Here is a 55,666-nt window from a genome sequence, read left to right on the forward strand (position 1 = left end):
GATAACAGGCTGATACCGCCCAAGAGTTCATATCGACGGCGGTGTTTGGCACCTCGATGTCGGCTCATCACATCCTGGGGCTGAAGCCGGTCCCAAGGGTATGGCTGTTCGCCATTTAAAGTGGTACGCGAGCTGGGTTTAGAACGTCGTGAGACAGTTCGGTCCCTATCTGCCGTGGACGTTTGAGATTTGAGAGGGGCTGCTCCTAGTACGAGAGGACCGGAGTGGACGAACCTCTGGTGTTCCGGTTGTCACGCCAGTGGCATTGCCGGGTAGCTATGTTCGGAAGAGATAACCGCTGAAAGCATCTAAGCGGGAAACTTGCCTCAAGATGAGATCTCACTGGGATCTTGAATCCCCTGAAGGGCCGTCGAAGACTACGACGTTGATAGGTTGGGTGTGTAAGCGCTGTGAGGCGTTGAGCTAACCAATACTAATTGCCCGTGAGGCTTGACCATATAACACCCAAGCAATTTGCTAACGCAGATTGCGGTGGTGAAGACGAAACAACCGAAAGTTCGCAACATCACAAATATCGCATATCCGAATTCGCTGGGCTGTCCATCTGGACATTCTGGCAACAGAATTTCTTGACGACCATAGAGCATTGGAACCACCTGATCCCATCCCGAACTCAGCAGTGAAACGATGCATCGCCGATGGTAGTGTGGGGTTTCCCCATGTGAGAGTAGGTCATCGTCAAGATTCATTTCGCAAAACCCCTATCTGCACATGCAGGTAGGGGTTTTGTCTTTGTGGCGCAAAAATTCCCGGGCATACAGCGGGTTCACCTGCGAACACCAGCAAGGCCGGTGCCATCCACCGCGTCGCCTGCTTTGCGGCGAAAGCCCATAAGTGCGGCGGGGTCTTCAGGGTATGCTGCAGGATCCCCATCGCCCTGCCGGCGGGCCCTTTTCCTATGCAAGCCAACGGCCCATAGCTATCATGCCTGCCTTATTCCAAGTCGAGACTGGCATGCTGAAGTTGTTGAATCTCCTCAAGGATGGTCGGTTCCATTCCGGAGAAGCTCTGGGGTCGGCCCTCGGGGTAAGTCGCAGCGCCGTTTGGAAGCAGCTGCAGCACCTGGAGAGCGAACTGAACCTCACCATTCACAAGGTTCGTGGGCGCGGCTATCAGCTGGCGGCGCCACTGGCTTTGCTCGATGCACAGGCGATCTCCGAGTTTGCCGAAGGCGAGCGTTGGCCCGTGTTCATCCACGAAACCATCGACTCGACCAATGCCGAAGGCTTGCGGCTCGCCGGGGAAGGGCAGATCGCTCCATTCCTGGTCCTGGCCGAGCGCCAGAGCGCCGGCCGTGGTCGGCGCGGTCGGCAGTGGGTCAGCCCGTTTGCCGAAAACCTCTATTACAGCCTGGTTCTCCGCGTGGATGGTGGCATGCGCCAGCTCGAGGGCTTGAGCCTGGTGGTTGGATTGGCGGTAATGCGTACCCTGCAGGCTTTTGGTGTAAGGGATGTGGGGCTCAAATGGCCCAACGATGTCCTCGTTCGCGGGCAAAAGATCACCGGTATCCTCCTGGAGTTAGTGGGCGACCCGGCAGATGTTTGTCATGTGGTGCTGGGTATTGGCATCAATGTGAACATGCAAACCAACGATCAGGTCGACCAGATGTGGACCTCGATGCGTCGCGAAATAGGTGCGGCAATAGACCGTAACCGGCTGGTAGCGTTGCTCAGTCAGCAGTTGCAGCACGAATTGGCACGGCATCGTCGCTATGGGTTTGCCGCATTCCAGGAAGAATGGGAACAGGCGCACCTCTGGCAGGGGCGCAGTGTTTCTCTGGTTGCCGGTAGCACGCGTATTGATGGCGTGGTTCTTGGCGTCGACGGGCAGGGCGGCTTGCGCCTTGAGGTGGACGGGGTGGAGAAGAGCTTCAGTGGTGGTGAGCTCAGTTTGAGGTTGCGTGATGATTCTTGAGCTCGATTGCGGTAACAGCTTCATCAAATGGCGAGTAATCCATGTCGCTGATGCAGTGATTGAAAGCGGCGGTATCGTCGACTCCGATCAGGCGCTGGTGGCCGAAGTGGCTGCACTGGCTTCGGTGCGTCTCAGCGGTTGCCGCATTGTCAGTGTGCGCAGTGAGGACGAAACCGATGCGCTTTGCGCGCTGATTGCCCAGGCGTTTGCCGTGCAGGCACGGGTGGCGCACCCGGCCCGGGAAATGGCGGGTGTGCGCAATGGCTATGACGATTACCAGCGCCTGGGCATGGACCGTTGGTTGGCGGCGCTAGGAGCCTTTCACTTGGCCAGGGGCGCCTGCCTGGTCATTGATCTGGGGACCGCTGCAAAAGCGGATTTCGTGGCGGCGAATGGCGAGCATCTGGGTGGCTACATCTGCCCGGGGATGCCATTGATGCGTAGCCAGTTGCGTACGCACACCCGGCGTATCCGTTATGACGATGCTTCCGCCGAGCGGGCATTGGCCAGTCTGGCGCCGGGACGCTCGACGGTCGAGGCGGTCGAGCGCGGTTGCGTGTTGATGCTTCAGGGTTTTGCGCGTACCCAGCTCGAACAGGCGCGTGCATTGTGGGGGGAGGATTTCACGGTGTTCCTCACAGGTGGCGATGCGCCGCTGGTAAAGGAGGCCGTCCCCCAGGCGCGTGTCGTGCCTGACCTGGTTTTTGTAGGCCTGGCCATGGCCTGCCCATTGGATTGAGGTGCCTATGCGTTGGTTGTTTCTGCTGTTACTGGTGCTTAACGTCTTCTATTACGTGTGGCACCAGCAGGAAGCCCCGCTGAAGGTCAAGGAAGTCGCGCCCTTGTCGCTGTACAAGGGCAATCAGCAAGAAATCCGCCTGTTGCGCGAAACAGGGGTGTCGGCACCGCCCAAGCGGCGGGACGAGTGCCTGGTGGTCGGTGGTGTGATGGGGCAGGGGCAGCTCGATGCGCTGCGTCAGCGTTTGATGAGCTTGGATATTGCCACGCTGCCGGTGGTGGGGCAGCTGCCAGGGGCGGACGGTCGTTGGCTCAAGGTTGCCCCGGAAAGCGAGCGTTTGCTGGACCAAACCGTCCTTGCGACTCTTTCCAACGATTTCAAAGACTTAAAACACAAAATTATTTTCTGCCAGGGTATTGCAACTGGCGAATAGCTTGATAGAATGGCGCCCGCTTCACAGGGAAGACCACTCAGGTGGCAGAACTGGAAGCAGTGTCAAAGCAGCTAAGTTTCAGATTTGATTGAAAAAATTTGAAAAAAACGCTTGACACTAGGGCGGCAGACAAATAGAATGCCGGCCACATCTGGAGGGATTCCCGAGCGGTCAAAGGGGACGGACTGTAAATCCGTTGCGAGAGCTTCGAAGGTTCGAATCCTTCTCCCTCCACCAGTTTTAGCGAGAGCCGCAAGCTCCGCGGGTATAGTTTAGTGGTAGAACCTCAGCCTTCCAAGCTGATGATGCGGGTTCGATTCCCGCTACCCGCTCCAAGTTTGCTGGATTTTGCACAAAGTGTTTCGCTCTTGTAGCTCAGTTGGTAGAGCACACCCTTGGTAAGGGTGAGGTCAGCGGTTCAAGTCCGCTCAAGAGCTCCATATAAACAAGGCAGATATGAAAATATCTGCCTTTGTTTTATCAGCGCAAGACTATTTCTTCTGCGGAGGATTGTATCGATGGCTAAGGAAAAGTTTGATCGTTCCCTTCCCCACGTTAACGTCGGCACTATCGGCCACGTTGACCACGGTAAGACCACTCTGACCGCAGCTCTGACTCGCGTCTGCTCCGAAGTTTTCGGTTCGGCAGTCGTTGAGTTCGACAAGATCGACTCGGCTCCGGAAGAAAAAGCGCGCGGTATCACCATCAACACCGCTCACGTCGAGTACAACTCGAACATTCGTCACTACGCTCACGTTGACTGCCCAGGTCACGCTGACTACGTGAAGAACATGATCACCGGTGCTGCCCAGATGGACGGCGCGATCCTGGTTTGCTCGGCCGCCGATGGTCCGATGCCACAAACCCGTGAGCACATCCTGCTGTCCCGTCAGGTAGGCGTTCCTTACATCGTGGTCTTCCTGAACAAGGCTGACCTGGTAGACGACGCCGAGCTGCTGGAACTGGTCGAGATGGAAGTTCGCGACCTGCTGTCCACCTACGACTTCCCAGGCGACGATACCCCGATCATCATCGGTTCGGCTCGTATGGCCCTGGAAGGCAAAGACGACAACGAAATGGGTACTACCGCTGTCAAGAAGCTGGTAGAAACTCTGGATGCCTACATCCCTGAGCCAGTTCGTGCCGTTGACCAGCCGTTCCTGATGCCGATCGAAGACGTATTCTCGATCTCGGGTCGTGGTACCGTTGTTACCGGTCGTATCGAGCGTGGTATCGTCCGCGTTCAGGATCCGCTGGAAATCGTTGGTCTGCGTGACACCACCACCACCACCTGCACCGGTGTTGAGATGTTCCGCAAGCTGCTGGACGAAGGTCGTGCTGGCGAGAACTGCGGCGTTCTGCTGCGTGGTACCAAGCGTGACGACGTTGAGCGTGGCCAGGTTCTGGTCAAGCCAGGTTCGGTCAAGCCGCACACCAAGTTCACCGCAGAAGTCTACGTTCTGTCGAAGGAAGAAGGCGGTCGTCACACTCCGTTCTTCAAAGGCTACCGTCCTCAGTTCTACTTCCGTACCACTGACGTGACCGGTAACTGCGAACTGCCGGAAGGCGTTGAAATGGTAATGCCAGGTGACAACATTCAGATGACTGTCACCCTGATCAAGACCATCGCAATGGAAGACGGTCTGCGCTTCGCTATCCGTGAAGGCGGTCGTACCGTCGGCGCCGGCGTCGTAGCAAAAATTATTGAATAAGTAGTTGATTTACTTGATCAGGCCGGTATAATGGCCGGCCTGATACAGCGTTACAGGTCAGTAGCTCAATTGGCAGAGCGACGGTCTCCAAAACCGTAGGTTGGGGGTTCGATTCCCTCCTGACCTGCCATTTCACCTCGGTGTGATGGCTTTCTTCTCACAGGATCCTCCTCGATGACTCCCAAAACTGAAGCCCAAGAATCGCGTTTTGATCTGTTCAAGTGGCTGGCTGTAGTGGCTTTGGTGGTTGTCGGTGTAGTGGGTAACCAGTATTACTCCGCCTCCCCGATCCTGTATCGCGTCCTTGCACTTCTCGTCCTGGCTGCTGTCGCGGGCTTTGTAGCTCTGCAGACTGCGAAGGGCAAGTCGTTCTTTGCGCTGGCGAAGGAAGCTCGTGCCGAGATTCGTAAAGTCGTGTGGCCGACCCGCCAGGAAACCACCCAGACCACGCTGATTGTCGTGGCTGTCGTGCTGGTTATGGCACTGCTGCTGTGGGGTCTTGATTCCCTGCTCGGCTGGGCGGTCTCCTTGATCGTTGGCTAAAGGTGTCCCGTGGCTAAGCGTTGGTATGTTGTGCATGCTTACTCGGGTTACGAGAAGCATGTAATGCGCTCCCTGATCGAGCGCGTCAAGCTGGCTGGCATGGAAGACGGTTTCGGCGAGATCTTGGTCCCGACCGAAGAAGTCGTCGAAATGCGCAATGGCCAGAAGCGCAAGAGTGAGCGTAAATTCTTCCCTGGCTATGTACTGGTCCAGATGGAGATGAACGAAGGGACTTGGCACTTGGTCAAGGACACCCCTCGTGTGATGGGCTTTATTGGCGGCACCGCAGACAAGCCTGCGCCGATCACCGATAAAGAAGCAGAGGCTATCCTGCGTCGCGTTGCCGACGGTAGCGACAAGCCGAAGCCGAAGACGCTGTTCGAGCCGGGTGAAGTGGTTCGAGTCATTGACGGTCCGTTCGCTGACTTCAATGGTAGTGTCGAAGAGGTTAACTACGAAAAGAGTCGCCTGCAGGTAGCGGTGCTCATTTTCGGTCGCTCTACTCCGGTGGAGCTCGAGTTCAGCCAGGTCGAAAAGGTCTAGGCGGACGAAGCATCCCATACCCCGCAGCCCTGTGTGCTGCGGGGTTTTGTCGTCACTGGGATAAAACGCAAGTCATCCGGGGAGCCAACAGGCGTTCGTACCCGATTTTGGAGTAGCTCATGGCTAAGAAGATTCAGGCTTACATCAAGCTGCAAGTTAAGGCCGGCCAGGCCAACCCAAGCCCACCCGTTGGTCCAGCACTGGGTCAACACGGTGTGAACATCATGGAATTCTGCAAGGCCTTCAACGCCCGTACCCAGGGTCAAGAAGCCGGCCTGCCGACTCCTGTGATCATCACTGTCTACAGCGACCGTAGCTTCACCTTCGAGACCAAGAGCACCCCTGCCTCGGTTCTGCTGAAGAAAGCTGCTGGCCTGACCAGTGGTTCGGCTCGCCCGAACACCGTTAAAGTCGGTACCGTTACCCGTGCTCAGCTGGAAGACATCGCCAAAGCTAAACAGGCTGATCTGACTGCCGCTGACCTGGACGCTGCTGTACGCACCATCGCTGGCTCTGCCCGCAGCATGGGCCTGAACGTGGAGGGTGTGTAATGGCTAAGCTGACCAAACGCCAAAAGGCAATCGCCGAGAAAATCGAAGCAGGCAAGGCCTACAACTTCGAAGAAGCGGCCACTCTGCTGGCTTCGCTGCCGGCTGCCAAGTTCGTAGAGTCCTACGACATCGCCGTTAACCTTGGTGTTGACCCGCGTAAATCTGACCAGGTCGTACGTAGCGCTACCGTGCTGCCACACGGCACTGGCAAGACCGTTCGCGTTGCTGTCTTCACCCAGGGTCCAGCTGCTGAAGCCGCTCTGGCTGCCGGCGCTGACCGCGTAGGTATGGACGATCTGGCTGCCGAAATGAAAGGCGGCGACCTGAACTATGACGTCGTCATCGCATCGCCTGATGCCATGCGCGTTGTAGGTCAACTGGGTCAGGTTCTGGGTCCTCGCGGCCTGATGCCTAACCCGAAAGTTGGTACCGTGACCCCAGACGTAGCCGGCGCTGTCAAGAACGCCAAGGCTGGTCAGGTTCGCTACCGTACCGACAAGAACGGTATCATCCACACCTCCGTTGGCAAGGTCGGCTTCGAAGCCGGCAAGCTGAAGGAAAACGTTGAAGCCCTGATCGCTGATCTGAAGCGTATCAAGCCAGCTTCCTCGAAAGGTATCTACGTCAAGCGCGTTACCCTGAGCACCACCATGGGCCCAGGTCTGGTCATCGATCAGAGCTCGCTGAACGTGTAAGAACATGGTGGCGCGACCTGTCGCGCCACCAGCAAAAATTGGGGTCCCTGCCTGGCGGGGGCTATCCAAGACCGTAGGCGGCGCAAGCCTTAAAATACCAGCCCACGCAGATGGTGCTCCCGATTCGTTACCGAATCAGACACCAAAACGACATCCGGCTTCGGCCAGATGAAACGGTAAAAACCAGGAGTAAACCCGTGGCAATTAAACTCGAAGACAAGAAGGCCATCGTCGCTGAAGTCAACGAGGCTGCCAAAGTCGCTCTGTCCGCTGTCGTGGCTGATGCCCGTGGTGTGACTGTAGGCGCAATGACCGGACTCCGTAAAGAGGCCCGCGAAGCTGGCGTATACGTACGTGTCGTACGTAACACCCTGCTGAAGCGCGCTGTTGAAGGCACCGAATTCTCGATCCTCAACGACGCGTTCAAAGGCCCGACCCTGATTGCTTTCTCCAACGAACACCCGGGCGCTGCTGCTCGTCTGTTCAAAGAGTTCGCCAAGGGTCAGGACAAGTTCGAGATCAAGGCAGCTGCGTTCGACGGCAAGTTCCTTGCCGCTAACCAGATCGACGTGCTGGCAACCCTGCCAACCCGCGACGAGGCTATCGCACAGCTGATGAGCGTAATCCAAGGTGCAACCAGCAAGCTGGCTCGTACCCTGGCAGCTCTGCGCGACCAGAAAGAAGCTGCTGCTGCCTAAGGCACGCGCAACTCTTTCAAAATCATACGTTTAATTTGATGGCTGCGTAGGCTGTCACCCCAATACAGGATTTAAGTCATGTCTCTGACTAACGAACAAATCATCGAAGCGATCGGCCAGAAAACTGTTCTGGAAATTGTTGAACTGATCAAAGCGATGGAAGAAACCTTCGGCGTTACCGCTGCTGCCGCTGTTGCTGCTGGCCCAGCTGCTGGCGCTGCTGCCGCTGTTGAAGAGCAGACCGAGTTCAACGTCGTTCTGACCGAAGCTGGCGACAAGAAAGTAAACGTGATCAAGGCCGTTCGTGAACTGACCGGTCTGGGCCTGAAAGAAGCCAAAGAGAAAGTCGACGGCGCTCCTCAGGTTATCGCTGAAGGCGTTTCGAAAGAAGCCGCTGAAGACGCGAAGAAGAAGCTGGAAGAAGCTGGCGCTAAAGTCGAGCTGAAGTAATCTCGACCTTGCGACTCCAGTCCGAGCGTTGAGCGAAGGGCTGATGGCTGGTGGCTTATGCCACCGGCCTTTTTCCGTTATTGGTGGCCGGTCAGGCCGGCCCCGATAACAAGCTGCAAGACACCCATGTGGGTGGCGCAAACCAAGAGGTTTGCACGATTTTCTGGCTGCTCCCGCCGGGAGAAGCCAAACAAGCAGGTGACCAAGCTGGGGAACGCTGATGGCTTACTCATACACTGAGAAAAAACGTATCCGCAAGGACTTTAGCAAGTTGCCGGACGTCATGGATGTGCCTTACCTCCTGGCCATCCAGCTGGATTCGTATCGCGAATTCCTGCAAGCGGGAGCATCCAAGGATCAGTTCCGCGACGTCGGCCTGCACGCGGCCTTCAAATCGGTATTCCCGATCATCAGCTACTCCGGCAATGCTGCCCTGGAGTACGTAGGCTATCGCCTGGGCGAACCCGCCTTCGATGTGAAGGAATGTGTCCTGCGTGGCGTGACCTTCGCGGTCCCACTGCGGGTCAAGGTGCGCCTGATCATCTTCGACAAGGAATCGTCGAACAAAGCGATCAAGGACATCAAAGAGCAAGAAGTCTACATGGGTGAAATCCCCCTGATGACTGAGAACGGTACCTTCGTTATCAACGGTACCGAGCGTGTGATCGTTTCCCAGCTGCACCGTTCGCCTGGTGTGTTCTTCGACCACGATCGTGGCAAGACTCACAGCTCCGGCAAGCTGCTGTACTCCGCTCGCATCATCCCTTACCGCGGCTCCTGGCTGGACTTCGAGTTCGACCCGAAGGACTGCGTGTTCGTGCGTATCGACCGTCGCCGCAAACTGCCGGCCTCGGTGCTGCTGCGTGCCCTGGGTTACAGCACTGAAGAAGTGCTGAACACCTTCTACACCACCAACGTGTTCCACATTTCCGGCGAGAAACTCAGCCTGGAACTGGTACCGCAGCGTCTGCGTGGTGAGGTTGCAGTCATGGATATCCATGACGAAACCGGCAAAGTCATCGTCGAGCAGGGCCGCCGTATTACTGCGCGCCACATCAACCAGCTCGAGAAGGCCGGCGTCAAGCAGCTGGACGTTCCAATGGAATACGTCCTGGGCCGCACTACTGCCAAGGCTATTGTGCATCCGGCTACCGGCGAGATCCTGGCTGAATGCAACACCGAGATGACCACTGAACTGCTGATCAAGGTCGCCAAGGCTCAGGTCGTCCGTATCGAGACCCTGTACACCAACGACATCGATTGCGGTCCGTTCATCTCCGACACCCTGAAGATCGACACCACCAGCAACCAGCTGGAAGCCCTGGTCGAGATCTACCGCATGATGCGTCCTGGCGAGCCGCCAACCAAGGATGCTGCCGAGACCCTGTTCAACAACTTGTTCTTCAGCGCCGAGCGTTACGACCTGTCCGCCGTTGGCCGCATGAAGTTCAACCGTCGGATCGGTCGTACCGAGATCGAAGGTTCGGGCGTGCTGAGCAAGGAAGATATCGTCGAGGTTCTGAAGACCCTGGTCGACATCCGTAACGGCAAAGGCATCGTCGACGACATCGACCACCTGGGTAACCGTCGTGTACGTTGCGTCGGTGAGATGGCCGAGAACCAGTTCCGCGTTGGCCTGGTGCGTGTCGAGCGCGCGGTCAAGGAACGCCTGTCGATGGCGGAAAGCGAAGGCCTGATGCCGCAAGACCTGATCAACGCCAAGCCGGTTGCGGCAGCGGTGAAAGAGTTCTTCGGTTCCAGCCAGCTGTCCCAGTTCATGGACCAGAACAACCCGCTCTCCGAGATCACCCACAAGCGCCGCGTCTCCGCACTCGGCCCAGGCGGTCTGACCCGTGAGCGTGCCGGCTTCGAAGTCCGTGACGTACACCCGACCCACTACGGCCGTGTGTGCCCGATCGAGACCCCTGAAGGTCCGAACATCGGTCTGATCAACTCCCTGGCAGCCTATGCCCGCACCAACCAGTACGGCTTCCTGGAAAGCCCGTACCGCGTAGTGAAGGAAGGCGTGGTCAGTGACGACATCGTGTTCCTGTCGGCCATTGAAGAGGCGGATCACGTCATCGCCCAGGCTTCGGCCGCGATGAACGAGAAGAAGCAGCTGATCGATGAGCTGGTAGCTGTTCGTCACCTGAACGAATTCACCGTCAAGGCGCCGGAAGACGTCACCCTGATGGACGTTTCGCCGAAGCAGGTTGTTTCCGTCGCTGCGTCGCTGATTCCGTTCCTCGAGCACGACGACGCCAACCGTGCATTGATGGGTTCGAACATGCAGCGTCAGGCTGTACCGACCCTGCGCGCCGACAAGCCGCTGGTAGGTACCGGCATGGAGCGCAACGTTGCCCGTGACTCCGGTGTCTGCGTGGTTGCTCGTCGCGGTGGCGTGATCGACTCGGTCGACGCCAGCCGTATCGTTGTTCGCGTTGCCGACGACGAAGTGGAAACCGGCGAAGCAGGTGTGGATATCTACAACCTGACTAAGTACACCCGTTCGAACCAGAACACCTGCATCAACCAGCGTCCGCTGGTGAGCAAGGGTGACAAGGTTCAGCGTGGCGACATCATGGCCGACGGCCCGTCCACCGACATGGGTGAACTGGCACTGGGTCAGAACATGCGCATCGCGTTCATGGCGTGGAACGGCTTCAACTTCGAAGACTCCATCTGCCTGTCCGAGCGTGTGGTTCAGGAAGACCGCTTCACCACCATCCACATCCAGGAACTGACCTGTGTGGCGCGTGACACCAAGCTTGGCCCAGAGGAAATCACTGCGGACATCCCGAACGTGGGTGAAGCCGCACTGAACAAGCTGGACGAAGCCGGTATCGTCTACGTGGGTGCCGAAGTCGGCGCTGGCGACATCCTGGTCGGCAAGGTAACGCCAAAAGGCGAAACCCAGCTGACTCCGGAAGAAAAACTGCTGCGCGCAATCTTCGGTGAGAAGGCCAGCGACGTTAAGGACACCTCCCTGCGCGTGCCAACCGGCACCAAGGGTACCGTCATCGACGTACAGGTCTTCACCCGTGATGGCGTCGAGCGCGACAGCCGCGCTCTGGCCATCGAGAAGATGCAGCTGGACGAGATCCGCAAGGACCTCAACGAAGAGTTCCGCATCGTCGAAGGTGCAACCTTCGAGCGTCTGCGTTCTGCTCTGAACGGCCAGGTGGTCGACGGTGGCGCGGGCCTGAAGAAAGGCACCGTGATCACTGACGAAGTGCTGGATGGTCTGGAGCACGGGCAGTGGTTCAAACTGCGCATGGCCGAAGATGCACTGAACGAGCAGCTGGAAAAGGCTCAGCAGTACATCGTCGATCGTCGCCGTCTGCTGGACGACAAGTTCGAAGACAAGAAGCGCAAGTTGCAGCAGGGTGATGACCTGGCACCGGGCGTACTGAAGATCGTCAAGGTTTACCTGGCAATCCGCCGTCGCATCCAGCCGGGTGACAAGATGGCCGGTCGTCACGGTAACAAGGGTGTCGTCTCGGTAATCATGCCGGTCGAAGACATGCCGCACGACGCCAACGGTACTCCGGTCGATGTCGTACTGAACCCGCTGGGTGTACCTTCGCGTATGAACGTCGGTCAGATCCTCGAAACCCACCTGGGCCTGGCGGCCAAAGGTCTGGGCGAGAAGATCGACCGCATGATCGAAGAGCAGCGCAAGGCCGCTGAACTGCGCGTGTTCCTGACCGAGGTCTACAACGAGATCGGCGGTCGTCAGGAAAACCTGGACGAGTTCACCGACGAAGAGATCCTGGCCCTGGCCCACAACCTGAAGAAGGGCGTGCCAATGGCTACCCCGGTCTTCGACGGTGCCAAGGAGCGCGAGATCAAGGCCATGCTGAAGCTGGCCGACCTGCCAGAGAGCGGCCAGATGGTGCTGTTCGATGGCCGTACCGGCAACAAGTTCGAGCGTCCTGTGACCGTTGGTTACATGTACATGCTCAAGCTGAACCACTTGGTGGACGACAAGATGCACGCGCGTTCCACTGGTTCCTACAGCCTGGTTACCCAGCAGCCGCTGGGTGGTAAGGCGCAGTTCGGTGGTCAGCGTTTCGGGGAGATGGAAGTGTGGGCGCTGGAAGCATACGGCGCGGCATACACCCTGCAAGAAATGCTCACAGTGAAGTCGGACGACGTGAACGGCCGTACCAAGATGTACAAGAACATCGTGGATGGCGATCACCGTATGGAGCCGGGCATGCCCGAGTCCTTCAACGTGTTGATCAAAGAGATCCGTTCGCTCGGTATCGATATCGATCTGGAAACCGAATAACACGTGACGCGAAGGGGAGTGGGGCAGGTAATGCCCGCTCCCTGCTCCGCCAGGAGGAAAGGCCTTGAAAGACCTACTGAATTTGCTGAAAAACCAGGGTCAAGTCGAAGAGTTCGACGCCATCCGCATCGGTCTGGCGTCGCCTGAAATGATCCGTTCGTGGTCGTTCGGTGAAGTTAAGAAGCCGGAAACCATCAACTACCGTACGTTCAAGCCTGAGCGTGACGGCCTGTTCTGCGCCAAGATCTTTGGCCCAGTCAAGGACTACGAGTGCCTGTGCGGTAAGTACAAGCGCCTCAAGCACCGCGGCGTGATCTGCGAGAAGTGCGGCGTTGAAGTCGCCCTGGCAAAAGTTCGTCGTGAGCGCATGGCGCACATCGAACTGGCCTCGCCGGTTGCCCACATCTGGTTCCTGAAGTCGCTGCCGTCCCGTATCGGCCTGCTGATGGACATGACCCTGCGTGACATCGAGCGCGTGCTCTACTTCGAGAGCTACGTCGTTATCGACCCGGGCATGACCACCCTGGAAAAAGGTCAACTGCTGAACGACGAGCAGTACTTCGAAGCGCTGGAAGAGTTCGGTGATGACTTCGACGCCCGCATGGGTGCCGAGGCTGTCCGCGAGCTGCTGCACGCTATCGACCTGGAGCACGAGATCGGCCGCCTGCGCGAAGAGATTCCGCAGACCAACTCGGAAACCAAGATCAAGAAGCTGTCCAAGCGCCTGAAGCTGATGGAAGCGTTCCAGGGTTCGGGCAACCTGCCTGAGTGGATGGTCCTGACCGTCCTGCCAGTGCTGCCGCCGGACCTGCGTCCGCTGGTACCGCTGGATGGCGGCCGCTTCGCGACCTCCGACCTGAACGACCTGTATCGTCGCGTGATCAACCGTAACAACCGTCTGAAGCGCCTGCTGGATCTGTCGGCGCCGGACATCATCGTGCGCAACGAAAAGCGCATGCTGCAGGAGGCGGTCGACGCCCTGCTGGACAACGGCCGTCGCGGTCGCGCCATCACTGGCTCGAACAAGCGTCCGCTGAAGTCCCTGGCCGACATGATCAAAGGTAAGCAAGGTCGCTTCCGTCAGAACCTGCTCGGTAAGCGTGTGGACTACTCCGGCCGTTCGGTAATTACCGTAGGCCCGACCCTGCGTCTGCACCAGTGCGGTCTGCCGAAAAAGATGGCTCTCGAGCTGTTCAAGCCGTTCATTTTCGGCAAGCTGGAAATGCGTGGTCTGGCGACCACCATCAAGGCTGCCAAGAAGATGGTCGAGCGTGAGCTGCCAGAGGTGTGGGACGTGCTCGCCGAGGTGATCCGCGAACACCCCGTGCTGCTCAACCGCGCACCGACCCTGCACCGTCTGGGTATCCAGGCATTTGAACCGGTTCTGATCGAAGGCAAGGCTATTCAGCTGCACCCGCTGGTCTGTGCCGCGTACAACGCCGACTTCGACGGTGACCAGATGGCCGTTCACGTGCCGCTGACCCTGGAAGCCCAGCTCGAAGCGCGCGCGCTGATGATGTCGACCAACAACATCCTGTCGCCAGCCAACGGTGAGCCAATCATCGTTCCGTCGCAGGACGTGGTACTGGGTCTGTACTACATGACCCGTGAAGCCATCAACGCCAAGGGCGAAGGTCGCGTGTTCGCCGACCTGCAGGAAGTCGACCGCGTATTCCGCGCCGGCGAGGCTGCCCTGCACGCGAAAATCAAGGTTCGTATCAACGAAACCGTGAAAGAGCGTGACGGCTCCGTGGTCAAGAACACCCGCATCGTCGACACCACCGTCGGCCGTGCGCTGCTGTTCCAGGTTGTACCGGCAGGCCTGCCTTACGACGTGGTCAACCAGCCGATGAAGAAAAAGGCGATCTCCAAGCTGATCAACCAGTGCTACCGCGTGGTTGGTCTGAAAGAGACCGTTATCTTCGCTGACCAGCTGATGTACACCGGTTTCGCTTACTCGACCATTTCCGGCGTTTCGATCGGTGTTAACGACTTCGTTATCCCGGACGAGAAAGCACGCATCATCGGTACCGCTACCGACGAAGTGAAGGAAATCGAGAGCCAGTACGCCTCCGGTCTGGTAACCCAGGGCGAGAAGTACAACAAGGTCATCGACCTGTGGTCGAAGGCGAACGACGAAGTGTCCAAGGCGATGATGGCCAACCTCTCGAAAGAGAAGGTCATCGATCGCGAAGGCAAGGAAGTCGAGCAAGAGTCCTTCAACTCGATGTACATGATGGCTGACTCCGGTGCGCGGGGTTCCGCAGCCCAGATCCGTCAGCTGGCCGGTATGCGTGGCCTGATGGCCAAGCCGGACGGCTCCATCATCGAGACGCCGATCACTGCGAACTTCCGTGAAGGTCTGAGCGTTCTGCAGTACTTCATTTCGACCCACGGTGCTCGTAAGGGTCTGGCGGATACCGCACTGAAGACCGCCAACTCCGGTTACCTGACTCGTCGTCTGGTAGACGTTGCCCAGGATCTGGTTGTTACCGAGATCGACTGCGGCACCGACCAGGGCCTGCTGATGACCCCGCACATCGAAGGTGGTGACGTTGTAGAACCGCTGGGTGAGCGTGTGCTGGGTCGTGTCATCGCCCGTGACGTGTTCAAGCCAGGCACCGAGGACGTCATCGTTCCGGCCGGTACCCTGGTCGACGAGAAGTGGGTCGAATTCATCGAGCTGAACAGCATCGACGAAGTGGTCGTGCGTTCGCCGATCAACTGCGAAACCCGTTACGGCATCTGCGCCAAGTGCTACGGTCGTGACCTGGCTCGCGGTCACCAGGTGAACATCGGTGAAGCTGTCGGCGTTATCGCTGCGCAGTCGATCGGTGAGCCGGGTACCCAGCTGACCATGCGTACGTTCCACATCGGTGGTGCTGCAAGCCGTACCTCGGCTGCCGACAGCGTCCAGGTGAAGAACGGCGGTATGGTGCGTCTGCACAACCTGAAGCAGGTAGAACGTGCCGATGGCAACCTGGTTGCCGTATCGCGTTCGGGCGAGTTGGCCATTGCCGACGAGTTCGGTCGTGAGCGTGAGCGCTACAAGCTGCCTTATGGTGCGGTAATTTCGGTCAAGGAAGGTGAAAAGGTCGAAGCTGGCGCTATCGTCGCCAAGTGGGACCCGCACACCCACCCGATCGTTACCGAACTGAAAGGTACCGTGACCTTCGTTGGCATGGAAGAAGGCATCACCATCAAGCGTCAGACTGACGAATTGACGGGTTTGACCAACATTGAAGTACTGGACGTCAAGGATCGCCCTGCCGCTGGCAAGGAAATCCGTCCTGCTATCAAGATGGTCGACGCTTCTGGCAAGGATCTGTACCTGCCAGGTACCGACGTACCTGCCCAGTACTTCCTGCCGGCCAACGCCCTCGTCGGCGTGGCTGACGGTGCCCAGATCGGTGTTGGTGACGTTATCGCGCGTATCCCGCAAGAAACGTCGAAGACCCGTGACATCACCGGTGGTCTGCCGCGCGTTGCCGACCTGTTCGAAGCGCGCCGTCCGAAAGAGGCCTCGATTCTGGCTGAAGTCAGCGGCACCATCGCGTTCGGCAAGGAGACCAAGGGCAAGCGTCGTCTGGTCATCACCCCGACCGACGGTAGCGATCCGTACGAAGAGCTGATTCCGAAGTGGCGCCACCTGAACGTCTTCGAAGGCGAACAGGTAAACCGCGGCGAAGTTATCTCCGACGGCCCGAGCGATCCGCACGACATTCTGCGTCTGCTGGGTGTGAGCGCGCTGGCGAAGTACATCGTCAACGAGATCCAGGACGTTTACCGTCTGCAAGGCGTTAAGATCAACGACAAGCACATCGAGACCATCCTGCGTCAGATGCTGCGCAAGGTCGAGATAACCGAGTCGGGTGACTCCAGCTTCATCAAGGGCGACCAGATGGAACTGACCCAGGTACTGGTAGAGAACGAGCGTCTCGCCAGCGAGGACAAGTTCATCTCCAAGTTCTCCCGCGTGCTGCTGGGTATCACCAAGGCCTCGCTGTCGACCGAGTCGTTCATCTCCGCGGCTTCCTTCCAGGAAACCACCCGCGTACTGACCGAAGCGGCGGTAACCGGCAAGCGCGACTACCTGCGCGGCCTGAAAGAGAACGTGGTCGTGGGTCGTCTGATTCCGGCCGGTACTGGTCTGGCCTACCACAGCGAGCGTAAGCGTCGCCGTGATGCCGACAAGCCGCTGCGTGTGAGCGCCAGTGAGGTGGAAGCCGCACTGACCGAAGCGCTGAACTCCAGCGGTAACTAAGTACAGGGCAGGGCCCCGGCAAGCCCCGAGCGATCAGCGGCGACATGAAATGTTGCCGATGATCGGGCGGGGAGGGCCGGGGCCTCGTCTTGACTGGGTGCAAGATCCTCTTTAGACTTTTGTACCCTTAAATTTGGTGAGGCTCCGTCTCGCCAATTTTTGGCTTTCTTGCAAGACAATAGCGTCGCAAGACAATCAGTGGAGCTAGTAGATGGCAACTATCAACCAGCTGGTACGTCAGCCGCGTAAGCGTACCGTCGAGAAATCCGACGTACCTGCGCTGCAGAACTGCCCGCAGCGTCGTGGCGTGTGCACCCGCGTGTACACCACCACGCCGAAAAAACCTAACTCGGCACTGCGTAAAGTATGCCGTGTGCGTCTGACCAACGGTTTCGAGGTTTCCTCGTACATCGGTGGTGAAGGCCACAACCTGCAAGAGCACAGCGTCGTCCTGATCCGTGGCGGCCGTGTAAAAGACTTGCCAGGTGTTCGTTACCACACCGTTCGCGGCTCTCTGGATACTTCGGGCGTTAAAGGCCGTAACCAGGGTCGTTCGAAGTACGGTACCAAGCGTCCGAAGTAATCGGCCGTTTGCAGACATCCATTTATTTGAGTCGATAAGAGTAAGGTCGGGCAGGGGTCGAAAGACCTGGTCCCGGGCTAACCTGAAGACCGTTTGAGGGCTTATCATGCCAAGACGTCGTGTAGCAGCAAAACGTGAGATCCTTGACGATCCGAAGTACGGATCCCAGATTCTCGCCAAGTTCATGAACCACGTGATGGAAAGCGGCAAGAAGGCCGTAGCCGAGCGCATCGTTTACGGTGCCCTGGATACCGTCAAAGCACGCAAGAACAGCGACCCCCTGGAAATCTTCGAGAAAGCTCTCGACGCCATCGCTCCGCTGGTCGAAGTTAAGTCCCGCCGTGTTGGCGGTGCCACTTACCAGGTTCCGGTTGAAGTTCGTCCGTCCCGTCGTAACGCTCTGGCAATGCGCTGGCTCGTAGACTACGCCCGCAAGCGCGGCGAGAAGTCGATGGCCCTGCGCCTGGCCGGCGAACTGCTGGATGCTGCTGAAGGCAAGGGTGCTGCAGTCAAGAAGCGTGAAGACGTGCACCGTATGGCCGAGGCCAACAAAGCGTTCTCGCACTACCGCTTCTAATTCAAGCATCAATCATTTTGCGAGGGCTTTATGGCTCGTACTACAGCAATTAACCGCTACCGTAACATCGGTATCTGCGCCCACGTTGACGCGGGCAAGACTACCACTACCGAGCGGATCCTGTTCTACACAGGTCTGAGCCACAAAATGGGCGAGGTGCACGACGGCGCCGCGACCACCGACTGGATGGTGCAGGAGCAGGAGCGCGGTATCACCATTACCTCCGCTGCCGTTACCACCTTCTGGAAAGGTTCCCGTGGTCAGTACGACAACTACCGCGTAAACGTCATCGATACCCCCGGCCACGTTGACTTCACCATTGAAGTAGAGCGTTCGCTGCGTGTACTCGACGGCGCGGTCGTTGTGTTCTGCGGTACCTCCGGCGTTGAGCCGCAGTCCGAAACCGTATGGCGTCAGGCCAACAAGTACGGCGTTCCACGTGTTGTCTACGTGAACAAGATGGACCGTGCTGGTGCCAACTTCCTGCGCGTTGTCGGTCAGATCAAGAACCGCCTGGGTCACACCCCGGTTCCGGTCCAGCTGGCTATCGGTGCAGAAGACGACTTCCAGGGTCAGGTCGACCTGATCAAGATGAAAGCCATCTACTGGAACGAAGACGACAAAGGCACCACCTACCGCGAAGAAGAAATTCCAGCGGACATGGTCGACCTGGCTAACGAATGGCGCAACAACATGGTTGAAGCCGCCGCCGAAGCCAGCGAAGAGCTGATGAACAAGTACCTTGAAGAAGGTGAGCTGACCGTCGAAGAAATCAAGGCAGGCCTGCGCGCGCGCACCCTGGCCAGCGAGATCGTTCCGGCTGTCTGCGGTTCGTCGTTCAAGAACAAGGGCGTTCCCCTGGTTCTCGACGCCGTTATCGACTACCTGCCTGCTCCGACCGAAATTCCTGCGATCAAGGGTATCCATCCTGATCTGGCCGAAGTGCCGAAGGATGAAGTCACCCCAGAGCAGTACGACGAGCGTCATGCTGACGACGATGAGCCGTTCTCGGCTCTGGCGTTCAAGATTGCCACCGACCCGTTCGTTGGTACTCTGACCTTCGTTCGCGTTTACTCGGGCTTCCTGACCTCCGGTGACTCCGTCATCAACTCGGTCAAGGGCAAGAAAGAGCGCGTTGGTCGTATGGTGCAGATGCACGCCAACCAGCGTGAAGAGATCAAGGAAGTGCGTGCGGGCGATATCGCCGCTCTGATCGGCATGAAGGACGTCACCACTGGTGACACCCTGTGCAACGCCGACAAGCCGATCATCCTCGAACGTATGGACTTCCCGGAGCCTGTGATTTCGCTCTCCGTAGAGCCGAAAACCAAGGCTGACCAGGAGAAGATGGGTATCGCACTGGGCAAGCTGGCCCAGGAAGACCCGTCGTTCCGCGTCAAGACCGACGAAGAAACTGGTCAGACCATCATCTCCGGTATGGGTGAGCTGCACCTGGACATCCTCGTTGACCGCATGAAGCGCGAGTTCAACGTCGAAGCCAACATCGGCAAGCCGCAGGTTTCGTACCGCGAGAAGATCACCAAGTCCAACGTCGAGATCGAAGGCAAGTTCGTTCGTCAGTCGGGCGGTCGTGGTCAGTTCGGTCACTGCTGGATCCGTTTCTCGGAGCCGGATCAGGACGACAAGGGCAACATCACCGAAGGTCTGGTGTTCGCCAACGAAGTCGTTGGTGGTGTGATTCCTAAGGAATACATCCCTGCGATCCAGAAGGGTATCGAAGAGCAGATGAAGAACGGCGTTGTTGCCGGCTATCCTCTGATCGGCCTGAAGGCCGCGGTATTCGACGGTTCGTACCACGACGTCGACTCCAACGAAATGGCGTTCAAGATCGCCGCTTCGATGGCAACCAAGCAACTGGCCCAGAAGGGCGGTGGCGTGGTTCTCGAGCCGATCATGAAGGTCGAAGTTGTAACTCCGGAAGACTACCTGGGTGACGTGATGGGTGACCTGAACCGTCGTCGTGGTCTGGTCCAGGGTATGGATGAATCGGTCTCTGGCCGTGTCGTCCGCGCTGAAGTTCCGCTCGGAGAGATGTTCGGTTACGCAACCGACGTTCGTTCCATGTCTCAGGGTCGCGCAAGCTACTCCATGGAATTCTCCAAATACGCCGAAGCTCCGTCGAACATCGTCGAAGCACTCGTTAAAAAACAAGGCTAATCCCCTTTAGGCAAGAGGTTCACTGTCGTGGCTAAAGAAAAATTTGATCGTTCCCTTCCCCACGTTAACGTCGGCACCATCGGCCACGTTGACCACGGTAAGACCACTCTGACCGCAGCTCTGACTCGCGTCTGCTCCGAAGTTTTCGGTTCGGCAGTCGTTGAGTTCGACAAGATCGACTCGGCTCCGGAAGAAAAAGCGCGCGGTATCACCATCAACACCGCTCACGTCGAGTACAACTCGAACATTCGTCACTACGCTCACGTTGACTGCCCAGGTCACGCTGACTACGTGAAGAACATGATCACCGGTGCTGCCCAGATGGACGGCGCGATCCTGGTTTGCTCGGCCGCCGATGGTCCGATGCCACAAACCCGTGAGCACATCCTGCTGTCCCGTCAGGTAGGCGTTCCTTACATCGTGGTCTTCCTGAACAAGGCTGACCTGGTAGACGACGCCGAGCTGCTGGAACTGGTCGAGATGGAAGTTCGCGACCTGCTGTCCACCTACGACTTCCCAGGCGACGATACCCCGATCATCATCGGTTCGGCTCGTATGGCCCTGGAAGGCAAAGACGACAACGAAATGGGTACTACCGCTGTCAAGAAGCTGGTAGAAACTCTGGATGCCTACATCCCTGAGCCAGTTCGTGCCGTTGACCAGCCGTTCCTGATGCCGATCGAAGACGTATTCTCGATCTCGGGTCGTGGTACCGTTGTTACCGGTCGTATCGAGCGTGGTATCGTCCGCGTTCAGGATCCGCTGGAAATCGTTGGTCTGCGTGACACCACCACCACCACCTGCACCGGTGTTGAGATGTTCCGCAAGCTGCTGGACGAAGGTCGTGCTGGCGAGAACTGCGGCGTTCTGCTGCGTGGTACCAAGCGTGACGACGTTGAGCGTGGCCAGGTTCTGGTCAAGCCAGGTTCGGTCAAGCCGCACACCAAGTTCACCGCAGAAGTCTACGTTCTGTCGAAGGAAGAAGGCGGTCGTCACACTCCGTTCTTCAAAGGCTACCGTCCTCAGTTCTACTTCCGTACCACTGACGTGACCGGTAACTGCGAACTGCCGGAAGGCGTTGAAATGGTAATGCCAGGTGACAACATTCAGATGACTGTCACCCTGATCAAGACCATCGCAATGGAAGACGGTCTGCGCTTCGCTATCCGTGAAGGCGGTCGTACCGTCGGCGCCGGCGTCGTAGCAAAAATCATCGAGTAATCACTCGACCGATTGAAAAAACCCCCGCTCAGCGGGGGTTTTTTTTATTGGGTTGACACTAAATGGGGGCGTCTATAGAATCACGCCTCCTTTTAGCGGGCGTAGTGCGTCCGTTGGGAACAGCCTGGAGTCTGAAATCCAATGCAAAATCAGCAAATCCGTATCAGGTTGAAGGCTTTCGACCATCGCCTGATCGACCAATCCACCCAGGAAATCGTGGAAACCGCGAAACGTACTGGTGCACAAGTGCGTGGTCCAATTCCACTGCCTACCCGCAAAGAGCGTTTCACCGTTCTGGTTTCCCCGCACGTCAACAAAGACGCGCGTGACCAGTACGAGATCCGCACTCATAAGCGTGTTCTGGACATCGTCCAGCCAACGGATAAAACCGTTGATGCGCTGATGAAGCTTGATCTGGCGGCAGGTGTGGAAGTACAGATCAGCCTCGGCTAAGACTTCGGTCTGGTCGTGTAACGCTCTGAAATGGGCGGCCATAGCGGGTGAAAGCCCCGTACACTCATGAGGTTTACAACATGACTATTGGTGTAATCGGTCGCAAGTGCGGTATGACCCGCATTTTCACCGAAGAAGGTGTCTCCATTCCGGTCACGGTCATCGAGATCGAGCCGAATCGCGTCACCCAGTTCAAAACTGAAGAAACCGATGGCTACCGTGCAGTGCAAGTCACTGTCGGCGAGCGTCGTGCTTCGCGCGTGACTGCCGCTCAGGCAGGCCACTTCGCCAAGGCCAACGTTGCCGCTGGTCGCGGTGTCTGGGAGTTCCGTCTTGAAGAAGGCGATTTCCAGGCTGGCGATCTGATCAAAGCTGAACTCTTCACTGCAGGCCAGCTGGTAGACGTTACTGGTCAGTCCAAAGGTAAAGGCTTCGCCGGTACCATCAAGCGCTGGAACTTCCGTGGCCAGGACAACACCCACGGTAACTCCGTGTCGCACCGTGTCCCAGGTTCCATCGGCCAGTGCCAGACTCCTGGTCGTGTGTTCAAGGGCAAGAAAATGTCCGGTCACATGGGCGCCGAGCGCGTGACTGTTCAGTCCCTGGAAGTAGTTCGCGTAGACGCTGAACGCAACCTGCTGCTGGTCAAGGGTGCCGTTCCAGGCGCTACTGGCGGCGACGTGGTTGTACGTCCAGCTGTCAAGGCTCGCGGTTAAGGGGAAACTGACATGCAACTCAATGTAAATGACGCTCAGGCGATCGAAGTTTCCGAACTGACTTTCGGTGGCGAATTCAACGAGACGCTGGTACACCAAGCAGTCGTGGCCTACATGGCCGGCGGCCGTCAGGGCACCAAGCAGCAGAAGACCCGTTCCGACGTGGCTGGTGGCGGTAAGCGCCCATGGCGTCAGAAGGGTACTGGCCGTGCTCGTGCTGGTACCACTCGTGGTCCGATCTGGCGTGGCGGTGGTGTAACCTTCGCAGCTCGCCCTCAAGATCACTCGCAGAAGCTCAACAAGAAGATGTACCGCGCAGCCCTGCGCTCCATCCTCGCTGAGCTGGTGCGTAGCGACCGTCTGGTCGTGGTTCAGGACTTCGCTGTTGAAGCACCGAAAACCAAAGATCTGCTGAACAAGCTGAACGGCATGGGTCTGAACGACGTACTGATCGTTTCCGACGCTGTTGATCAGAACCTGTACCTGGCTGCTCGCAACCTGCCGCACGTTGACGTACGTGACGTACAAGGTTCCGACCCGGTCAGTCTGATCGCATACGAGAAAGTGTTGATCACTGTCTCGGCCGTGAAGAAATTCGAGGAGCTGCTGGGATGAACCAGGAACGCGTATTCAAAGTCCTCCTTGGCCCGCACGTTTCCGAGAAGGCTACCGTTCTGGCTGAGAAAAAAGGCCAGTTCGTATTCAAGGTTGCTACCGATGCAACCAAGCTGGAAATCAAGAAAGCTGTCGAAGGCCTGTTCAACGTAAAGGTTGAAAACGTGTCGACTGTTAACGTTCTGGGTAAAACCAAGCGTACCGCACGTGGTCTGGGCAAGCGTAATGACTGGAAGAAGGCGATCGTCTCCCTTCAGCCAGGCCAAGATCTCGATTTCAGCAGCAGTGCTGAGTAAGGAAGGGGTGCATCATGGCAATCGTTAAATGCAAACCGACTTCCCCTGGCCGCCGTTTCGTGGTCAAGGTGGTCAACCAGGAGCTGCACAAAGGCGCTCCTCACGCACCGCTGATCGAGAAAAAATCGAAGTCTGGTGGTCGTAACAACAATGGCCGCATCACCACTCGTCACGTTGGTGGTGGTCATAAGCAGCATTACCGTCTGGTCGACTTCCGTCGCAACGACAAAGATGGCATTCCAGCCACTGTCGAGCGTATCGAATACGACCCGAACCGTACTGCTCACATCGCCCTGCTGTGCTACGCAGACGGTGAGCGTCGCTACATCATCGCCCCTAAAGGCGTGAGCGCTGGTGACCAGCTGATCGCAGGTGCCCTGGCCCCAATCAAGGCCGGTAACTCCCTGCAGCTGCGCAATATCCCAGTAGGTAGCACCATTCACGGCATCGAACTGAAGCCGGGTAAAGGTGCTCAGATCGCTCGTTCCGCTGGTGCTTCGGCTCAGCTGATCGCTCGTGAAGGCGTCTACGTGACTCTGCGTCTGCGTTCCGGTGAGATGCGTAAAGTACTGGCTGAGTGCCGTGCGACCCTGGGCGAAGTCTCGAACTCCGAGCACAGCCTGCGTTCGCTGGGTAAAGCTGGTGCCAAACGCTGGCGCGGCGTTCGCCCAACCGTTCGTGGTGTTGCCATGAACCCGGTTGACCACCCACATGGTGGTGGTGAAGGTCGTACCTCCGGTGGTCGTCATCCGGTATCGCCATGGGGCTTCCCAACCAAGGGTGCGAAGACCCGTGGTAATAAGCGTACCGACAACATGATCGTCCGTCGTCGCAAGTAACTAGAGGGATACGACAGTGCCACGTTCTCTGAAAAAAGGTCCTTTTATCGATCTTCACCTGCTGAAGAAGGTCGAAGTGGCGGTGGAGAAGAACGATCGCAAGCCAGTTAAAACCTGGTCGCGCCGTTCGATGATCCTGCCACAAATGGTCGGTCTGACCATCGCGGTACACAACGGTCGTCAACATGTCCCAGTTCTGGTGAACGAAGACATGGTCGGCCACAAACTGGGCGAGTTCGCCGGTACCCGCACCTATCGCGGGCACGTGGCTGACAAGAAAGCCAAGCGTTAAGGGGTAAGGAAATGGAAGTAGCCGCTAAGTTGTCGGGCGCTCGCATCTCCGCCCAGAAAGCCCGCTTGGTCGCCGACCAGATCCGCGGGAAGAAGGTGGGCGAAGCGCTCAACCTGTTGGCCTTCAGCAGCAAAAAAGCCGCTGAAATCATGAAGAAAGTCCTCGAGTCGGCCGTTGCCAACGCCGAACACAACGAAGGCGCAGACGTTGATGACCTGAAGGTCTCCACCGTCTTCGTCAACGAAGGGCGTTCGCTGAAGCGCATCATGCCACGTGCCAAAGGCCGTGCTGATCGCATCGTCAAGCGGTCTTGCCATATCACTGTCAAGGTTGCGGACAAGTAACGGAGTCGATCAGATGGGTCAGAAAGTACATCCCACTGGCATTCGCCTGGGAATCGTCAAGGAGCACACCTCCGTCTGGTACGCAGACGGTGCTACTTACGCAGATTACCTGTTGAAGGATCTGAAAACGCGTGAGTACCTCCAAGACAAACTAAAAAGCGCGTCCGTAAGCCGTATCGATATTCATCGTCCGGCTCAAACTGCACGCATCACCATCCACACCGCTCGTCCCGGTATCGTTATCGGTAAGAAAGGTGAAGATGTCGAGAAGCTGCGTCAGGACCTGACCAAGCAGATGGGTGTGCCTGTGCACATCAACATCGAAGAGATCCGCAAGCCGGAACTCGACGCTATGCTGGTTGCGCAGAGCGTAGCTCAGCAGCTGGAGCGCCGCGTAATGTTCCGTCGCGCCATGAAGCGCGCCGTACAGAACGCCATGCGTATTGGTGCCAAGGGCATCAAGATCCAGGTGAGCGGTCGTCTCGGCGGTGCTGAGATTGCTCGTACCGAGTGGTATCGCGAAGGTCGTGTGCCTCTGCACACCCTGCGTGCCGATATCGACTACAACACCTACGAAGCTCACACCACTTACGGTGTGATCGGTGTGAAGGTTTGGATCTTCAAAGGCGAAGTTATTGGTGGTCGCCAAGAAGAACTGAAACCACAAGCACCAGCGCCTCGTAAAAAAGCTGCTAAGTAAGGGGTACGCCAAATGTTGCAACCAAAGCGTACAAAATTCCGCAAGCAGATGACTGGCCACAACCGTGGTCTGGCACTGCGCGGTAGCAAAGTCAGCTTCGGCGAATTCGCCCTGAAAGCTGTTGCTCGCGGTCGCCTCACCGCTCGCCAGATCGAGTCCGCACGTCGTGCGCTGACCCGTCACGTAAAACGTGGCGGTAAGATCTGGATCCGTGTGTTCCCGGACAAGCCGATCTCCAAGAAGCCTCTCGAGGTTCGTATGGGTAAAGGTAAGGGTTCCGTGGAATACTGGGTTGCCCAGATTCAGCCAGGCAAAGTCCTGTATGAAATCGAGGGTGTTTCTGAAGAGCTGGCGCGCGAAGCTTTCGCCCTGGCTGCTGCAAAGCTGCCTCTCGCCACCTCCTTTGTTAAGCGGACGGTGATGTGATGAAAGCGAATGAACTTCGTGAAAAATCGGCACAGCAACTGAATGAGCAACTGCTCGGCTTGCTGCGCGACCAGTTCAATCTGCGTATGCAGAAAGCAACTGGCCAGTTGGGGCAGTCGCACCTGCTCTCGCAAGTTAAGCGTGACATCGCTCGCGTGAAAACTGTGCTCAACCAGCAGGCAGGTAAGTGATCATGGCTGAAGCTGAAAAAACCGTCCGTACGCTGACTGGCCGTGTCGTCAGCGACAAAATGGACAAGACCATCACCGTTCTGATCGAGCGTCGCGTAAAGCACCCGATCTACGGTAAATACGTTAAGCGTTCGACTAAGCTGCACGCGCACGACGAAGCCAACCAGTGCAAGATCGGCGACAAGGTTTCCATCCGTGAAACCCGTCCGCTGGCCAAGACCAAGTCCTGGGCACTGGTTGAAGTCCTCGAACGCGCTGTTGAAGTCTAAGGGCTAGGGGTCGGAGAAATTTTATGATTCAGACTCAATCCATGCTCGATGTGGCCGATAACAGCGGCGCTCGTCGCGTCATGTGCATCAAGGTGCTCGGTGGTTCGCACCGCCGTTACGCCGGCATCGGTGACATCATCAAGGTAACCGTCAAGGAAGCAATTCCGCGCGGTAAGGTCAAGAAAGGCCAAGTGATGACTGCTGTTGTCGTGCGCACCCGTCACGGTGTTCGTCGCGCTGACGGTTCCATCATTCGTTTCGACGGCAACGCTGCTGTTCTGCTGAACAACAAGCAAGAGCCGATCGGCACTCGCATCTTCGGGCCAGTGACCCGTGAACTTCGTACCGAGAAGTTCATGAAGATCGTCTCGCTCGCCCCTGAAGTGCTGTAAGGAGATCCGACATGCAAAAGATTCGTCGTGACGACGAGATCATCGTGATCGCCGGCAAAGACAAAGGTAAGCGCGGTAAGGTGCTGAAGGTTCTGGCTGACAACCGTCTGGTTGTTGGTGGTGTGAACCTGGTCAAGCGTCATACCAAGCCTAACCCGATGGCGGGCGTACAGGGCGGTATCGTCGAAAAAGAAGCGCCTCTGCACGCTTCCAACGTTGCCATCTTCAACGGCGAAACCAACAAGGCTGACCGCGTTGGTTTCAAAGTAGAAGACGGTAAAAAAATTCGTGTCTTCAAGTCGACCCAAAAAGCGGTTGATGCTTGAACACTGCTAGGTAGAAGACCATGGCACGACTGAAAGAGATTTACCGGAACGAAATCGCTCCTAAGCTTAAGGAAGAACTTAAGCTGTCGAACGTGATGGAAGTTCCGCGCGTTACCAAGATCACCCTGAACATGGGTCTGGGCGAAGCGATCGGCGACAAGAAAGTCATCGAGCACGCTGTTGCCGACCTGGAAAAGATCACCGGTCAAAAGCCGGTCGTGACTTTCGCTCGTAAATCCATCGCGGGCTTCAAAGTCCGTGAAGGCTGGCCGATCGGTGTCAAGGTGACCCTGCGTCGCGACAAGATGTACGAATTCCTGGACCGCCTGCTGGCGATCTCCCTGCCTCGGGTTCGCGACTTCCGCGGCCTGAATGCCAAGTCCTTCGATGGCCGTGGCAACTACAGCATGGGCGTGAAAGAGCAGATCATCTTCCCGGAAATCGACTACGACAAGATCGATGCTCTGCGCGGTTTGGACATCACCCTGACCACCACTGCTCGTTCGGACGACGAAGGCCGCGCTCTGCTGCGTGCTTTCAAGTTCCCGTTCCGCAACTGATTGGAGTAGGAAAATGGCCAAGAAGAGCATGAAAAACCGCGAGCTGAAGCGTCAGCTCACGGTAGCCAAGTACGCCAAAAAGCGTGCCGAGCTGAAAGCGACCATCGTCAACCTGAACGCCTCTCCTGAAGAGCGTTTCGCTGCCGTTGTCGCCCTGCAGAAGCAGCCACGTGATGCCAGCGCTTCGCGTCTGCGCAACCGTTGCCGCCTGACCGGTCGTCCTCACGGTGTATACCGTAAGTTCGGCCTGGGCCGTAACATGCTGCGTCAAGCTGCAATGCGCGGTGACGTACCAGGTCTGGTCAAGGCCTCCTGGTAATCGCAGCAGGCTGGATCCCGGCGGAAGGGGAGCAATCTTCCGACCGCCGGTGACCTCGCCAACAAACAAGCCCCTATATGGGGCTTGTTTCGTTTCTACCTTGTGTCTAGAATGACCGGCTCACCTGAGCCTGGGTTTTTTGCCCTGTCCGCTCGGGTGGTTGTGATAGCCGCAAGGCTAATAATTCTTGTATCAGGAGCATCTAGCCCATGAGTATGCAGGACCCGTTAGCGGACATGCTAACTCGCATCCGTAATGCCCAGATGGCTGAAAAGTCCGTCGTAAGCATGCCTTCCTCCACCCTGAAGGTCGCGGTTGCCAAAGTTCTGAAAGACGAAGGTTACATCGCCGGCTACCAGGTAACTGGTGAGGCCAAGCCTTCCCTGTCGATCGAACTGAAGTACTTCGAAGGCCGTCCGGTCATCGAGGAACTGAAGCGCTCCAGCCGTCCAGGCCTGCGCCAGTACAAGTCCGTCGCAGAACTGCCGAAAGTACGTGGCGGTCTGGGCGTGTCTATCGTCTCCACCAACAAAGGTGTGATGACTGATCGCGCTGCGCGCGCTGCCGGTGTCGGCGGCGAAGTTCTGTGCACAGTGTTCTAAGGGGAGATAGGCATGTCTCGCGTCGCTAAGAACCCCGTTAAGCTGCCAGCAGGCGTCGAAGTCAAATTCGCCGGCCAGCAGCTTTCGGTGAAGGGTGCCAAAGGCACTCTCGAACTGAACGTTCACTCGTCTGTTGAAGTTACCGAAGAGTCTGGCGAGCTGCGTTTCGTCGCTCGTAACGGTGACCAGCAAGCTCGCGCCATGGCCGGTACCACCCGCGCTCTGGTGAACAACATGGTCCAGGGCGTAAGCCAAGGCTTCGAGCGCAAGCTCCAGCTGGTCGGTGTTGGTTACAAGGCACAGGCCAAGGGCACCGTCCTGAACCTGGCCCTGGGCTTCTCGCACCCAGTGGACTACGAACTGCCAGCCGGTATCACCGCTGAAACCCCAAGCCAGACCGACATCCTGATCAAGGGTATCGACAAGCAGCTGGTGGGTCAGGTGGCCGCTGAAATCCGCGACTTCCGTCCGCCAGAGCCTTACAAAGGCAAGGGTGTGCGTTACGCGGACGAAGTAGTCCGTCGTAAAGAAGCCAAGAAGAAGTAGGGCCTAGCAAATGACCGACAAAAAAGTTACTCGACTGCGTCGCGCTCGCAAAGCACGTCTCAAGATGCACGAACTCGAAGTCGTGCGCCTGTGCGTGTTCCGCTCCTCGCAGCACATCTACGCCCAGGTCATTTCGGCCGACGGCAGCAAGGTTCTGGCAAGCGCCTCGACCTTGGACAAAGAACTGCGTGATGGCGCCACTGGCAACATCGACGCGGCCACTAAGGTTGGCAAGCTGGTAGCTGAGCGTGCGAAAGCCGCCGGTGTATCTCAAGTTGCCTTTGACCGTTCCGGCTTCAAGTACCATGGCCGCGTCAAAGCGCTGGCCGATGCTGCTCGTGAAGGCGGGCTGGAGTTCTAAGTTATGGCAAATAACGATCAAAAGCGCGACGAAGGCTACATCGAGAAGCTGGTTCAAGTTAACCGCGTTGCCAAAACCGTAAAAGGCGGCCGTATCTTCACCTTCACCGCGCTGACCGTGGTAGGTGATGGTAAGGGCCGTGTTGGCTTCGGCCGTGGCAAATCGCGCGAAGTACCTGCCGCGATCCAGAAAGCCATGGAAGCTGCTCGCCGCAACATGATCCAGGTTGACCTGAAGGGCACCACCCTGCAGTACGCCACCAAGGCTGCCCACGGCGCCTCGAAGGTTTACATGCAGCCTGCCTCGGAAGGTACCGGTATCATCGCCGGTGGCGCAATGCGTGCTGTCCTGGAAGTTGCTGGTGTTCAGAACGTTCTGGCCAAGTGCTACGGTTCGACCAACCCTGTGAACGTGGTTTACGCCACCTTCAAGGGTCTGAAAGCCATGCAATCTCCTGAATCCATTGCTGCCAAGCGCGGCAAGAGCGTCGAGGAGATCTTCTGATCATGGCAACCGTAAAAGTAACGCTGATCAAGAGCGTCTCGGGCCGTCTGCCTAACCACAAGCTGTGCGTTAAGGGCCTGGGTCTGCGTCGCATCGGTCACACTGTAGAAGTCCAGGATACTCCCGAAAACCGCGGGATGATCAACAAGGCTTACTACATGCTGAAGGTCGAGGGTTAATCGATGAAACTCAATGATCTGAGTCCAGCGCCGGGTTCCCGTCGCGAGAAGCATCGTCCAGGTCGTGGTATCGGTAGCGGTCTGGGCAAGACCGGCGGCCGTGGCCACAAAGGTCAGACTTCCCGTTCGGGTGGTTCGATCGCTCCTGGCTTCGAAGGCGGTCAACAGCCGCTGCACCGTCGTCTGCCGAAGTTCGGCTTCGTTTCCCTGAAAGCCATGGACCGCGCCGAAGTGCGTCTGTCCGAGCTGGCCAAGGTGGAAGGCGACGTGATCTCCGTGCAATCCCTGAAGGATGCCAACGTGATCGGCCAGAACGTACAGCGCGTGAAAATCATGCTGTCTGGCGAAGTCACTCGCGCAGTCACCATCAAGGGTATCGCAGCCACCAAGGGTGCGCGTGCGGCTATCGAAGCAGCTGGCGGCAAGTTCGAGGAATAAATGGCTAAGCAAGGTGCTCTCTCTTCGCTCGGTAAGGGCGGGATGTCGGAACTCTGGGCTCGTCTGCGCTTTCTGTTCATGGCGATCATCGTCTATCGGATAGGTGCGCATATCCCGGTTCCTGGCATCAATCCAGACCGTCTGGCGGATCTGTTTCGGCAGAATGAGGGGACCATTCTTAGCTTGTTCAACATGTTTTCCGGTGGCGCGCTTGAGCGCATGAGCATCTTTGCACTGGGGATCATGCCGTACATCTCGGCATCGATCATCATGCAGCTGATGACGGCGGTCAGTCCGCAACTGGAACAGTTGAAGAAGGAAGGTGAAGCTGGCCGTCGCAAGATCAGCCAGTACACCCGCTACGGCACCGTTATCCTGGCACTGGTTCAAGCCATTGGCATGTCCATTGGCCTGGCCAACCAGGGCGTTGCGTTTTCTGTAGGCCTGGGCTTCCATGTCGTTGCCGTCTCCACCTTCGTGGCAGGCGCGATGTTCATGATGTGGCTGGGCGAGCAGATCACCGAGCGCGGTGTGGGCAACGGTATCTCGATGTTGATCTTCGCGGGTATCGTTGCCGGTCTTCCGAGAGCAATCGGGCAGTCTTTCGAGTCTGCGCGCACAGGCGATATCAACATTTTCGCCCTGGTCGCTATCGGTTTGCTGGCAGTAGCGATTATCGGTTTTGTGGTGTTCATTGAGCGTGGTCAGCGTCGTATCGCCGTTCACTACGCCAAGCGTCAGCAGGGCCGCAAGGTCTTCGCTGCGCAGACCAGCCACTTGCCGCTGAAGGTGAACATGGCGGGGGTTATCCCGGCCATTTTCGCGAGCAGCATTCTGCTGTTCCCGGCTTCGCTGGGTGCCTGGTTCGGTCAGTCCGAAGGTATGGGCTGGCTGCAGGACATCTCGCAGTCGATCGCTCCTGGTCAGCCGTTGAACATTCTGCTGTTTAGTGCAGGGATCATTTTCTTCTGCTTCTTCTACACAGCGCTGATGTTCAACCCGAAAGACGTAGCGGAAAACCTGAAGAAGTCCGGTGCCTTTATTCCGGGTATCCGTCCTGGTGAGCAGTCGGCACGCTACATTGATGGCGTTCTGACCCGTCTGACCATGTTCGGTGCTCTTTACATGATGGCCGTCTGCCTTCTGCCCCAGTTCCTGGTGGTGGCAGCAAATGTGCCGTTCTACCTTGGCGGGACCTCGTTGCTGATTGTGGTAGTGGTTGTGATGGACTTCATGTCCCAAGTACAATCGCACCTCGTTTCGCACCAGTACGAATCCCTGATGAAGAAAGCCAACCTGAAAGGCTACGGTGGCAGCGGTCTGCTGCGCTGATACGCCCCTAAGGTTCGAGGAGTCGGTAATGAAAGTTCGTGCATCGGTGAAAAAGCTGTGCCGTAACTGCAAGATCATCCGTCGCGAAGGCGTCGTACGAGTGATCTGCAGCGCGGAACCGCGTCACAAACAGCGCCAAGGCTGAGTGTGATCTGCGCTTCAAACCCAGCAGCTAGTGTGCTGCTGGGTTGATTATTCGTTTCTACAGCGATATTATCTCGCGCCCTATTTCTTGGCTTCCGGGGCGTAGGTAGCTGTCAATTGGAGTCCCACTGAATGGCCCGTATTGCAGGCGTCAACATTCCAGATAACAAGCATGCTGTTATCTCGCTGACCTACATCTATGGTGTCGGTCGCACAACTGCACAGAAGATCTGTGCAGACGCTGGTGTAAACCCAGCCGCTAAGATCAAGGATCTGAGCGACGAGCAAATCGAAACCCTGCGTGGCGAAGTCGCGAAGTTCACCACCGAAGGTGACCTGCGTCGTGACATCAACATGAAGATCAAGCGCTTGATGGACCTGGGTTGCTACCGCGGCCTGCGTCATCGTAAAGGTCTGCCGGTTCGCGGTCAGCGCACCAAGACCAACGCACGCACCCGTAAGGGCCCGCGTAAGCCGATCCGCAAGTAATCGCCCAGGAATATAGACATGGCAAAACCTGCTGCTCGTCCTCGTAAGAAAGTCAAAAAGACAGTGGTTGATGGCATCGCCCACATCCATGCCTCTTTCAACAACACCATCGTGACCATCACCGACCGTCAGGGCAACGCGTTGTCCTGGGCGACCTCCGGTGGTTCGGGTTTCCGTGGTTCGCGCAAATCCACCCCGTTCGCAGCCCAGATCGCTGCTGAGCGTGCTGGTCAAGCTGCGCTGGAATACGGTCTGAAGAACCTCGACGTAAACGTCAAGGGTCCAGGTCCAGGTCGTGAGTCCGCCGTTCGTGCACTGAACAGCTGCGGCTACAAGATCGCCAGCATCACCGACGTGACGCCAATCCCGCACAACGGGTGCCGTCCGCCGAAGAAGCGTCGCGTGTAATCAGGAGACAGATAAATGGCACGTTACATTGGTCCAAAATGCAAACTGTCTCGTCGTGAAGGCACTGACCTGTTCCTGAAGAGCGGCGTTCGCGCTCTGGAATCGAAGTGCAACATCGAAGCAGCCCCAGGTATCCACGGCCAGCGCCGTGGCCGTCAGTCCGACTACGGTACCCAGCTGCGCGAGAAGCAAAAAGTTCGTCGTATCTACGGTGTTCTGGAGCGTCAGTTCCGCGGTTACTACCAGGCTGCAGCCTCGAAAAAAGGCGCAACCGGTGAGAACCTGCTGCAACTGCTCGAGTGCCGTCTGGATAACGTCGTCTACCGTATGGGCTTCGGCTCGACTCGTTCCGAGTCCCGTCAGCTGGTTTCGCACAAAGCGATCAGCGTCAACGGTAAGACTGTAAACATTCCATCCTACCAAGTTCGTCCGGGTGACGTGGTCGCGGTTCGCGAGAAGTCGCTGAACCAGCTGCGCATTGTTCAAGCCCTTGAACTGTGCGCCCAGCGTGGCCGCGTTGAGTGGGTTGACGTGGATGCTGCTAAAAAGTCGGGCGTTTTCAAGAACGTTCCTGCTCGCAGCGACCTGTCTGCCGACATCAACGAGAACCTGATTGTCGAGCTCTACTCCAAGTAAGGGCTAGAAAATAGGTGCATCCATGCAGATTTCGGTAAATGAGTTCCTGACTCCCCGCCACATTGATGTGCAGGTAGTCAGTCCGACCCGCGCCAAGATTACGCTCGAGCCTCTCGAGCGTGGTTTCGGCCATACCCTGGGCAACGCGCTGCGCCGCATCCTGTTGTCCTCCATGCCTGGCTGTGCAGTAGTCGAGGCCGAGATCGACGGCGTACTCCACGAGTACTCCGCGATCGAAGGTGTTCAGGAAGATGTCATTGAAATCCTGTTGAACCTGAAAGGCCTGGCTATCAAACTGCACGGTCGTGACGAAGTTACGCTGACCTTGTCGAAAAAGGGTTCGGGGGTGGTTACCGCTGCCGATATTCAGCTGGATCACGATGTCGAGATCGTCAACCCCGATCACGTAATCGCGAACCTGGCGTCGAACGGCGCCCTGAACATGAAGCTCACTGTAGCTCGTGGTCGTGGTTACGAGCCGGCCGACTCCCGTCAAACCGACGAAGACGAAAGCCGTAGCATTGGCCGTCTGCAGTTGGACGCTTCGTTCAGCCCGGTGCGTCGTATCGCCTATGTGGTCGAGAACGCCCGTGTTGAACAGCGTACCAACCTGGACAAGCTGGTCATTGATCTGGAAACCAACGGCACCCTGGATCCTGAAGAGGCTATCCGCCGCGCTGCGACCATCCTGCAACAGCAGCTGGCCGCGTTCGTCGACCTCAAAGGTGACAGCGAGCCTGTCGTAGTCGAGCAGGAAGACGAGATCGATCCGATCCTGCTGCGTCCTGTTGACGACCTGGAACTGACTGTACGTTCGGCCAACTGCCTCAAGGCGGAGAACATCTACTACATCGGCGACCTGATTCAGCGTACCGAAGTAGAGCTGTTGAAGACTCCTAACCTGGGCAAGAAGTCCCTGACTGAAATCAAGGACGTCCTGGCCTCTCGTGGTCTGTCTCTCGGCATGCGCCTCGACAACTGGCCGCCTGCAAGTCTTAAGAAAGACGACAAGGCGACCGCCTGATCGTCGTAATCACCGAACGTAGTGTTTGGTAAGGAATGAATCATGCGTCATCGTAAAAGTGGACGTCACCTGAGCCGTACCAGCTCTCACCGCAAGGCTATGTTCCAGAACATGGCAGTGTCGCTGATCGAGCACGAGCTGATCAAAACCACCCTGCCGAAAGCCAAGGAACTGCGCCGCGTTGCCGAGCCGCTGATCACCCTGGCCAAGGAAGACAGCGTAGCTAACCGCCGTCTGGCCTTCGATCGTACCCGTTCGAAGTCCGCTGTTGGCAAGCTGTTCAACGACCTGGGCAAGCGTTACGCCACCCGTCAGGGCGGCTACCTGCGCATCCTGAAGTGCGGTTTCCGCGCTGGCGACAACGCTCCTATGGCGTACGTCGAGCTGGTTGATCGTCCGGTCGGCGGTGCTGTAGAAGCTGCTGAGTAAGACGTTCTGTCTGCTACAAAGAACCGGGCCTAGTGCCCGGTTTTTTGTTTCAAGATGTATTGTTTATTTCTATTGATTCAAGTCATGTAATGCATTTGTTCTTGTAACCTTGCTCGTCAATACTCTCTCCAGAGCCGATTAGCCGGCGCTTGAAGACCGATAAGGAGAGCCCATGAGCAAGATTCTCACCACCGCCAGCGGTGCACCTGTAGCAGACAACCAGAATTCCCGTTCCGCCGGCCCGCGCGGCCCGCTGCTGCTCGACGACTTCCACCTGATCGAGAAGCTCGCCCACTTCAATCGCGAGAACATTCCTGAGCGCCGCGTACACGCAAAAGGCTCGGGCGCCTACGGCACCTTTACCGTCACCCGCGATATCACCGGTTACACCAGTGCCAAGTTGTTTGAACAGGTTGGCAAGCAGACCGAAACCTTCCTGCGCTTCTCCACCGTTGGTGGTGAGCGTGGCTCCGCTGATACCGAGCGCGATCCCCGTGGTTTTGCCGTCAAGTTCTACACCGAGGAAGGTAACTGGGACATCGTCGGCAACAACACGCCGGTGTTCTTCATCCGTGACCCACTGAAGTTCCCGGACTTTATCCACACCCAGAAGCGTCACCCACAATCCAACCTGAAGAACGCTCAGATGATGTGGGACTTCTGGTCACACTCTCCCGAGGCGCTGCATCAGGTCACCATTCTGTTCTCCGATCGCGGCATTCCGGACGGCTACCGCCACATGCACGGCTTCGGTAGCCATACCTACAGCCTGATCAATGCCAAGGGTGAACGCACCTGGGTCAAATGGCACTTCAAGACCCAGCAAGGCATCAAGAACCTCGCACCGGCAGATGCTGCGCGCCTGGCAGGTACTGACCCGGACTACGCCCAGCGCGACCTGTTCGAAGCCATCGAGCGGGGCGATTACCCACGCTGGACCGTATGCATCCAGGTGATGAGCGAGGCCGAGGCTGCCAGCCGCGACGAAAACCCCTTCGACGTGACCAAGACCTGGTCGCAGAAGGTCTACCCGCTGATTGAAGTGGGCGTGCTGGAGCTCAACCGTAACCCGCTCAACTACTTTGCCGAGGTCGAGCAGGCTGCGTTTGGCCCGAGCAACATGGTGCCGGGTGTTGGCCTGTCGCCGGACCGCATGCTGCAAGGGCGGGTATTCGCCTACGCCGACGCGCACCGCTACCGGGTGGGCACCAACCATCAGCAACTGCCGGTGAACGCACCACGCTGCCCGGTCAACAGCTACCAGCGTGATGGTTCCATGGCCACTGCTACTTACGGCAGCGCGCCGAACTATGAGCCCAACAGCTACAGCGATGCGCCGAAGCAGTCGCCAAGCCACGCCGAGCCTGCACTGGCCCTGAATGGTTCGGCAGACCGCTACGACCACCGCGAGGACACCGACTACTACAGCCACGCCGGCGCGCTGTTCCGCCTGATGAACGATGAGCAGAAAGCCCTGCTGATAAACAACATTGCCGGCACCATGGCAGGCGTCAGCGAAGACGTGATCCGGCGTCAGCTGCAATACTTCTTCAAGGCCGATCCGGCCTATGGCGAAGGGGTTGCCAAGGCCTTGGGCATCAATCTCGCCTAAGTCGAAGTGATAAGAAGAACCGCCCTCATTTGGGCGGTTTTTCAATGAATATCACTACTGTTTAACCGATTTTTTGCTTCTAATTGCGCGGTTTTTCAGTGACCGCAGGCAAAAGCTGGTTCACACTATATGGCATAGACGTTTTCACATGGAGAAGCAGGGCGATGCAAGGTCACCCGGACGTAATCAACTACCTCGTTACGCTGCTGAAGGGCGAACTGGCGGCTCGCGACCAGTACTTCATTCACTCGCGTATGTACGAAGACTGGGGCCTGTCCAAGCTCTACGAGCGCATCAACCACGAAATGGAAGAAGAGACGCAGCACGCCGATGCCCTGATGCGTCGCATCCTCATGCTCGAAGGCACCCCTGACATGCGCGCGGATGACCTGGAAGTGGGCAGCACCGTGCCGGAAATGATCGAGGCCGACCTCAAGCTCGAGTACAAGGTACGCGGCGCGCTGTGCAAAGGCATCGAACTGTGCGAACTGCACAAGGACTACATCAGCCGCGATATCCTGCGCGCACAGTTGGCTGATACCGAAGAAGATCACACCTACTGGCTGGAGAAGCAGCAGGGGCTGATCAAGGCCATTGGCCTGGAGAATTACCTGCAGTCGCAGATGTAAAAGCCTGGGGCTGCTTTGCAGCCCTATCGCGACACAAGGCCGCTCCTACATTTGATCGCGTCAATCCAGAGATTACGCGATCGCCTGTAGGAGCGGCCTTGTGTCGCGAAAGGGGCGCAAAGCGCCCCCCGAGGCCTTACGCCCGATCCCGCTCCAGCAACGGTTTCAGGTAGTGCCCGGTATACGACTGCTTCATCGTACTCAGTTCTTCCGGCGTACCGCAGGCGATGATCTGCCCGCCTTTCGAGCCACCCTCCGGCCCCAGATCCACCAGCCAATCCGCGGTCTTGATCACATCCAGGTTGTGCTCGATCACCACCACGGTATTGCCGTGGTCGCGCAGGCGATGCAGCACGTCCAGCAACTGCTGAATATCGGCAAAGTGCAGGCCCGTGGTCGGCTCGTCGAGGATGTACAGGGTCTTGCCGGTGTCACGCTTGGACAGTTCGCGCGACAGCTTCACTCGCTGTGCCTCACCGCCCGACAGCGTGGTCGCCGACTGGCCCAGCTTGATGTATGACAGCCCCACATCCATCAACGTCTGCAGCTTGCGCGCCAGCGCCGGCACTGCGTCGAAGAACTCGCGGGCATCCTCGATGGTCATTTCCAGCACCTCGTGGATGTTCTTGCCCTTGTACTTGATCTCCAGGGTTTCGCGGTTGTAGCGCTTGCTCTTGCACACGTCGCACGGCACATAGATGTCCGGCAGGAAGTGCATCTCCACCTTGATCAGGCCATCGCCCTGGCAGGCCTCGCAACGGCCTCCCTTGACGTTGAACGAGAAACGCCCCGGACCATAGCCGCGCGAACGCGATTCCGGCACACCGGAGAACAGCTCGCGGATCGGCGTGAAGATGCCGGTGTAGGTCGCCGGGTTCGAGCGAGGGGTGCGGCCGATCGGGCTCTGGTCGATGTCCACTACCTTGTCCAGGTGCTGCAGGCCATCCATGCTGGCATGCGGCGCCGCTTCCAGGCTGCTTGAGCCATTCAGGGCGGTCGCGGCCAGTGGGAACAGGGTGTTGTTGATCAATGTCGACTTGCCCGAACCGGACACCCCCGTCACGCAGGTCAGCAGGCCGATCGGGATTTCAAGGTCGACGTTTTGCAGGTTGTTGCCACGCGCGCCCTTGAGCTTGAGTTGCAGCTTCTTGTTGCGCGGCGTGCGCTTGGCCGGCACTACGATCTTCTTTCGCCCTGACAGGTACTTGCCGGTCAGCGAGTCGGGGTGCTCCATGACCTCCTGCGGCGACCCCTCGGCGACGATCTGACCGCCGTGCACGCCGGCCCCAGGGCCGATGTCCACCACGTAGTCGGCCAGGCGAATGGCGTCCTCGTCGTGTTCCACCACGATCACCGTGTTGCCCAGGTCGCGCAGGTGATTGAGGGTGGCCAGCAGGCGGTCGTTGTCACGCTGATGAAGGCCGATGGACGGCTCATCGAGGATGTACATCACTCCCACCAGGCCAGCACCGATCTGGCTGGCCAGGCGGATACGCTGCGCTTCGCCACCGGACAGGGTATCAGCGCTGCGGTCCAGGGTGAGATAGTCGAGACCGACGTTCACCAGGAACTGCAGGCGCTCGCAGATTTCCTTGAGGATCTTCGCCGCAATCTCGCCACGGCGTCCGGTCAGAGTCAGCTCGCCGAAGTAGTTGCTGGCTTCACCGATCGGCAGGTTGGTCACTGCCGGTAGCGTTTTTTCGCCCACCCACACATGCCTTGCCTCACGGCGCAGGCGGGTGCCGCGGCAATCGGGGCACGGCTGGGTGCCGAGGAACTTGGCCAGTTCTTCGCGCACGGTGGCCGACTCGGTCTCGCGGTAGCGACGCTCCAGGTTCGGCACGATGCCTTCGAACGGGTGCGAGCGCTTGACGATGTCGCCACGGTCGTTGAGGTACTTGAAGTCGACGCTCTGCTTGCCGCTGCCCTGCAGGATCACCTTCTGGTGCTCGGCCGAAAGCTGGCCGAATGGTTCCTCCAGGCTGAAGCCGTAATGCGCGGCCAGCGAGCCGAGCATCTGGAAGTAGTACACGTTGCGCCGGTCCCAGCCGCGGATCGCGCCTTCGGCCAAGGTGAGCTCGGCATTGACCAGGCGCTTGGTGTCGAAGAACTGCTTCACCCCCAGGCCATCGCAGGTCGGGCAGGCGCCGGCGGGGTTGTTGAAGGAGAACAGCTTCGGCTCCAGCTCGCTGATGGCATGACCACAGACCGGGCAGGCGAAACGCGCGGAGAAGATCGTCTCTTCGCCGGGCTCGTCATCCATCGGCGCGACCAGGGCTATGCCGTCGGCCAGCTTGAGCGCGGTCTCGAACGACTCGGCCAGGCGCTGTTGCAGGTCGGCGCGGACCTTGAAACGGTCCACCACCACATCGATGCTGTGTTTTTTCTGCTTGTCCAGCTTGGGCAGTTCGTCGAGCTCGTAGAGCTTGCCGTTGACCCGGGCGCGCACAAAGCCCTGGGCCCGCAGCTCGTCGAACACCGCCAGGTGCTCGCCCTTGCGCTCGCGCACCACCGGCGCCAGCAGCATCAGCTTGCTGCCTTCCGGTCGCTCCAGCACCAGGTCGACCATCTGGCTGATCGTTTGCGCTTCCAGCGGGATATCGTGATCCGGGCAGCGTGGGGTACCCACGCGAGCGTACAGCAGGCGCAGATAGTCGTAGATTTCGGTGATGGTGCCGACCGTGGAGCGGGGGTTGTGCGAGGTCGACTTCTGCTCGATGGAAATGGCCGGCGACAGGCCTTCGATGGTGTCGACGTCGGGCTTTTCCATCATCGACAGGAACTGCCGGGCGTAGGCCGACAGCGATTCCACATAGCGGCGCTGGCCTTCGGCGTACAGAGTGTCGAACGCCAGGGACGACTTGCCGGAACCGGATAGGCCGGTGATCACGATCAGCTTGTCCCGGGGCAGGGTCAGGTCGATGTTCTTCAGGTTGTGGGTACGTGCCCCACGAATCAGGATCTTGTCCACTGCGGCCTCGCTCGGCGGGCATAAACAAGGAAGTATACGGCGCCCTGCCATTACGCGGCAAAGCGTCGCGTAGATGCCGTCAAGCTGTCGGACTGATAGAATCGCCGCCGGTTCACACGAGGTTAATCCATGCACGACACCCACAACGAGCGTATGAGTGGCGGCGAAACCCGCGCCGCTGGCGGCCTGGCCCTGGTCTTTGCCTTTCGTATGCTGGGCATGTTCATGGTCTTGCCGGTGCTGGCCACCTACGGCATGGACCTGGCCGGTGCCACGCCTGCGCTGATCGGCCTGGCCATTGGTGCCTATGGCCTGACCCAGGCCGTATTGCAGATCCCGTTCGGGATGATTTCCGATCGCATCGGCCGCCGGCCTGTGATTTACCTGGGGCTGGTCATCTTTGCCCTGGGCAGTGTATTGGCGGCCCAGGCCGACTCCATCTGGGGTGTGATTGCCGGGCGTATCCTGCAGGGTGCCGGGGCGATTTCCGCTGCGGTCATGGCGCTGCTGTCCGACCTCACCCGCGAGCAGCACCGGACCAAGGCCATGGCCATGATCGGCATGAGCATCGGCCTTTCGTTTGCCGTCGCCATGGTCGTCGGCCCATTGCTGACTCGTGCCTTTGGCTTGTCAGGATTGTTCCTCGCCACGGCAGGACTTGCCCTGGTCGGCATCCTGCTGATCGCCTTTGTGGTGCCCAATACCCACAGCATCCTGCAGCACCGTGAGTCGGGTGTGGCGCGCCAGGCCATCGGCCCGACCCTGCGCCATCCGGACCTTCTGCGCCTGGATGTGGGCATCTTCATCCTCCACGCCATCCTCATGGCCAGCTTCGTCGCATTGCCACTGGCCTTTGTCGAGCGCGGCGGTCTTCCGAAGGAACAGCACTGGTGGGTGTACCTGACCGCGTTGTTCATCTCATTTTTTGCAATGGTCCCGTTCATCATCTATGGCGAAAAAAAGCGCAAGATGAAACGCGTGCTGGCCGGGGCGGTCAGTGTGTTGCTGCTGGTGGAGGTGTTCTTCTGGCAGTGGGCTGACGGTTTGCGCGGACTGGTGATCGGCACCGTGGTATTCTTTACTGCATTCAACCTGCTGGAGGCATCGCTGCCTTCGCTGGTGAGCAAGGTGTCGCCTGCAGGTGGCAAGGGGACGGCAATGGGGGTCTACTCCACCAGCCAGTTCCTCGGCGCTGCCCTGGGAGGAATCCTCGGTGGCTGGTTGTTCCAGCACGGCGGGCTGAACATGGTGTTCCTCGGTTGTGCGGTACTGTGTGCCATCTGGTTGGTCGTCGCCTTGCGCATGAACGAGCCGCCCTATGTGACCAGCCTGCGCATGCCGCTGACGCCAGAGGCAGTCCGGGAAGCCGGCCTGACCGAGCGCCTGATGGCTGTGCCAGGTGTGACCGACGCCGTCGTGGTGGCGGAAGAAGCCGCCATCTATATCAAACTGGATACGAAAATTTTGGACCGTACGACCCTCGAGCGCCTGGTAAACCCGGCCTCTTCGGCGTGCGAAGCCTAGGAGAACGTTATGGCCCGTGGGGTTAACAAAGTCATTCTGGTCGGCACCTGTGGCCAGGATCCCGAAGTCCGCTACCTGCCCAACGGTAACGCCGTGACCAACCTGAGCCTGGCTACCAGCGAGCAGTGGACCGACAAGCAGTCGGGCCAGAAGGTCGAGCGTACCGAGTGGCACCGTGTGTCGCTGTTCGGCAAGGTTGCCGAAATCGCCGGCGAATATCTGCGCAAAGGTTCGCAGTGCTACATCGAAGGCAAGCTGCAGACCCGCGAGTGGGAAAAAGACGGCATCAAGCGCTACACCACCGAGATCATCGTCGACATCAACGGCACCATGCAGCTGCTCGGCGGCCGCCCGCAGAGCCAGCAGCAGGGCGGTGACCCGTACAACCAGGGTGGTGGCAACTACGGTGGCGGCCAGCCGCAGCAGTACAACCAGGCCCCACGCCAGCAGGCCCCGCGCCCGCAACAGGCTCCTCAGCGCCCGGCCCCGCAGCAGCCAGCCCCGCAGCCGGCGGCTGACTTCGACAGCTTCGATGACGATATTCCGTTCTGATCAGAACGGTTAGGCGTCTGGCAAGACCAGAAACCCAGGGCAGTTGCCCTGGGTTTTTTTATGGGCGGTGGCGCGTACCTTTTTGTGGGCGGGCTTGCCCGAGAATGAATTGGTACCGACTGCCACTCCAATAGCGAGCCTGATCAATAGAACAACCGTGGCTCTGGCGAGTCCAGCAGGCTGACCAGCTTGGTCAGGGCAAAGCCCAACTCCTGACGGCTGGGGGCCATCAAGGCGATGCGCACGCCGCAGCTGGCGTGGCTGCGCTCTGGCAGGAACTGGCTGCCACTGACTACAGTGACGCCGTTGTTACGCGCCAGGTTGGCGAATTCGTCGCTGGTCCACGGCTCGGGCAACTCCAGCCAGATGTGGAAGCTGTTGGGCTGGCTGCGGATCTTGTACTTGCCAAGGATCTCCTGGGCCATTTGCTGGCGCGCGGCAGCCTCTTCCTGTTGTTCTCGCACCAACTGGTCGGCCATGCCGCTGTTGATCAGGTTGCTGGCCAGTTGTGCCATCAACGGCGATGGCATCCAGACGCTGCTGCGTACCATCGACGATAGCCGCGAGAGGGTTTGCGGTGGGGCGTACAGGTAACCGATACGCAGCGCCGGCAGCACACTTTTGGACAGGCTGGTGAGATACACCGAACGTTCTGGCGCATACGCTGCCAGTGGCTGGTAATCCGGAGCGGGTTCAAGGAAGCCGTAGATATCGTCATCGACGATGAACAGGTCGAACTCGCGGGCGATCTCTGCGATGGCCTGGCGCCGTGCGTGGGGCATGATCGAGTTGGTGGGGTTCTGGTGGGTGGTGACACACACCAACAGGGAAGGGCGATGCTCCAGGCAGGCCGCGCGCAATGCCTCGGGAATAAGGCCATGCTCGTCCATGGCCACGCCACGCAGGCGGCGGCCCATGCTGTGGGCCAGGGAGATGATGCCGGGATAGCAGAACGATTCACACAGCACCACATCGTCGCTGTTCGACAGGCTGCTGATGGCCACCAATAGTCCATGCTGTGCGCCAGAGGTCAGTACAACCTGTTGCCAGCGCGCATCAGGCAGCCAGCGCTGAATCCAGGCTGCACCTGCTTGTTTGTGGGAGGTGTGACCACCTTCTGTCACATAGTCGAGTACCTGTCCCAGGTCCGCAGAGGTGGCCAGCTCGCTGATGGCCGCACCCAGCCACTCACTCATGTGGGCGTCGTTGGGTTTGATGATCGAGAGATCGATCTGGCTGCTTTCGCCAGTAGCTGGTGTGTGCACCGACGGGGCGGATAACCGCTGTCGCAACTGCCTGACAAATGTGCCACGGCCTACCTCTCCAACCACCAGGCCGCGCTTGGCGGCTTCGTCGTAGGCTCTTCCAACTGTGCCGGGGGTTACATTCAGTGCCTCGGCAAGGTCTTTGAGGGTGGGCAAACGATCGCCTGCTGCAAGCCGACCACTTTCGATGTCCTGTTCAAGGGCATTAGCGATCATCAGGTAAACCGGCTGGGTTTGATCGCCGTATTGAGGGACCCACATGGAAATGGCACCAGATTCTGCAATTGCGCGCAGCCTAACATGAAAGCCAAGATGCGGGTAATGATGGCAATCTTCGCTATTGAGTCGATTTAATTCGATATTGCATCGATTCAATTGTTGTAATTACAATCATCGCGCTGATTGGGACATGCACATTTGCGTTGTGCTTGGCAGGACACTCCACTGGATGGACTTCGCTATGGAAATTCTGGGCGCTTTCTGGGCGGAACACTGGTTGCTGGCGGTGCTCATGCTTGGGGCTATCGCTTTCGTTGCCGGCTTCGTAGACAGCATTGCCGGTGGCGGCGGGTTGTTCCTGGTGCCGGGCTTTCTGCTGGTCGGCATGCCACCGCAGGTTGCCCTCGGCCAGGAAAAACTGGTCAGTACCGTTGGCACACTGGCAGCCATTCGCAACTTCCTGGCCAACAGCAAGATGGTCTGGCAGGTGGCGCTGGTCGGCGTGCCATTCTCGTTGCTCGGTGCCTACCTGGGAGCGCACCTGATCGTCTCGATCTCCCAGGAAGCCGTGGGCAAGATCATCCTGGCGCTGATCCCCTTCGGCATCCTCATCTTCCTCACCCCCAAGGACCGCCCGGTCGAGGAGCGTGAACTGTCATCGCGCATGCTCTTCACCGTGGTACCGCTGACCTGTCTGGCCATCGGCTTCTACGACGGCTTCTTCGGCCCGGGTACCGGCAGCATGTTCATCATCGCGTTCCACTACCTGCTGCGCATGGACCTGGTCTCCAGCTCGGCCAATTCAAAAACCTTCAACTTCGCATCCAACATCGGCGCTTTGGTGGCCTTCGTCATTGCCGGCAAGGTCGTCTACCTGTTGGCGGTGCCGCTGGTGGCCTGCAACATCCTCGGTAACCACCTTGGCAGTGCACTGGCCCTGCGCAAGGGCAACGAAGTGGTGCGCAAGGCGCTGGTGTTCTCGATGCTCTGCCTGTTCACCAGCCTGGGCGTTAAGTACCTGGCCTGACCCTTCCATAGGAGACAACTGATGAAAACTGCATTCGTAACCGGCGCCTCCTCGGGCTTTGGCCGCGCCATCTGCCGTACCTTGATCGGCAAAGGCTACCGCGTGATCGGTGGCGCCCGGCGCATGGACAAGCTGCAAGCGCTGGCCGCCGAGCTAGGCGTCAATTTCATTCCGCTGGCGCTGGATGTCACCGACCCGGTGTCGCTCGAGAAGGCGGTCGAGCAGATTAGTGATGCGTCACTGCAGGTCGACCTGCTGGTCAATAATGCCGGGCTGGCGCTGGGCGTGGACCGTGCCCAGGCCAGTAGTGCGGAAAACTGGCAGCGGATGATCGACACCAACATCACTGGCCTGGCCATGGTCACCCACAAGATCCTGCCGCAGATGGTGGAAGCTGACAGCGGCATGATCATCAATATCGGCTCGATCGCCGGCACCTATCCCTACCCGGGCGGTAACGTGTATGGCGCCAGCAAGGCCTTCGTTCGCCAGTTCAGCCTCAACCTGCGCGCCGACCTGGCGGGCACCCGCGTTCGAGTGAGCAACATCGAGCCTGGGCTGTGCTCGGGGACCGATTTCTCGGTGGTGCGCCTGAACGGTGATCTGGATGCCGTGCAGGCGCTGTATCGGGACGTGGAGGCCATCCTGCCCGAGGACATCGCGGCCACGGTGGCCTGGATTGCCGAGCAGCCGGCGCATGTGAACATCAATACCATCGAGATCATGCCGGTGGCCCAGAGCAGTGCGGCGCTGAACGTGGTGCGCAACCTGCCGCTTTGCTGATCGGCCGGTGGTGGATGGCCGGGCGTTGCCGGTGTTCGCGGGCACGCCCGCTGCAACAGGAATAGCGCTTTGCTTCGGGCATGTGCAGTAACTGTGGGAGCGGGTTCACCCGCGAATCAGGCAACACAGCGCCTTCAGCTGACCCATGTCATCGCACCTTCTCGATTCTTGGCTAGTCTTAACTGTTGGCGGCCATCAATTGGCCGCCACCGTGACTACCAAGAGGCGCCGGCCATGTTCCGTGCGTCCACCACCTGATCAGGAGTGCACGATGGACCTGAACCGTCGGCAGTTCTTCAAGGTCGCCGCCGTCGGCCTTGGAGGCTCGAGCCTTGCGGCGTTGGGCATGGCCCCGACACCCGCATTCGCCGAGCAGGTGCGTCACTTCAAGCTGGCGCATACCAAGGAAACCCGTAACACCTGCCCTTACTGCTCGGTCGGCTGCGGCCTGATCATGTACAGCCAGGGCGATGCGGGCAAGAACGTCAAACAGAACATCATCCATATCGAAGGTGACGCCGACCACCCAGTCAACCGCGGCACCCTCTGCCCGAAAGGCGCTGGCCTGCTGGACTTCATCCACAGCCCGAGCCGCCTGCAGTACCCCGAGGTACGCAAGCCGGGCAGCAAGGAGTGGGTGCGGGTCAGCTGGGACGAGGCGCTCGATCGCGTTGCCGACCTGATGAAGCAGGACCGCGACGCCAACTTCATCGAAAAGAACGCCCAGGGGCAAACGGTCAATCGCTGGCTCACCACCGGCTTTCTTGCTGCTTCCGCCGCCTCCAGCGAGGCCGGCTACCTGACCCACAAGGTCATCCGCGCAACAGGCATGCTGGGGTTCGATAACCAGGCTCGTGTCTGACATGGCCCGACGGTGGCAAGTCTTGCCCCGACGTACGGCCGTGGCGCCATGACCAACCACTGGTCCGATATCGCCAATGCGAATCTGGTCCTGGTGATGGGTGGCAACGCAGCAGAAGCGCATCCGTGCGGCTTCAAGTGGGTGACCGAGGCCAAGGCGCACAACAAGGCGCGGCTGATCGTGGTCGACCCGCGGTTTACCCGTACCGCTTCGGTGGCCGACTACTACGCACCGATTCGTACCGGTACCGACATCGCCTTCATGGGCGGGTTGATCAATTACTTGCTGAGCAATGACAAGATCCAGCACGAGTACGTGCGCAACTACACCGATGTGTCGTTCATCGTCAAAGAGAACTATGGCTTCGAGGATGGCCTGTTCAGCGGGTACGACGAGGCCAAGCGCGTGTATTCCGACAAGTCCGGCTGGGGTTACGAGCTGGGTGAAGACGGCTTTGCCAAGGTCGACCCGACGCTGCAGCACCCGCGCTGCGTGTTCCAGCTGATGAAGCAGCACTACAGCCGCTATACACCGGAACTGGCAAGCATGACCTGTGGCATGCCGCAGGACGCCATGTTGAAGATCTGGGAAGAGATCGCCACCTGCTCGGTACCGGGCAAGACCATGACGATCCTCTATGCGCTTGGCTGGACGCAGCACTCGATCGGCGCACAGATCATCCGCAGTGCGGCCATGGTGCAGTTGCTGCTGGGCAACGTCGGCATGCCGGGTGGCGGGGTCAATGCCTTACGCGGGCACTCCAACATCCAGGGCCTGACCGACCTCGGCCTGCTGTCCAACTCGTTGCCGGGTTACTTGACCCTTGCCGGCGATGCCGAGCAGGACTATGCCGCCTATATCGACAAGCGCGCCTCCAAGCCACTGCGTCCTGGCCAACTGTCGTACTGGCAGAACTACGGCAAGTTCCATGTCAGCCTGATGAAGGCGTGGTACGGCGCCAATGCCACGGCGGAGAACAACTGGGGCTACGACTGGCTGCCCAAGCTCGATGTGCCGGCCTACGACGTGCTGCGCATGTTCGAGATGATGGGCCAGGGCAAGGTAAACGGCTACATGTGCCAAGGTTTCAACCCGATTGCCGCGCTGCCGGACAAGAACCGTGTCACTGCCGCCCTGAGCAAACTCAAGTGGCTGGTGATCATGGACCCGCTGGCCACCGAGACCTCGGAGTTCTGGCGCAACGCCGGGCCGTTCAACGATGTCGATACGGCCAACATCCAGACCGAAGTGATCCGCCTGCCCACTACCTGCTTTGCCGAGGAAGACGGCTCGCTGGTCAACAGCAGCCGCTGGCTGCAGTGGCACTGGAAGGGCGCCGACGGCCCGGGCGAGACCCGCACCGACGTTCACATCATGAGCGAGCTGTTCCTGCGCCTGCGCCGACGCTACCAGGCCGAAGGCGGCGCCTATCCTGACGCGCTGATGAACATCAACTGGCCATACAAGGTCCCTGAAGAGCCATCCCCGGAGGAGCTGGCCAAGGAAATGAACGGCTGGGCGGTGACGGACGTCACCGATCCGACTGGCGCAGTGCTCAAGGCCGGCCAGCAACTGGCGGGCTTTGGCCAGCTCAAGGACGACGGCAGCACTGCGTCCGGTTGCTGGATCTTCTCCGGCAGCTGGACCGAGCAGGGTAACCAGATGGCTCGCCGTGACAACAGCGACCCGTACGGCATGCACCAAGTGCAGAACTGGGCCTGGGCCTGGCCGGCCAACCGCCGCATCCTCTACAACCGTGCCTCCAGCGACCCGCAAGGCAAGCCGTGGGACCCGGAGAAGAAGCGCCTGGTGTGGTGGAACGGCAAGGCCTGGACCGGGACCGATGTGCCCGACTTCAAGGTCGACTCGCCGCCCGAGGCGGGGATGAACCCGTTCATCATGAACCCCGAAGGCGTGGCGCGGTTCTTCGCCATCGACAAGATGGCCGAAGGCCCGTTCCCCGAGCACTACGAGCCGTTCGAGACGCCGATTGGCATCAACCCGCTGCACCCGCAGAACAAGAAGGCCACCAGTAACCCGGCCGGGCGGGTATTCGACTCGGTGTGGGACACCCTCGGCAAGCACGACGAGTTCCCGTACGCGGCGACCACGTACAGGCTGACCGAGCACTTCCACTTCTGGAGCAAGCATTGCCGGCTCAACGCCATTGCCCAGCCCGAGCAGTTCGTCGAAATCGGCGAGGTGCTGGCCAACGAGAAAGGTATCAAGGCCGGCGACCGGGTGCGGGTATCGAGCAAGCGCGGACACATCGATGCGGTGGCGGTAGTGACCAAGCGGATTCGCCCGCTCCAGGTCAATAACCAGACCGTGCACCAGATCGGCATCCCGCTGCACTGGGGCTTCACCGGGGCTACGCGGCATGGCTACCTGACCAACACCCTGGTGCCTTTCCTGGGTGACGGCAATACCCAGACGCCAGAGTCCAAGTCGTTCCTCGTCAAAGTGGAGAAACTCTGATGGCCAGCCAAGACATCATCGCCCGCTCGGCCACCACCACCGTACCGCCTTCGGTACGCCAGCAGCAGGAAGTCGCCAAGCTGATCGACACCACCAAATGCATCGGCTGCAAGGCTTGCCAGGTGGCGTGTTCGGAGTGGAACGAACTGCGTGACGAGGTCGGCCACAACCACGGCACCTACGACAACCCCCAGGACCTCACTGCCGAGACCTGGACCCTGATGCGCTTTACCGAGCACGAGCGCGACGACGGCAACCTGGAGTGGCTGATTCGCAAGGATGGCTGCATGCACTGCGCCGAGCCAGGTTGCCTGAAGGCGTGCCCGAGCCCGGGAGCGATCATCAAGCACGCCAACGGCATCGTCGACTTCAACCAGGACCACTGCATCGGTTGTGGGTACTGCATCACCGGTTGCCCGTTCAATATCCCGCGTATTTCGCAGAAGGACCACAAGGCGTACAAGTGCACCCTGTGTTCCGACCGCGTGACCGTGGGCCTGGAGCCGGCCTGCGTGAAAACCTGCCCGACCGGGGCGATCGTGTTCGGCACGAAGGATGAGATGAAGGTGCATGCCGCCGAGCGCGTCGTCGACCTCAAGTCGCGGGGCTACGACAAGGCCGGGCTGTACGACCCGGACGGCGTCGGTGGCACCCACGTGATGTATGTGCTGCACCATGCCGACACACCGAAGCTGTACGCCGGCCTGCCGGACCAGCCGGTGATCAGCCCGCTGGTGGGGCTGTGGAAGGGCTTTACCAAGCCGCTGGCGCTGCTGGCCATGGGGGCTGCGGTGCTGGCCGGGTTCTTCCACTATGTGCGGGTAGGGCCACAGCGGGTGGAGGAGGACGAACACCCGGCACCTGCGGATGAAAGCGTGCACCAGGTGGACCCGTCGGTCCATGTCTATGATCCGACCAAGCCCGGTGGGCAAGGGGAGCAGCGACCATGAACGACAACAAACCCATCCTGCGCTACAACGCCAACGAGCGCAGCAATCACTGGGTCGTCGCGATCCTGTTCATCCTGGCTGGCCTGTCGGGGCTGGCGCTGTTCCATCCGGCGCTGTTCTGGCTCAGCAACCTGTTCGGCGGTGGGCCCTGGACACGCATCCTGCACCCCTTCCTCGGGGTGGCGATGTTCGTGTTCTTCCTCGGCCTGGTGCTGCGTTTCTGGCGCGCCAATTTCATCACTGCCAATGACCGACTGTGGCTGCGCCGGGTGGACCGGGTGATGCTCAACAAGGAGGAGGGTGTGCCACCGATCGGCAAGTACAACGCCGGGCAGAAGCTGTTGTTCTGGACCCTGCTGGTGTGCATGCTGGTTCTGCTGGTCAGCGGCGTGGTGATCTGGCGCGCATACTTCAGCCATTTGTTCGGCATCGAGGTCATTCGCCTGTCTACGCTGCTCCACGCCCTGGCGGCGTTCGTGCTGATCCTCAGCATCATCGTGCACATCTACGCCGGTATCTGGATCAAGGGCTCGATCGGCGCCATGCTGCATGGCTGGGTCAGCCGCGCCTGGGCGCGCAAGCACCATGAGTTGTGGTACCGCGAAGTGACTGGTGACAAGACGCCGGGCAATCACGGACGAAAAGAAGGATGAGCGCTTGAGCACGATACTCGAACCCGGGCAGATCGAAGCGTCGGCAGTGATGCCGCCGTTTCTGCACCTGCCCCCCGCCAACCTGTTCGAACTGCGCGCCGCGCGTCTGGAGCAGCTGGCTGAGGGCAATGCCCTTGGCGAATACCTGAAGCTGGTGGCTCGTTTGTGCCGTATCCAGCAGCAGCTTGTGGATAACCCGCCCGCTGGCATGCCGGTGGCAGAGGAGCGTCAGCGCCTGTGCATAAGTCATGGTTTGCCGCCACTGGCGGCGGACAGCCTGGTGCGTGAAGGGCCATGGCTGGTCTGGTTGCTGGCCTTGCTCGAGCATCTCGACGCGGACACCAGCGGTCCGTTGGGGGAGGCGCTGCAAACCCTGCGCAGCAGTGACGACCATCAACGCAAGGGTTGGGGCATCGCCTTGCTCGCCGGCCAGTACGACGCAGTGCCCGCAGCACTGGTGCCGTTCATTGGGGCGGCCTTGCAGGCGGCCTGGTCCAGCTGGTTGCTGGCGCTGCCCGCGCCAGAGCTCAAGCCCGCCGACAGCCTGGCCCAGTGCCCGGCCTGCGGTTCGCCGGCGATGGCCGGGGTGGTGCGCAACCGCGGCAAGCACAATGGCCTGCGCTACCTGGCTTGTTCGCTGTGTGCCTGCGAATGGCACGTGGTGCGGGTCAAATGCGTGTACTGCGAGTCGAGCAAGGACCTGCGCTATACCAGCCTTGACGATGACCGCCATGCGCCGGGCAAGGCGCCGCTACGGGCGGAGTGCTGCCCGGAGTGCGAGAGCTACCTGAAGCAGAACTACCTGGAAAACGACGCGGCGGCCGAGCCGCTGGCCGATGACCTGGCCAGCCTGGCACTGGACATTCGCCTGGACGAGGAGGGCTTCCATCGGTTGGCACCGAACCTGATGCTCGCACCCGGGTAATGGAGAGTGTCTACACTGTAAGACCGAGTCGCCTTCTTCGCGGGTAAACCCGCTCCCACAGGGCCCGCGCAGCTTTTGAGGCTTGCGCGGCCCTTGTAGGAGCGGGTTTACCCGCGAGAGGCCAGTACAGACAACGGATCAGTCCAAGGTAGTACCGCATGCCCTCCAGCCTAGCCAGCGACACCCCACGCCTGCCCTCCATCGACACCCTTTTGCGCCACCCAGCCTGCCTCCCGCTGATCGACCGCCACGGTCGCGACGCGGTCCTCGCCACCCTGCGGCAACTGCTCGACGACCTGCGCGACCCCGCCCGCACCGGCCAGCTCAGCACCGCCGAACTGGCCGCTGAAGTCCTGCTGGGCCGCACTGGCGAACGCTTGGCCACCCAGCAACGCAGCCAGGTCCGCCGAGTGTTCAACCTCACCGGCACCGTGTTGCACACCAACCTCGGCCGCGCCCTGTTGCCAGAGGAGGCCATCGAGGCCATGCAGACCGCCGCCCGCTACCCGCTCAACCTGGAATTCGACCTGGCCACCGGCAAGCGCGGCGACCGTGACGATCTGATCGAGGGCCTGATCCGCGAGCTGACAGGCGCCGAAGCCGTCACCGTGGTCAACAACAACGCCGCCGCCGTGCTGCTGGCGCTCAACAGCCTGGGTGCGCGCAAGGAGGGGATCATCTCACGCGGTGAACTGATCGAGATCGGCGGTGCCTTCCGCATCCCCGACATCATGGCCCGCGCCGGCGTGAAGCTGCACGAAGTCGGCACCACCAACCGCACCCATGCCCGTGACTACGAGGCCGCCATCAGCCCGCGTACGGGCCTGCTGATGCGGGTGCATTGCAGCAACTACAGCATTCAGGGCTTCACTACCCAGGTGCCCACCGCCGAGCTGGCGCGTATCGCCCACCAACATGACTTGCCGTTGCTTGAAGACCTTGGCAGCGGCAGCCTGCTTGACCTTACCCGCTGGGGCCTGCCCGCCGAGCCTACTGTGCGTCAGGCCCTGGCTGACGGCGCCGATATCGTCACCTTCAGCGGCGACAAACTGCTGGGCGGGCCGCAAGCCGGAATCATCGTCGGGCGCAAGGAGCTGATCGCCAGAATCAAGAAGAACCCGCTCAAGCGCGCGCTGCGGGTCGACAAGATCACCCTTGCCGCACTCGAAGCGGTGCTGGCGTTGTACCGCAACCCCGACCGCCTGGCCGAGCGCCTGCCCAGCCTGCGCCTGCTGACCCGCAGTCAGGCCGAAATCCAGGCCCAGGCCGAGCGCCTGGCCCCTGAAATCAAAGCCCGGCTCGGCGAGCAATGGGCGGTCAGTGTGGAGCCGGCGTTGGGCATGATTGGCAGTGGCAGCCAACCGGTGGCCCGCCTGCCAAGCGCGGCATTGTGCCTGCGCCCGCAGGTGTCGAAGAAGTTGCGCGGGCGCAGCCTGCATGTACTGGAGCGCGCCTTGCGCGGTCTGCCCGTGCCAGTGCTCGGCCGAATCGACGATGACGCCCTGTGGCTGGACCTGCGCCAACTGGATGACGAGGCCCAGTGGCTGGCTCAGTTGCCCACCCTGCAATTGGGGCCGGTACAGTGATCGTTGGTACCGCCGGCCACATCGACCACGGCAAGACCGCACTGCTCCAGGCCCTGACCGGCCAGGCCGGTGACCAGCGCCAGGAGGAGCGCGCCCGTGGCATGACCATCGACCTTGGCTATCGCTATGCGGCGTTGACCGAGGGCGCAGTGCTGACCGGCTTCATCGACGTGCCCGGTCACGAGCGCTTTATCCACAACATGCTGGCCGGCGCCCATGGTATCGATCTGGTGCTGCTGGTAGTCGCGGCCGACGACGGGGTGATGCCTCAAACCCGCGAGCACCTGGCGATCATCGAGTTGCTGGGCATCCCACAAGCCCTGGTGGCGATCAGCAAATGCGACCGTGTAGAGCCGGCCCGCCTGGCCGAAGTGCAGGCACAGGTCAGCGAACTTCTCGCGCCGGGCCCATATGCCGGTGCGCGGCAGTTTCCGTTGTCAAGTGTGACCGGCGAAGGTATCGATGCCTTGCGCCAGGCCTTGCTGGCCGCGCAACAGCGCGTGTGCCAGCGCAGCGTGCGCGGCGGTTTCCGCCTGGCCGTCGACCGCGCCTTTGCCGTTACCGGTGCGGGTGTGGTGGTCACGGGCACGGCGCTGGCCGGGCGGGTCAGTGCCGGTGACACCTTGTTACTGGGCAAGGCCGGCAAACCGGTGCGGGTGCGTGGCCTGCATGCGCAGAACCAGGCCGCACTGGTGGCCGAAGCGGGCCAGCGGGTGGCACTGAACATTGCTGCCGAACGCCTGGCGGTGGAGCAGGTGCGCCGGGGGGACTGGCTGGTGCCCGAGTGGCTGCATGCGCCTAGCGTGCGGGTGGATATCGAGCTGAACCTGTTGCCGGGCGAGACCCGTACCTTCGAGCATTTCAGCGCTGTGCACGTGCACCTGGGCACCCAGGATGTAACGGCCCGGGTAGCCTTGCTCGAGGGTGAAACCTTGGTGGCAGGCCAGCGCATGTTCGCCCAGTTGCTGCTCAACGCGCCGCTGCAGGCGGTACACGGCGACCGCTTGGTGCTGCGCGATCAGCGTGCCCAGCGCACACTGGGGGGCGGCAAGGTACTCGATCCGTTCGCGCCAAGCCGTCAGCGTCGCAGTGATGAGCGCCTGCGCCAATTGCAGGTGCTGCGTGATGCCGAGGACCTGGAGCAGGCCTTGCCGGCACTGCTTGCCAGCGCACCCGGGGGGATCGACCCGCAACGTCTGGAACGGCAGTTCAATCGCCTGCGCGAAACCTGGCAGTTGCCGGAAGATGTGCTGGTGGTGGCCACGCGGCAGGGCCAACTGCTGTTTGCCAGTGTCCGGTGGCAGGCGCTCAAGCGCCAGGTGCTGGAGCAGTTGGTGCGGTTCCATGAACAGGAGCCCGACCAGCTCGGCCCGGACCGCGACCGCCTGCGCCGCTTTGCTGCCTTGCCGCTGGAGCGGCCCGCTTTTGTCAGCCTGCTGGATGAGTTGCTCGAAGACGGCGCCATTGCCAGCAGCGGGCCTTGGCTGCACCTGCCCGATCACAAGGTGCAGTTGAGCGAAGCCGACAGTGCATTATGGGCGAGTCTGCAACCGAAGTTGCTGGCGGGGCAATACGATCCGCCCTGGGTCCGGACGCTGGCGAGCGAGGAAAATTGTGCCGAAGCCGATGTGCGCCTGTTGCTGCGCAAGCTGGCCCGGTTGGGCCTGGTGCACCAGGTGGTGCGCGACCTGTTCTACCCCGAGGCGACGCTACAGCGCATGGCAGAGCTGCTGCTGGGGCAGGCCAGTGAAACGCCGATAGTGCAGGTTGCCGCGTTTCGCGATATGTTGGGCATCGGTCGCAAGCGCAGTGTGCAGATTCTGGAGTACTTCGACCGCATCGGCCTGACCCGGAGGGTGGCCGATCAGCGTCACATTCGCGCCGACAGCGCCCTGGCCCAGCAGCAGGCCAGGCACTGAGTTCAAGGAAGGCAATCGCGCCCGGTGGCGCGGCCGGGCTTCAAACCCGGTTGGGGACGGCAGCCGTTCCCGGGCAGGTTCGACTCCCGCTGCCTTCCGCCATTTTCCTTTGCCTGTCAGGGCCCTATCGCCGGCAAGCCAGCTCCCACAGGTACTCCACAGGCCTCAGGCCTTGTGTTATCCCTGTGGGAGCTGGCTTGCCGGCGATAGGGCCAGACCAGGCAACACTCAGGCCCGTTCCCCACACAGATCCAGGGCAAACCACCGCTCCGCCGTGTCGACATCCAGCCCTGCCCCCAGCAACGCAACCATCTTGGCCAGCGCCGCCTCCCGGGTCATGCCACCGCCACTGACCAGCCCGGCCCCGCGCAAGCGGTTACCCGCCGCATAGGTGTCGAACACCACCGACCCCTCAGGGCACTGGCTGATAGCCGCCAGCATCACGCCCCGCTGGCGTGCCGCGCT

Annotated in this window: 60 protein-coding genes, 5 tRNA genes and 2 rRNA genes (2 of these 67 cut by a window edge); 64 read left to right on the plus strand and 3 right to left on the minus strand. The window is 59.5% G+C overall.

The features are described from left to right. From ACK56M_RS02540 to bfr, 53 genes are all read left to right on the plus strand, one after another. A 23S ribosomal RNA gene (locus tag ACK56M_RS02540) occupies nt 1–458 on the plus strand; it begins 2,434 nt to the left of the window's first position. A 131-nt stretch (nt 459–589) separates the two neighbouring features. After that, nucleotides 590–705 (plus strand): 5S ribosomal RNA (gene rrf, locus ACK56M_RS02545). Nucleotides 706–975: 270 nt separating this feature from the next. Next, complete coding sequence (gene birA, locus ACK56M_RS02550) at nt 976–1,935, plus strand: bifunctional biotin--[acetyl-CoA-carboxylase] ligase/biotin operon repressor BirA (RefSeq protein ID WP_015268743.1); 960 nt, start codon at nt 976–978, stop codon at nt 1,933–1,935. Then, complete coding sequence (locus ACK56M_RS02555) at nt 1,925–2,674, plus strand: pantothenate kinase (protein ID WP_015268744.1); 750 nt, start codon at nt 1,925–1,927, stop codon at nt 2,672–2,674. The genes birA and ACK56M_RS02555 overlap by 11 nt, the downstream gene beginning before the upstream one ends. 7 nt (nt 2,675–2,681) lie before the next feature. Further along, nucleotides 2,682–3,107, plus strand: coding sequence for a hypothetical protein (locus ACK56M_RS02560; RefSeq protein ID WP_015268745.1), 426 nt, complete (start codon nt 2,682–2,684; stop codon nt 3,105–3,107). A 153-nt stretch (nt 3,108–3,260) separates the two neighbouring features. Next, nucleotides 3,261–3,344, plus strand: a tRNA-Tyr gene (locus ACK56M_RS02565). 24 nt (nt 3,345–3,368) lie between these two features. Then, nucleotides 3,369–3,442: transfer RNA gene (locus tag ACK56M_RS02570), tRNA-Gly, on the plus strand. Nucleotides 3,443–3,471: 29 nt separating this feature from the next. Continuing rightward, nucleotides 3,472–3,547, plus strand: a tRNA-Thr gene (locus tag ACK56M_RS02575). Nucleotides 3,548–3,625: 78 nt separating this feature from the next. Beyond that, nucleotides 3,626–4,819, plus strand: coding sequence for an elongation factor Tu (gene tuf / locus ACK56M_RS02580; protein WP_013970626.1), 1,194 nt, complete (start codon nt 3,626–3,628; stop codon nt 4,817–4,819). 54 nt (nt 4,820–4,873) lie between these two features. Next, nucleotides 4,874–4,949, plus strand: a tRNA-Trp gene (locus tag ACK56M_RS02585). Nucleotides 4,950–4,993: 44 nt separating this feature from the next. Further along, entirely contained in the window at nt 4,994–5,362 is a 369-nt protein-coding gene (gene secE / locus ACK56M_RS02590) for a preprotein translocase subunit SecE (RefSeq protein WP_108481584.1), read from the plus strand. Between the two features lie 9 nt (nt 5,363–5,371). Next, entirely contained in the window at nt 5,372–5,905 is a 534-nt protein-coding gene (gene nusG, locus ACK56M_RS02595; protein WP_003255501.1) for a transcription termination/antitermination protein NusG, read from the plus strand. 119 nt (nt 5,906–6,024) lie between these two features. Further along, nucleotides 6,025–6,456 (plus strand): 50S ribosomal protein L11, encoded by a 432-nt coding sequence (rplK, locus tag ACK56M_RS02600; RefSeq protein WP_003255500.1) that lies wholly within the window; start codon nt 6,025–6,027, stop codon nt 6,454–6,456. Further along, nucleotides 6,456–7,151, plus strand: a complete 696-nt coding sequence (gene rplA, locus ACK56M_RS02605; protein WP_013970629.1) for a 50S ribosomal protein L1 — start codon at nt 6,456–6,458, stop codon at nt 7,149–7,151. Before rplK ends, rplA begins: the two co-directional genes overlap by 1 nt. 197 nt (nt 7,152–7,348) lie before the next feature. Beyond that, on the plus strand, nt 7,349–7,849 hold the full coding sequence (gene rplJ / locus ACK56M_RS02610; RefSeq protein WP_003257082.1) for a 50S ribosomal protein L10: 501 nt from the start codon (nt 7,349–7,351) through the stop codon (nt 7,847–7,849). 78 nt (nt 7,850–7,927) lie between these two features. Then, a complete protein-coding gene (gene rplL, locus ACK56M_RS02615; RefSeq protein ID WP_013970630.1) occupies nt 7,928–8,299 on the plus strand; it encodes a 50S ribosomal protein L7/L12 in 372 nt (123 codons plus the stop codon). A gap of 50 nt (nt 8,300–8,349) precedes the next feature. Further along, on the plus strand, nt 8,350–8,520 hold the full coding sequence (locus ACK56M_RS02620) for a hypothetical protein (protein WP_167506580.1): 171 nt from the start codon (nt 8,350–8,352) through the stop codon (nt 8,518–8,520). Continuing rightward, nucleotides 8,520–12,593, plus strand: a complete 4,074-nt coding sequence (rpoB, locus tag ACK56M_RS02625) for a DNA-directed RNA polymerase subunit beta (protein WP_013970631.1) — start codon at nt 8,520–8,522, stop codon at nt 12,591–12,593. Before ACK56M_RS02620 ends, rpoB begins: the two co-directional genes overlap by 1 nt. Before the next feature lie 64 nt (nt 12,594–12,657). Continuing rightward, nucleotides 12,658–16,857, plus strand: a complete 4,200-nt coding sequence (rpoC, locus tag ACK56M_RS02630) for a DNA-directed RNA polymerase subunit beta' (protein ID WP_013970632.1) — start codon at nt 12,658–12,660, stop codon at nt 16,855–16,857. Between the two features lie 211 nt (nt 16,858–17,068). Beyond that, nucleotides 17,069–17,440, plus strand: a complete 372-nt coding sequence (gene rpsL / locus ACK56M_RS02635; RefSeq protein ID WP_003257088.1) for a 30S ribosomal protein S12 — start codon at nt 17,069–17,071, stop codon at nt 17,438–17,440. Between the two features lie 106 nt (nt 17,441–17,546). Next, nucleotides 17,547–18,017: a 30S ribosomal protein S7 gene (gene rpsG / locus ACK56M_RS02640; protein ID WP_003246741.1), complete on the plus strand. Its 471-nt coding sequence runs from the start codon at nt 17,547–17,549 to the stop codon at nt 18,015–18,017. A 30-nt stretch (nt 18,018–18,047) separates the two neighbouring features. Next, on the plus strand, nt 18,048–20,195 hold the full coding sequence (fusA, locus tag ACK56M_RS02645) for an elongation factor G (RefSeq protein ID WP_015268748.1): 2,148 nt from the start codon (nt 18,048–18,050) through the stop codon (nt 20,193–20,195). A 27-nt stretch (nt 20,196–20,222) separates the two neighbouring features. Next, nucleotides 20,223–21,416 carry an elongation factor Tu gene (gene tuf, locus ACK56M_RS02650; RefSeq protein ID WP_013970626.1) on the plus strand — a complete coding sequence of 398 codons (1,194 nt, stop codon included), beginning with the start codon at nt 20,223–20,225 and terminating at the stop codon, nt 21,414–21,416. A gap of 141 nt (nt 21,417–21,557) precedes the next feature. Then, nucleotides 21,558–21,869, plus strand: coding sequence for a 30S ribosomal protein S10 (rpsJ, locus tag ACK56M_RS02655; protein WP_003186070.1), 312 nt, complete (start codon nt 21,558–21,560; stop codon nt 21,867–21,869). An 80-nt stretch (nt 21,870–21,949) separates the two neighbouring features. Then, on the plus strand, nt 21,950–22,585 hold the full coding sequence (gene rplC / locus ACK56M_RS02660) for a 50S ribosomal protein L3 (RefSeq protein ID WP_003257089.1): 636 nt from the start codon (nt 21,950–21,952) through the stop codon (nt 22,583–22,585). 12 nt (nt 22,586–22,597) lie between these two features. Next, entirely contained in the window at nt 22,598–23,200 is a 603-nt protein-coding gene (gene rplD / locus ACK56M_RS02665; protein ID WP_008089819.1) for a 50S ribosomal protein L4, read from the plus strand. Next, nucleotides 23,197–23,496 carry a 50S ribosomal protein L23 gene (rplW, locus tag ACK56M_RS02670; protein ID WP_003255484.1) on the plus strand — a complete coding sequence of 100 codons (300 nt, stop codon included), beginning with the start codon at nt 23,197–23,199 and terminating at the stop codon, nt 23,494–23,496. Before rplD ends, rplW begins: the two co-directional genes overlap by 4 nt. A 14-nt stretch (nt 23,497–23,510) precedes the next feature. Next, nucleotides 23,511–24,335 (plus strand): 50S ribosomal protein L2, encoded by an 825-nt coding sequence (rplB, locus tag ACK56M_RS02675; protein WP_015268750.1) that lies wholly within the window; start codon nt 23,511–23,513, stop codon nt 24,333–24,335. 16 nt (nt 24,336–24,351) lie between these two features. Continuing rightward, entirely contained in the window at nt 24,352–24,627 is a 276-nt protein-coding gene (gene rpsS / locus ACK56M_RS02680; protein ID WP_003255482.1) for a 30S ribosomal protein S19, read from the plus strand. Between the two features lie 11 nt (nt 24,628–24,638). Then, nucleotides 24,639–24,971 carry a 50S ribosomal protein L22 gene (rplV, locus tag ACK56M_RS02685; protein ID WP_003103908.1) on the plus strand — a complete coding sequence of 111 codons (333 nt, stop codon included), beginning with the start codon at nt 24,639–24,641 and terminating at the stop codon, nt 24,969–24,971. 13 nt (nt 24,972–24,984) lie between these two features. Next, nucleotides 24,985–25,671 (plus strand): 30S ribosomal protein S3, encoded by a 687-nt coding sequence (rpsC, locus tag ACK56M_RS02690; RefSeq protein WP_003255481.1) that lies wholly within the window; start codon nt 24,985–24,987, stop codon nt 25,669–25,671. Nucleotides 25,672–25,683: 12 nt separating this feature from the next. Next, the gene (gene rplP / locus ACK56M_RS02695; protein ID WP_003255479.1) at nt 25,684–26,097 is read left to right on the plus strand and encodes a 50S ribosomal protein L16; all 414 of its coding nucleotides are present in this window, start codon (nt 25,684–25,686) and stop codon (nt 26,095–26,097) included. Beyond that, complete coding sequence (rpmC, locus tag ACK56M_RS02700) at nt 26,097–26,288, plus strand: 50S ribosomal protein L29 (RefSeq protein WP_002555481.1); 192 nt, start codon at nt 26,097–26,099, stop codon at nt 26,286–26,288. Before rplP ends, rpmC begins: the two co-directional genes overlap by 1 nt. 2 nt (nt 26,289–26,290) lie before the next feature. After that, nucleotides 26,291–26,557 (plus strand): 30S ribosomal protein S17, encoded by a 267-nt coding sequence (rpsQ, locus tag ACK56M_RS02705; protein WP_003255478.1) that lies wholly within the window; start codon nt 26,291–26,293, stop codon nt 26,555–26,557. A gap of 23 nt (nt 26,558–26,580) precedes the next feature. Continuing rightward, the gene (rplN, locus tag ACK56M_RS02710; protein WP_002555479.1) at nt 26,581–26,949 is read left to right on the plus strand and encodes a 50S ribosomal protein L14; all 369 of its coding nucleotides are present in this window, start codon (nt 26,581–26,583) and stop codon (nt 26,947–26,949) included. Between the two features lie 11 nt (nt 26,950–26,960). After that, nucleotides 26,961–27,275, plus strand: a complete 315-nt coding sequence (rplX, locus tag ACK56M_RS02715; protein ID WP_013970637.1) for a 50S ribosomal protein L24 — start codon at nt 26,961–26,963, stop codon at nt 27,273–27,275. Between the two features lie 20 nt (nt 27,276–27,295). Next, nucleotides 27,296–27,835 carry a 50S ribosomal protein L5 gene (rplE, locus tag ACK56M_RS02720; protein WP_003257095.1) on the plus strand — a complete coding sequence of 180 codons (540 nt, stop codon included), beginning with the start codon at nt 27,296–27,298 and terminating at the stop codon, nt 27,833–27,835. Between the two features lie 13 nt (nt 27,836–27,848). Beyond that, a complete protein-coding gene (gene rpsN, locus ACK56M_RS02725; RefSeq protein WP_013970638.1) occupies nt 27,849–28,154 on the plus strand; it encodes a 30S ribosomal protein S14 in 306 nt (101 codons plus the stop codon). A gap of 209 nt (nt 28,155–28,363) precedes the next feature. Next, nucleotides 28,364–28,756 (plus strand): 30S ribosomal protein S8, encoded by a 393-nt coding sequence (gene rpsH, locus ACK56M_RS02730; protein ID WP_009681971.1) that lies wholly within the window; start codon nt 28,364–28,366, stop codon nt 28,754–28,756. A 12-nt stretch (nt 28,757–28,768) separates the two neighbouring features. Beyond that, a complete protein-coding gene (gene rplF, locus ACK56M_RS02735) occupies nt 28,769–29,302 on the plus strand; it encodes a 50S ribosomal protein L6 (protein WP_009681972.1) in 534 nt (177 codons plus the stop codon). Nucleotides 29,303–29,312: 10 nt separating this feature from the next. After that, nucleotides 29,313–29,663: a 50S ribosomal protein L18 gene (gene rplR / locus ACK56M_RS02740; protein WP_009397496.1), complete on the plus strand. Its 351-nt coding sequence runs from the start codon at nt 29,313–29,315 to the stop codon at nt 29,661–29,663. Between the two features lie 3 nt (nt 29,664–29,666). Next, on the plus strand, nt 29,667–30,167 hold the full coding sequence (gene rpsE / locus ACK56M_RS02745) for a 30S ribosomal protein S5 (protein WP_003255465.1): 501 nt from the start codon (nt 29,667–29,669) through the stop codon (nt 30,165–30,167). 2 nt (nt 30,168–30,169) lie between these two features. Beyond that, nucleotides 30,170–30,346 (plus strand): 50S ribosomal protein L30, encoded by a 177-nt coding sequence (rpmD, locus tag ACK56M_RS02750; RefSeq protein WP_003255463.1) that lies wholly within the window; start codon nt 30,170–30,172, stop codon nt 30,344–30,346. Between the two features lie 3 nt (nt 30,347–30,349). Next, complete coding sequence (gene rplO, locus ACK56M_RS02755; protein WP_003257107.1) at nt 30,350–30,784, plus strand: 50S ribosomal protein L15; 435 nt, start codon at nt 30,350–30,352, stop codon at nt 30,782–30,784. Continuing rightward, complete coding sequence (secY, locus tag ACK56M_RS02760; protein WP_003257108.1) at nt 30,785–32,116, plus strand: preprotein translocase subunit SecY; 1,332 nt, start codon at nt 30,785–30,787, stop codon at nt 32,114–32,116. Nucleotides 32,117–32,144: 28 nt separating this feature from the next. After that, nucleotides 32,145–32,261, plus strand: a complete 117-nt coding sequence (rpmJ, locus tag ACK56M_RS02765) for a 50S ribosomal protein L36 (RefSeq protein WP_002555468.1) — start codon at nt 32,145–32,147, stop codon at nt 32,259–32,261. A 131-nt stretch (nt 32,262–32,392) separates the two neighbouring features. Continuing rightward, complete coding sequence (gene rpsM / locus ACK56M_RS02770) at nt 32,393–32,749, plus strand: 30S ribosomal protein S13 (protein WP_003257112.1); 357 nt, start codon at nt 32,393–32,395, stop codon at nt 32,747–32,749. A gap of 18 nt (nt 32,750–32,767) precedes the next feature. Beyond that, entirely contained in the window at nt 32,768–33,157 is a 390-nt protein-coding gene (gene rpsK, locus ACK56M_RS02775; protein WP_003255454.1) for a 30S ribosomal protein S11, read from the plus strand. 15 nt (nt 33,158–33,172) lie between these two features. Continuing rightward, entirely contained in the window at nt 33,173–33,793 is a 621-nt protein-coding gene (gene rpsD, locus ACK56M_RS02780) for a 30S ribosomal protein S4 (protein ID WP_003257114.1), read from the plus strand. Nucleotides 33,794–33,815: 22 nt separating this feature from the next. After that, nucleotides 33,816–34,817, plus strand: coding sequence for a DNA-directed RNA polymerase subunit alpha (locus ACK56M_RS02785; RefSeq protein ID WP_003255452.1), 1,002 nt, complete (start codon nt 33,816–33,818; stop codon nt 34,815–34,817). Between the two features lie 42 nt (nt 34,818–34,859). Beyond that, entirely contained in the window at nt 34,860–35,246 is a 387-nt protein-coding gene (gene rplQ / locus ACK56M_RS02790; RefSeq protein ID WP_003255451.1) for a 50S ribosomal protein L17, read from the plus strand. Nucleotides 35,247–35,418: 172 nt separating this feature from the next. Further along, complete coding sequence (locus ACK56M_RS02795; protein ID WP_100413301.1) at nt 35,419–36,858, plus strand: catalase; 1,440 nt, start codon at nt 35,419–35,421, stop codon at nt 36,856–36,858. A 164-nt stretch (nt 36,859–37,022) separates the two neighbouring features. After that, complete coding sequence (gene bfr, locus ACK56M_RS02800; protein ID WP_003257116.1) at nt 37,023–37,487, plus strand: bacterioferritin; 465 nt, start codon at nt 37,023–37,025, stop codon at nt 37,485–37,487. 136 nt (nt 37,488–37,623) lie between these two features. On the opposite strand, the gene uvrA is transcribed toward bfr, so the two are convergent. Next, nucleotides 37,624–40,458: an excinuclease ABC subunit UvrA gene (gene uvrA, locus ACK56M_RS02805; RefSeq protein ID WP_013970642.1), complete on the minus strand. Its 2,835-nt coding sequence runs from the start codon at nt 40,456–40,458 to the stop codon at nt 37,624–37,626. A gap of 129 nt (nt 40,459–40,587) precedes the next feature. Here uvrA and ACK56M_RS02810 point away from each other — a divergent pair, with 129 nt between their 5' ends. Beyond that, entirely contained in the window at nt 40,588–41,982 is a 1,395-nt protein-coding gene (locus tag ACK56M_RS02810; RefSeq protein ID WP_015268752.1) for an MFS transporter, read from the plus strand. 9 nt (nt 41,983–41,991) lie between these two features. Next, nucleotides 41,992–42,534, plus strand: a complete 543-nt coding sequence (locus ACK56M_RS02815; protein ID WP_085721415.1) for a single-stranded DNA-binding protein — start codon at nt 41,992–41,994, stop codon at nt 42,532–42,534. Nucleotides 42,535–42,677: 143 nt separating this feature from the next. Here ACK56M_RS02815 and ACK56M_RS02820 read toward each other — a convergent pair whose 3' ends face one another. Further along, nucleotides 42,678–44,060 (minus strand): PLP-dependent aminotransferase family protein, encoded by a 1,383-nt coding sequence (locus tag ACK56M_RS02820; protein WP_061303915.1) that lies wholly within the window; start codon nt 44,058–44,060, stop codon nt 42,678–42,680. Between the two features lie 199 nt (nt 44,061–44,259). Here ACK56M_RS02820 and ACK56M_RS02825 point away from each other — a divergent pair, with 199 nt between their 5' ends. The 9 genes from ACK56M_RS02825 to ACK56M_RS02865 all read left to right on the plus strand — a co-directional run bounded on the left by ACK56M_RS02825 (nt 44,260) and on the right by ACK56M_RS02865 (nt 55,303). Beyond that, complete coding sequence (locus tag ACK56M_RS02825; protein WP_043935263.1) at nt 44,260–45,045, plus strand: sulfite exporter TauE/SafE family protein; 786 nt, start codon at nt 44,260–44,262, stop codon at nt 45,043–45,045. A gap of 21 nt (nt 45,046–45,066) precedes the next feature. After that, nucleotides 45,067–45,828: an SDR family NAD(P)-dependent oxidoreductase gene (locus ACK56M_RS02830; RefSeq protein ID WP_015268755.1), complete on the plus strand. Its 762-nt coding sequence runs from the start codon at nt 45,067–45,069 to the stop codon at nt 45,826–45,828. A gap of 271 nt (nt 45,829–46,099) precedes the next feature. Beyond that, nucleotides 46,100–49,168 carry a formate dehydrogenase-N subunit alpha gene (gene fdnG, locus ACK56M_RS02835; protein ID WP_137108957.1) on the plus strand — a complete coding sequence of 1,023 codons (3,069 nt, stop codon included), beginning with the start codon at nt 46,100–46,102 and terminating at the stop codon, nt 49,166–49,168. Continuing rightward, nucleotides 49,168–50,118 carry a formate dehydrogenase subunit beta gene (gene fdxH, locus ACK56M_RS02840; RefSeq protein WP_054572947.1) on the plus strand — a complete coding sequence of 317 codons (951 nt, stop codon included), beginning with the start codon at nt 49,168–49,170 and terminating at the stop codon, nt 50,116–50,118. The genes fdnG and fdxH overlap by 1 nt, the downstream gene beginning before the upstream one ends. Next, nucleotides 50,115–50,771: a formate dehydrogenase subunit gamma gene (locus ACK56M_RS02845; protein WP_100413299.1), complete on the plus strand. Its 657-nt coding sequence runs from the start codon at nt 50,115–50,117 to the stop codon at nt 50,769–50,771. Before fdxH ends, ACK56M_RS02845 begins: the two co-directional genes overlap by 4 nt. 4 nt (nt 50,772–50,775) lie before the next feature. Then, a complete protein-coding gene (gene fdhE, locus ACK56M_RS02850; protein ID WP_015268758.1) occupies nt 50,776–51,696 on the plus strand; it encodes a formate dehydrogenase accessory protein FdhE in 921 nt (306 codons plus the stop codon). A gap of 158 nt (nt 51,697–51,854) precedes the next feature. Further along, nucleotides 51,855–53,282 carry an L-seryl-tRNA(Sec) selenium transferase gene (gene selA, locus ACK56M_RS02855; RefSeq protein ID WP_015268759.1) on the plus strand — a complete coding sequence of 476 codons (1,428 nt, stop codon included), beginning with the start codon at nt 51,855–51,857 and terminating at the stop codon, nt 53,280–53,282. Then, nucleotides 53,279–55,201, plus strand: coding sequence for a selenocysteine-specific translation elongation factor (selB, locus tag ACK56M_RS02860; protein ID WP_015268760.1), 1,923 nt, complete (start codon nt 53,279–53,281; stop codon nt 55,199–55,201). Before selA ends, selB begins: the two co-directional genes overlap by 4 nt. Nucleotides 55,202–55,207: 6 nt before the next feature. Further along, a tRNA-Sec gene (locus tag ACK56M_RS02865) sits at nt 55,208–55,303 on the plus strand. Between the two features lie 126 nt (nt 55,304–55,429). Here the strand turns inward: ACK56M_RS02865 and ACK56M_RS02870 are convergent. Continuing rightward, nucleotides 55,430–55,666, minus strand: partial view of an asparaginase gene (locus tag ACK56M_RS02870; protein ID WP_100413297.1) — the 3' end only. 753 nt of this gene lie beyond the right edge of the window; only the last 237 of its 990 coding nucleotides appear in the window; its start codon lies off the right edge, out of view — the gene reads right to left on this strand; the stop codon is at nt 55,430–55,432.

The sequence above is a fragment of the Pseudomonas sp. s4 genome (genome assembly GCF_046764235.1).
GTDB lineage: Bacteria > Pseudomonadota > Gammaproteobacteria > Pseudomonadales > Pseudomonadaceae > Aquipseudomonas > Aquipseudomonas asiatica.

Excerpts from the sequence above, each read along its gene's own strand:
- birA (WP_015268743.1), top strand. The coding sequence starts at position 976 with ATGCTGAAGTTGTTGAATCTCCTCAAGGATGGTCGGTTCCATTCCGGA.
- ACK56M_RS02555 (WP_015268744.1), top strand. The coding sequence starts at position 1,925 with ATGATTCTTGAGCTCGATTGCGGTAACAGCTTCATCAAATGGCGAGTA.
- ACK56M_RS02560 (WP_015268745.1), top strand. The coding sequence starts at position 2,682 with ATGCGTTGGTTGTTTCTGCTGTTACTGGTGCTTAACGTCTTCTATTAC.
- tuf (WP_013970626.1), top strand. The coding sequence starts at position 3,626 with ATGGCTAAGGAAAAGTTTGATCGTTCCCTTCCCCACGTTAACGTCGGC.
- secE (WP_108481584.1), top strand. The coding sequence starts at position 4,994 with ATGACTCCCAAAACTGAAGCCCAAGAATCGCGTTTTGATCTGTTCAAG.
- rplK (WP_003255500.1), top strand. The coding sequence starts at position 6,025 with ATGGCTAAGAAGATTCAGGCTTACATCAAGCTGCAAGTTAAGGCCGGC.
- rplA (WP_013970629.1), top strand. The coding sequence starts at position 6,456 with ATGGCTAAGCTGACCAAACGCCAAAAGGCAATCGCCGAGAAAATCGAA.
- rplL (WP_013970630.1), top strand. The coding sequence starts at position 7,928 with ATGTCTCTGACTAACGAACAAATCATCGAAGCGATCGGCCAGAAAACT.
- rpoB (WP_013970631.1), top strand. The coding sequence starts at position 8,520 with ATGGCTTACTCATACACTGAGAAAAAACGTATCCGCAAGGACTTTAGC.
- rpsL (WP_003257088.1), top strand. The coding sequence starts at position 17,069 with ATGGCAACTATCAACCAGCTGGTACGTCAGCCGCGTAAGCGTACCGTC.
- rpsG (WP_003246741.1), top strand. The coding sequence starts at position 17,547 with ATGCCAAGACGTCGTGTAGCAGCAAAACGTGAGATCCTTGACGATCCG.
- fusA (WP_015268748.1), top strand. The coding sequence starts at position 18,048 with ATGGCTCGTACTACAGCAATTAACCGCTACCGTAACATCGGTATCTGC.
- rpsJ (WP_003186070.1), top strand. The coding sequence starts at position 21,558 with ATGCAAAATCAGCAAATCCGTATCAGGTTGAAGGCTTTCGACCATCGC.
- rplC (WP_003257089.1), top strand. The coding sequence starts at position 21,950 with ATGACTATTGGTGTAATCGGTCGCAAGTGCGGTATGACCCGCATTTTC.
- rplD (WP_008089819.1), top strand. The coding sequence starts at position 22,598 with ATGCAACTCAATGTAAATGACGCTCAGGCGATCGAAGTTTCCGAACTG.
- rplW (WP_003255484.1), top strand. The coding sequence starts at position 23,197 with ATGAACCAGGAACGCGTATTCAAAGTCCTCCTTGGCCCGCACGTTTCC.
- rplB (WP_015268750.1), top strand. The coding sequence starts at position 23,511 with ATGGCAATCGTTAAATGCAAACCGACTTCCCCTGGCCGCCGTTTCGTG.
- rplV (WP_003103908.1), top strand. The coding sequence starts at position 24,639 with ATGGAAGTAGCCGCTAAGTTGTCGGGCGCTCGCATCTCCGCCCAGAAA.
- rpsC (WP_003255481.1), top strand. The coding sequence starts at position 24,985 with ATGGGTCAGAAAGTACATCCCACTGGCATTCGCCTGGGAATCGTCAAG.
- rplP (WP_003255479.1), top strand. The coding sequence starts at position 25,684 with ATGTTGCAACCAAAGCGTACAAAATTCCGCAAGCAGATGACTGGCCAC.
- rpmC (WP_002555481.1), top strand. The coding sequence starts at position 26,097 with ATGAAAGCGAATGAACTTCGTGAAAAATCGGCACAGCAACTGAATGAG.
- rpsQ (WP_003255478.1), top strand. The coding sequence starts at position 26,291 with ATGGCTGAAGCTGAAAAAACCGTCCGTACGCTGACTGGCCGTGTCGTC.
- rplN (WP_002555479.1), top strand. The coding sequence starts at position 26,581 with ATGATTCAGACTCAATCCATGCTCGATGTGGCCGATAACAGCGGCGCT.
- rplX (WP_013970637.1), top strand. The coding sequence starts at position 26,961 with ATGCAAAAGATTCGTCGTGACGACGAGATCATCGTGATCGCCGGCAAA.
- rplE (WP_003257095.1), top strand. The coding sequence starts at position 27,296 with ATGGCACGACTGAAAGAGATTTACCGGAACGAAATCGCTCCTAAGCTT.
- rpsN (WP_013970638.1), top strand. The coding sequence starts at position 27,849 with ATGGCCAAGAAGAGCATGAAAAACCGCGAGCTGAAGCGTCAGCTCACG.
- rpsH (WP_009681971.1), top strand. The coding sequence starts at position 28,364 with ATGAGTATGCAGGACCCGTTAGCGGACATGCTAACTCGCATCCGTAAT.
- rplF (WP_009681972.1), top strand. The coding sequence starts at position 28,769 with ATGTCTCGCGTCGCTAAGAACCCCGTTAAGCTGCCAGCAGGCGTCGAA.
- rplR (WP_009397496.1), top strand. The coding sequence starts at position 29,313 with ATGACCGACAAAAAAGTTACTCGACTGCGTCGCGCTCGCAAAGCACGT.
- rpsE (WP_003255465.1), top strand. The coding sequence starts at position 29,667 with ATGGCAAATAACGATCAAAAGCGCGACGAAGGCTACATCGAGAAGCTG.
- rpmD (WP_003255463.1), top strand. The coding sequence starts at position 30,170 with ATGGCAACCGTAAAAGTAACGCTGATCAAGAGCGTCTCGGGCCGTCTG.
- rplO (WP_003257107.1), top strand. The coding sequence starts at position 30,350 with ATGAAACTCAATGATCTGAGTCCAGCGCCGGGTTCCCGTCGCGAGAAG.
- secY (WP_003257108.1), top strand. The coding sequence starts at position 30,785 with ATGGCTAAGCAAGGTGCTCTCTCTTCGCTCGGTAAGGGCGGGATGTCG.
- rpmJ (WP_002555468.1), top strand. The coding sequence starts at position 32,145 with ATGAAAGTTCGTGCATCGGTGAAAAAGCTGTGCCGTAACTGCAAGATC.
- rpsM (WP_003257112.1), top strand. The coding sequence starts at position 32,393 with ATGGCCCGTATTGCAGGCGTCAACATTCCAGATAACAAGCATGCTGTT.
- rpsK (WP_003255454.1), top strand. The coding sequence starts at position 32,768 with ATGGCAAAACCTGCTGCTCGTCCTCGTAAGAAAGTCAAAAAGACAGTG.
- rpsD (WP_003257114.1), top strand. The coding sequence starts at position 33,173 with ATGGCACGTTACATTGGTCCAAAATGCAAACTGTCTCGTCGTGAAGGC.
- ACK56M_RS02785 (WP_003255452.1), top strand. The coding sequence starts at position 33,816 with ATGCAGATTTCGGTAAATGAGTTCCTGACTCCCCGCCACATTGATGTG.
- rplQ (WP_003255451.1), top strand. The coding sequence starts at position 34,860 with ATGCGTCATCGTAAAAGTGGACGTCACCTGAGCCGTACCAGCTCTCAC.
- ACK56M_RS02795 (WP_100413301.1), top strand. The coding sequence starts at position 35,419 with ATGAGCAAGATTCTCACCACCGCCAGCGGTGCACCTGTAGCAGACAAC.
- bfr (WP_003257116.1), top strand. The coding sequence starts at position 37,023 with ATGCAAGGTCACCCGGACGTAATCAACTACCTCGTTACGCTGCTGAAG.
- ACK56M_RS02810 (WP_015268752.1), top strand. The coding sequence starts at position 40,588 with ATGCACGACACCCACAACGAGCGTATGAGTGGCGGCGAAACCCGCGCC.
- ACK56M_RS02815 (WP_085721415.1), top strand. The coding sequence starts at position 41,992 with ATGGCCCGTGGGGTTAACAAAGTCATTCTGGTCGGCACCTGTGGCCAG.
- ACK56M_RS02820 (WP_061303915.1), bottom strand. The coding sequence starts at position 44,060 with ATGTGGGTCCCTCAATACGGCGATCAAACCCAGCCGGTTTACCTGATG.
- ACK56M_RS02825 (WP_043935263.1), top strand. The coding sequence starts at position 44,260 with ATGGAAATTCTGGGCGCTTTCTGGGCGGAACACTGGTTGCTGGCGGTG.
- ACK56M_RS02830 (WP_015268755.1), top strand. The coding sequence starts at position 45,067 with ATGAAAACTGCATTCGTAACCGGCGCCTCCTCGGGCTTTGGCCGCGCC.
- fdxH (WP_054572947.1), top strand. The coding sequence starts at position 49,168 with ATGGCCAGCCAAGACATCATCGCCCGCTCGGCCACCACCACCGTACCG.
- ACK56M_RS02845 (WP_100413299.1), top strand. The coding sequence starts at position 50,115 with ATGAACGACAACAAACCCATCCTGCGCTACAACGCCAACGAGCGCAGC.
- selA (WP_015268759.1), top strand. The coding sequence starts at position 51,855 with ATGCCCTCCAGCCTAGCCAGCGACACCCCACGCCTGCCCTCCATCGAC.